Source organism: methanotrophic endosymbiont of Bathymodiolus puteoserpentis (Logatchev) (assembly GCF_900128525.1).
In the GTDB taxonomy this organism is placed as follows: domain Bacteria; phylum Pseudomonadota; class Gammaproteobacteria; order Methylococcales; family Methylomonadaceae; genus Methyloprofundus.
Genome location: NZ_FQTQ01000206.1, coordinates 57,672 through 115,342, shown reverse-complemented (window position 1 = coordinate 115,342; position 57,671 = coordinate 57,672). Strand labels below are relative to the sequence as shown.

The window sequence follows — 57,671 nt, the reverse complement described above, 5'->3', positions numbered from 1 at the left end:
ATTTGCCTTATCTATTATGCAAATTTCAGGGATTTATTTAGCGCTTGCTGCTAGTGCGGCAGTTATTGCCAATAGTTTACGCGTAAATAACTGGTTTGTGTTTAGGATTTGGTTCGTACCCTTGTTATGGGTGCTTTATCTCGGTTATGCATGGATTATTTTAGGCTTTATACTCACTGCACTCAGCGCCTATAATATTGTATTGCCTACGCTAGCATTACATGCCTTCACTATGGGCGGTATTGGTATAATTACCTTAGGGATGATGGCGCGTGTATCGTTGGGCCATACAGGGCGACCATTAAAAGCATCGCAAGCTATGGCGATTGCCTTTGCTTTAATTAATTTAGCCGCTTTAGTCAGGGTATTTTTACCTATGTTATTGCCTCATTGGTATGCTGATATTATTTACGCAGCAACTATTTTATGGTTGGCTGCCTTTTCACTGTTTGCCTTTGTTTATGCGCCTATTTTAACTAGCGCAAGAATTGACGGCAAAGCAGGCTAAGGATAAAAATTTAATAATACCCAAAAGCACCGCTAGTCCTTCGAGGACTGGCGGTGCATAATCTAAAATTTCGGGTTTTATTTAATATGCATTCCTGAATACTTTTTACTCGGTTCAATTAGATTGAGCCAACTTAACTTTTATTAATCAAGAGAGATTATGGCACTTTATTGTGGAATTGTCGGTTTACCTAACGTAGGTAAATCAACCTTATTCAATGCATTAACAAATGCAAAAATTGCAGCTGAAAACTATCCGTTTTGCACTATTGACCCCAATGTCGGCGTTGTTCCAGTACCAGATGCACGTATGGATGCTTTGGCAGAATTTGTAAAGCCTGAACGTATATTACCAACAACGATTGAATTTGTTGATATTGCAGGTCTGGTGGCTGGCGCTTCAAAAGGTGAGGGCTTAGGCAATAAGTTTTTAGGAAATATTCGCGAAACAGATGCCATAGTTCATGTAGTGCGCTGTTTTGAAGATGATAACGTTGTCCATGTTGCCGGAAAAGTAGACCCATTAGGCGATATAGAAGTTATTAATACTGAGTTAGCACTTGCAGATATAGCAAGCATCGAAAAAGCACTGCTAAAAACCAGTAAAGCCGCAAGAACAGGGAACAAAGAAGAGCTTGCTAAAAAAGTACTATATGAAAAATTAATAAAGCATTTAGATGGTGGTGGGCAATTAAGGTCTTTGGACTTATCAGAAGATGAACTTGCTATTATTAAAGACTTATTTCTACTGACGATTAAACCGGCTATGTATGTTGCTAATGTACAAGATGATGGGTTTGAAAATAACCCTTTATTGGATGCTGTGCAAGATTTTGCTACTAAAGAAGGTTCCGCAGTTGTATCTGTCTGTGCGGCAATAGAAGCTGAAATTATTCAGCTAGATGATGATGAAAAGCAAGAATTTATGGATGACCTAGGTTTGGAAGAGCCAGGCTTAAACCGAGTTATTCGTGCAGCCTATAAATTGCTTAACCTGTCCACTTACTTTACCGCTGGAGTCTTAGAGGTAAGAGCTTGGACTATTCCTACTGGTGCAACGGCTCCTCAAGCAGCCGGGGTTATTCATACGGATTTTGAGAAAGGTTTTATTCGTGCTGAAATTATTGCGTACGATGATTATGTACAATGCAAAGGCGAGCAGGGTGCAAAAGATGCAGGAAAATGGCGGTTAGAAGGTAAAGACTATATTGTAAAAGATGGGGATGTCGTGCATTTTCGATTTAATGTCTAAAAACGTTTGACGAAAAGATAGAGAACGGCTATAATTTCCGTTCTTTATTGATGTCGCTTTCTTGAGTGGCTCAACTAGATACGGCGATATAGCTCAGTTGGTTAGAGCACGGGATTCATAACCCCGGGGTCGGCAGTTCAAATCTACCTATCGCCACCATCTAAATTAAGTACTTAGGAGCAATCCAAGTGCTTTTTTTATGTCTGCATGACGCTGTGGACATTCAAGTATAAAATATCACAGCAACTGCGCGCCATCCTACTTTTGGTAGCGAATTGCTAGTTTTCATATCTCCTTTCTTCGAGTAAAACTAACTTATAGCCTAGGCCCGCTTATCTGAAAGATAAATTCCAGAAGAACTGACTTTCCATTGTTATTCACCTAGTATATGCGCACTTATTAAGTTCGTTTTTCAACTACGTATTTATGTCAAGAATAGGAGTTAAGACTAAATAGTATCCTTCTTTGTAGTTTTCTAAATTATTTTTTTACTGGGCGCTTATGGCTGATAACGATCAGTATGTGTCGGAGCTTTGATGCTATCTATTCTACGATAAAAAATTCTGCATCAAAAAAGCACCACAATCGACCTTATTACACGCAAATTTTACTGCCGCCCCGTTGTTGTAGGGTTTCAATATTGTGCGAAATATGTAACTGTGGAGAGGTGGGGTATTTTATAGAGAACATAACGAACCAAAAATATAAACGTCAATGTTCATTTTTGGCACGCCAGATTCTGCTATTAGCAGTATTTGAGGAGACTATTTTTGATCAGCCCTAATTAATTCAAATGCCAAAGGGGTTGATAGTGGAACAAGAGATAACTCTACTTCATATGTTACAAGGCCACCAAAAGGATCTAATACATCAATATTGGGGATATTCAATATACCATTTTTGAATGAAGCATTGTCTTGAGTCGTATTAATATTACAACTTGAACATTTTAACTCGCCAAATGCAAAAATATTTCCATTAGGAAGGTAATATGTGTATCTGAGTTTATTATTTTCAATCATTAGTACTTCGACAGACCCTTCATTTATACAGTTATTCGTGCCTGTAACAATAGTTTCAGTGAAGGTAGCACTTCCACTTGTTTCTGATTGTAAAACCCAATGACCGTTACATGATAGTGAAGGGTACTCTACTAGATAGACACCCCTTAAAGCTGTAAATCGTATAGTCCATTGGAAACCTGATGTTTGCTGACCAAGACCCTCCCAAACTCCATCTAATTTTTCTGCAAAACTTGCATTTGCTACCCCCATGTTAATGAGTAAAATTAATGATATCGCTAATTTAAATAAAGTATTCATGACTTCTCCAGTGCATTGCCTGACAAGTATTGTTTCGGCCTTCTATTGTTCTACTCTAACCCCCCAATTCTGTCAACAAGAAGCCTTCTCCAATCAAGAAAAACGTATTGAAATCATTAGCCTAACAATAACTTAACTCTAAAGTCATCATTCCAAGCCGCTTTGTTCATTTTTTCTTACTACTGAGTTTAGATGGCTCATTTTTAAACAGGTTTAAACAAATATGTCGAATGGCTGTCATGATAGCGGATGCTTCTCCTTAGCGAATTCGACTGTCATCTTCACGAAAAACGACATCCAAATGCCAATGCAACTTATTTTCTATACGCCAGTAACTACGCACAGCATGTGCAAATTTCTTTGCCTCAGCGGGATTGAATTAATAAAGTACGTTGCTCTATAGCCATTACTCAGCTTGATCAAGGCCATTAAAGTATAAAAACGCTTGTTTTTAACGCATTCATCAGGCTGTTATAAAATAATAAGGTATTCAATTTCTGGCTATTATTTTAAGATGGGACACTCTGTCATTTCAGTGGGTTAGCTCATTGGGGCGCAGTGCTTTAGCCTGCTATTTTCCGCTATTGAAAACAGGCTAAAGCACTGCGCCCCGTATTTTATGTCGCCTTAATATGTCTCGTGTTAAAACGGTAGCCCAATTTCTTGTTATTATTGTAAGAAGTGGAGCAAAACTGATAAATATTACCGACTCCTAATTTTAAAAGCGCGTAAAAAACTGGATCAAAATCACCTTTCTTACTATATTGGTAAGTGATTTTAGTTAACACTCGCTATTCAGACTCCAGCCTAAATGAATAAAAATACCCTTTTACTCTCCCAACTAGAACAATACCTCTCCAAAGCCGCATGGATCTTAAAAGGCCCCGTTGATGCCTCGGACTTTAAAGTTTATATATTTCCACTACTATTTTTTAAACGTATCTCTGATGTTTATAACGAAGAGTTTCGTATTGCACTTGAAGAATCAGAAGGTGATGAAGAGTACGCCGCTTTACCTGAATTTCATCGTTTTGAAATCCCTGAAGGCTGTCACTGGAATGACGTACGAGAAACAGCGACCAATGTAGGCTTGGCGATTGAAAAAGCCTTACGAGGCATAGAGCAAGCCAACCAGGAATTTCTTTACGGTATATTTGGTGATGCGCAGTGGAGTAATAAAAACAAACTCACTGATAAATTGTTGATTGATCTAGTTGAACATTTTTCTCAATACACATTAGGTAATGAAAATGTTGATCCTGATATGCTGGGTCAAGCGTATGAGTACTTGATTAAACATTTTGCCGATCTCACCAATAAAAAAGCGGGTGAGTTTTATACTCCACGTTCAGTAGTACATTTGCTAGGGTTGATTTTAGACCCACATGAGGCTGAAAGCATCTACGATCCCGCTTGCGGTACAGGAGGCATGCTATTGGAATGTGTGGATCACCTAAAACATAATCAAGAAGACTCTCGTACCTTAAAATTGTATGGCCAAGAGAAGAACCTGACTTCAAGTTCGATTGCCAGAATGAACATGTTTCTGCATGGTATTGAAGATTTTGAAGTGCTAAGAGGCGACACTTTACGCAACCCTGCTTACTTTGAAGCGGATGGCTTAAAAACCTTTGATTGTGTTATTGCTAACCCTCCATTCCCGCTTAAAGACTGGGGCGCAGAAAACTGGGCTAATGATCCATTCGGTAGGAATATCGCCGGTGTACCGCCTAAAGGCAATGGTGATATGGCCTGGGTGCAACATATGGTTAAATCCATGAACAGCACTGGACGCATGACCGTGGTTTTACCGCATGGCGCATTATTCCGTAAAGGGGCAGAAGGCAAAATTAGAAAAGCATTATTAGAACAAGATTTATTGGAGGCAGTGATTGGTCTAGGCCCTAATGTTTTCTATGGTACACAATTAGCTGCCTGTGTCATGATATTTAAGCAAAACAAAGCTGTAGAGAAAAAACAAAAAGTACTGTTTATTGATGCTTCTGATCAAATTCGTGTTGGCAGAGCACAGAACTTCTTAGAGCCAGTCCATGTTAAGCAGATTTACGATTGGTACCACAATTATGCTGATGTAGAAAATTACGTCAAAGTCGCTAGTATTGATGAATTAAAAGAAAACGATTACAACCTGAATATTCCACTGTACGTAGAAAAAATTATTGAAGATAATTTACCCAGTGTAGAAGAGGCTATGAGTGATTTAAAAGAAGCCTGGCAAGATAGTTTAAAAGCTGAAGAAAAATTTAAAGCGATTTTAAAAGGATTTATACAATGAAGCAGCTGTTTTATTTTTGCTATCAGATAATAAGTCAAACAGTGTCTGACCAATCCTTACCTATGCACTTTGAGTACATGATTTTTTTAGAAAACACGCGTGTTGTTGATACTTCCTCCTTAAAAGGATTCAACTAGATGACCCAACAAGAACTCGAAAAATACCTCTGGGGCGCAGCAACAGCATTACGTGGCACCATTGATGCAGGTGATTATAAGCAATATATCTTTCCCTTATTATTCTTTAAACGCATATCTGATGTTTATGATGAAGAATTCGCCAATGCCTTAGTAGAAAGCGAGAATGATATGGAATACGCCGCTTTTGCTGAAAATCATCACTTTCAAATTCCAGCAGGGGCGCATTGGAATGATGTGCGTGAAACCACAGTAAATATTGGCGCGGCTTTACAAGGTGCCATGCGCGCGATTGAAAAAGCCAATCCTGATACTTTATTCGGGATTTTTGGTGATGCCAGTTGGACGAATAAAGACCGGCTATCGGATGAAATATTAACCAATCTGGTCGAGCATTATTCACAGCACAAGCTTAATATAAGCACTGTCCCTGATGATAAATTGGGTGATGCTTATGAATACCTGATTAAAGAGTTTGCAGATGATAGCGGCCATACCGCAGCGGAATTTTATACCAATCGTACCGTGGTCAAATTGATGGCCATGATCATGGACCCGCAACCCGGTGAAAGTGTTTATGATCCGACCTGCGGCTCAGGGGGCTTGTTATTAAATTGTGCGCCCTGCATTTAAAAGATGAAGGCAAGGAATACCGCACGCTCAAGCTGTATGGCCAAGAGATTAACTTGCTCACCTCGGCCATTGCACGTATGAACATGTTTTTGCACAGCATAGAAGAATTTAGCATTATTCGCGGCGATACGCTAGCGAATCCTAGCTTGTTAGAAAATGATCAGCTCAAGACTTTTAATGTCATTTTGGCTAACCCGCAGTACTCGATTAAAGCCTGGGATCGTAAAGCCTTTGAAAGTGACCCTTATGGGCGTAATCTTTGGGGTACGCTGCCACAAGGCTGTGCGGATTATGCTTTTCAGCAACATATTCAGAAAAGTTTAGATAACAAAAATGGTCGCTCAATTTCATTGTGGCCGCATGGCATTTTATTTCGTGATGCTGAAAACGCCATGCGCCGTAAAATGATTGAACAGGATTTAGTTGAATGTGTCATTGGTTTAGGGCCAAATTTGTTTTACAACTCGCCTATGGAAGCGTGTTTGCTGATGACCAAAACCAATAAAGAAGTGAATAAAAAAGGCAAAGTGTTAATTATCAACGCCGTTAAAGAAGTCAGGCAGGATAAAAATATTGCCTTTCTGGAACTGCAACATATAGAACGCATTTATCAGGCTTATAAAGCGTTTCAAGATCAAAGTGGCTTTTGCAAAGTGGTCAGTATTGACGAGGTTTTAAACCATAACGCCAGTTTAAATATGGCGCTGTATGTCAGTAATGTAAATAACCAAGAGGCAAAGGTGTCATTGGATGAAGCCTTGGTTAACTGGACATAATCATCGACTGAGCTAAAGAAAAGTATGGAGGACTTATTTAAGGTATTAAGCTAGGCTATTCTGCTGTAGTATTACCCGTATGCAAAAATGAGGTGCTAAAAATGCAAAGAATAAGTATTACTATTGAAGATGATTTAAAGGCTGAGTTGGATAATATTGCTGTCAAAGGGGAAAGGGCTGCCTTTATTAACCAAGCGATACAAAAAGCCATTGATGACTGGCACAAACAACAGGCATTAAAGAAAATTTTAAATTTTAAGCCTTATAAAATTAACCGGTATTCAGTCGAGGTTTTGCGAGAAGTCAGAGATGGCCGAGCTCAACAAGTACTTGATGCAAGTAGAGATTAAGCATGCAAAAGTATGTGATTGACAGCTCGGTGTTTAATAAACTGTATCTGGATGAGATAGATAGAGATAAAGCAAAGCAGCTTTTTATTCAAGCGGCGGCAGGTAAGGTTATTTTAATTGCACCCGATTTGCTTTATCTGGAAGTCGTGAATACCGCGCAACGTTGCGGTGTTCCTATTGATAGCGTAGTTGAATTGCTTGAGGCGCAAAAATATTTACTACAAATAAGAGCGGTATCGGATAGTGAACGAAAAAAGGCCATTGAGATTATTGCTACTGGGCATATCAAAAGCGGTTATCCCTCAATTTATGATGCGCTTTTTCATGCGATGGCCTTGTGCAATAAGGCTGTTTTTGTAACTGCGGATAAACATCATTATGCTAAAACTCAAATATTGGGGAATATTTGTTTGTTAAGTGAGTTGTCTTTTTGATACACCAAAGCCTTTCAGGATGTAAGTTAAAAAATGGAAACACAACATATCAATTTAAAAAATCTGGATAAATCCAACTGGCAAACTTACCGCTTTGATCAAATAGAAAAAAGTATATCGGAACGTATTGACCCTAATAATACCGAGTTAGAAGTTTATATCGGCTTGGAGCATATTAATGCTGAGTCGCTACATATTAAGCGTTTTGGTTCGCGAGATGATGTTAATGGTCAAAAGTTAAGGTGTTATCCTGGGGATGTTATTTTTGGTAGGCGGCGCGCGTATCAACGTAAGGCGGCCATAGCGACGGTAGATGGTTTTTGTTCTGCACATTCTTTGGTATTGAGGGCGATTCCTGAGGTGATTGATCCAAAGCTATTTCCCTTTTTTCTGCATTCTGATTTGTTTATGCACCGTGCGGTTGATATTTCGGTTGGTTCTTTGTCGCCTACTATTAATTGGGGGACGCTTAAACATCAAGAATTTAAGCTGCCACCCAAAGAACAACAAGCTAAACTGGCTGAATTGCTTTGGGCTATGGATGAGGTGGTTGAGAAAGAATCTATAGTGCTTGAAAAAATAAGAAGAGCAAAGCGTTGTTATGAGAAACAGTTTTTGTATAAGTATAAAGTGGGAATAGAGAAAAATTTACCCGCAGGCTACACTGTTAAACGACTAATGGATATTGCTGATATTTCAGGAGGCTCCACTCCATCAAGGGGTAAAGCAGAATATTGGGGTGGAGAAATACCATGGCTAACGCCTACTGATGTAACTAGACATAATAAGATTTGTATATCAGAAACTAAAGAGTACATTACAGTAAATGGATTAAAAAACATATCCAATCGCCTTTACCCACCGGGTTCAATTTTATTTTGTTCCCGTGCAACAATAGGTGTTGCAGTAATTAATGAAAAAACTATGGCAACAAACCAAGGGTTCTCAAATTTCATTTGTAACAAATTAGTACGCAACTATTTTCTTTACTTTCTGCTCCAACATTTAACACCGGAATTAACTAGGTTAGCTGGTGGAAGTACATTTTTGGAAATCTCAAAATCTGCAATTCGGATTTTCAAGATTGTATTGCCTGATAGTGAAAGTATGGAGAAAATCGAAAAAGAGTTATGGGAATTTACTGAAACAATAAAATCTATTGAAGATAAAGTTGTAAATTCAAAGTTTCTCCAAAAATCCCTAATCAACCAAATCTTCTAACTATGCCCTTCACCAAACCCATCAGCGACCAGAAAAAGGTAACTAAGATGACCCGTGAGCAAGCCTTAATCAGGTTAACGCAACTCAAGCCAGAATTAATTGAGCGCTTTGGGGTTTCCAGCCTAGCGCTGTTTGGATCGACCGTACGTAATGAAGCAACCCCTAACAGCGATATTGATATTTTAGTTGACTTCAATGGACCTGCAAGTTCTGACCGCTATTTTGGTCTGCAATTCTTTCTGGAAGATCATCTGGGGGTGATGGTAGATTTAGTGACAGAAAAAGCACTCAGAAAAGAACTGCGGCCCTTTATCGAACAGGAGGCGGTGAATGTCTGAACGCGAATGGCGGTTTTATAAAGATGATATGCTGCAATTTGCTGAAAATGTATTGGCTTACACTGAGGGGCTGACTCAAGAAGAATTCATCAAAACGGGACTAAATTACGATGCTACATTACGTAATTTAGAATTAATCGGCGAAGCCGCCACTCATATTCCTGAATCAATTCGCGTTGCCTACCCAGAAGTCCCTTGGCGTAAAATAATTGCTACCCGAAATCGCTTAATACATGGGTATTTAGGCATTGATAATGATGTTTTATGGAGCATCATCAAATCCGATATGCCCAAACTTCTAATGGAATTAAACAAGGTAAATTGATGGCATGGCTTTTACTGAACTCAACAGCGTAGAACATTACATTATTCACCAAATCAGCGGTGTTAATCTTAATATTGATAAGGTTGCCACACCTAAAAGCAGTTATGGCGCACAGTGGCATTACCAATCAGCAGAGGAACTTAATCGGGGTGTTAATGAAGTCTTGGTTGAGGTCGATTTAACCGCGGCTTTATTGCGTTTACTGAAGTTTCCCAGAAATTCATCAAGCCACCATGCGTAATAGCGTGGCGACGAGAGAATTAACTGGGGAGTTGCTGGGTTTGGGGCAAAGCCTACTAAAATCCAGATCTAATCCTGCTTCCGCAATAATACGTCGAACATCTGAAAAGGCAAAACTGGTTCGACCTTTCACTTTATGTCTGCGTTCGGGATTGGTTTTTAATCGGTCTGCATAAATCCAAGTAATAGTTGTTGCCATCATGCAGAAGTTCAAATGATTGGTCACCGATTGAGCGGTTCGGCACTGGCTTTTCTGGCTTCCCATATCCTGCTTTAATTCCTTGAACCCCGACTCTATCTTCCAGCGCGCACCATAAAATTCAATCATCTGGATGACCGTTAACTCCAAGTCAGTAGAAAATAAAGCAATCCATTGTGTCCGACGAAAAACCCAAACGACACGGATTGGACATTTCAAGCTCTTCGACATGACAACACGATCATAAGCGCGAGCAGTGCGTTGCTTACCATAGAGGTTGACAGAATATTCAGCCGCTTCTGCCTGAAAGGTGCAGGCCATTTCCGTTGCCGAACCCAGCCGTTGGCCGTATTTTTTACGTCGTCCGCGTTGTCCTGGCTTACTTGGCTCTGGAAAATCATACAATATATTATTGCAGCGTAGACGCGATAGAATATCAAAACGCTCACCTAACACTTTACGTACTGGCTTTAACAGACCAGCATTGCCAAACCAACTATCCGTTACGGCAAGTAGGGGAGATTCTGAGAAATACTCGCCAATATCAACGATCATGTCAGCGGCTTGAGATAGCTTGGTTTGAAAGGGAAGTATTTTTCCATTCATCTTCGCTCTATCGGATTTGGCCTCAATGGTTTTCTTTGGCAAGTAAAAACGGAAATCTAAAAACAAACAGGCCCAGCGCGCATGGACTCGTTTCAGCAGCCCAACCGAAACAATATTTTGCGCCCACGGGTAGTCGCTTTGGTTGGCTTTCGCGGCATGATCAAAGACCTGTTCACAGCCAAAAATTTTCTTCCCTACTTTAGTATTGATGGAATCATCAAGCCCCCAAGTGGAGCGCCATAGGCTTTTCCACGGTAGTCTTGACGAGGCCATAAAGGTATAGAATCGTTTCTTTTTGATGTCGATCCCAAATAAAACGCCTAAACCACGCCATAAATTAGAGTTCATTGATGACGTAAATGGCACAATAATCGCCAAGAGCGTGTAGACAAATAACGACGCACGTTCCTTGCCGAGTTTGGTGTTGGAAAAATGAGTTTGTAGGGGGAGTAGAAGATCGCGTAAAATGAACATGAATAAGGTCTTTTTATTTGTATAATCAATTGCTTAGAATAATATATTATACCGTATTTTAAGGCCTCATTCACCAGTAAATGGTTGTTTTTAAAGAGATAATTGTGATTTTACGGAGGAGTATATTAGGTAATGCTAATGTTTTCAAAATTAGCACCTACTAATGTTTCTTCGTGTAAAAAAACTGGGAAACTTCAGTTGCGTTTAAATCCTGAGATTAAACAACGCCCTGAATTAGCCGGGGAAGTCATTTACAAACTACGCGCTATTTTGATTTCGGTAAATCAAATCGGCTTGGTGAAAGTCAATGAAGAGTTTTTTAAGTGGTTGAGCGGTGACAAGACCATGCCTTTTGGCGAGAATAATCGCCATATGCCGGTGCGCTTTCTGGATTTTGATGATCTGACCAATAACCGCTACGTTGCCACTAATCAATTCCGCATTCATCATCGAGAAACCAAAATACCGGGTGTAGTGTTGCTGATTAATGGCATTCCCGTGGTAGTCGGTGAAGCGAAAACACCGATACGTCCTTCGGTTAGCTGGTTAGATGGCGCACATGACATTCACATGGCTAACCTTGGGCGCGCAAACGACACAATTGATTCATGACAATGTTCATGTCGGCGAAGTGCATCAGTTAGAAGAATTTGTACTAGATGCCGATGTGATTGAGGATATTTTCAATAACCCTGACCCGAAAAAAACCAAGGAACTGGAAAAGATTCTGATTAAGCGTTTTCAGAAACATGCGGGTGATCTAAAATTTAAGAAACTCAGTGAGCGATTAGAAGAATTGCGCGATAAAGCAGAAAAGGGCTTAATTAGCTCGATTGAGTTTATTAAAGAACTCTGCAAGCTAGCAAAAGAAACGATTTTAGCTGAGAAAGAGCTAGAGCAGTCTATGCAAGATAAAACCCCGAAGGCTGCGTTAACCGAGTTGTTTTTGGAATTGAAAACAGATCAAACACCTGCGGTTGTTGAACGTATTGTGACTGATATTGATGCCATTGTAAGAATTGTACGTTTTCCTGGCTGGCAGCAGTCAGTTTCTGGTGAGCGTGAAGTTCAGAAATCTTTGCGTAAGGCTTTATTGAAGTATAAGTTGCATAAGGATCAGGCTTTGTTTGAGCGGGCTTATGGGTATATTAAAGAGTATTATTGATTAAAAATTAAGCTAAGGGTTCATTATAATTTATTGTATGTATTTTGCATTAATGGGTGACTGTAATTCATTAATCTAGAGTATTGGAAAATAGCATTATTGGTGTGTAACGTTTTATAACGGTAAGCAGACACACTCTAAATTAGGTTATAAATCGCCTTAAGAAATAAGTCTAAGAAAGTGTTCTGTTTTACTTGATCATTACAATTCTCGACTGGAGGGCGGGAAGGGGTAATCTCCCCGCCCCCTTAGCAAGTGATTTCAGTTCTATTTCTAAAGGCGCTTGAACTTATTTCTCTTTTAGAAACTTACACTGCCTTGTAACCAAAACTTATTGGTATCTTTTGTTAATGCTGGATTATATGCTGCATTGCCATTAACGCTATCTGCATCATAATAAGCATATTTAGCTAAAACTTTATAATGTTTGCCAAATTTTTTGGTGATTAAGAAATCATATTCATTGCCATAGTTGATGCTATTAGTAACACTTTGAAAGTTATGATAAACAAATGCCATTTTAATACCTAATGGCTTTGCACCTAAGGTTGCATTAATATCACGCACACCATTGACAGGGGTTACTAGGAACTTATCAGCCCAACCTTGGAATTTATGATTGGTTCCAAAAGGTGTTTGGAAAGCTTGTGAGCCATTAGCACCTAATTCTTCTACCGCTCCTTTTAAGGTTATACCCATAAAGCTAACCCCCCCCATAAGATTGTAACGATTTAGACTAATACTATTAGGGTTGTTAGCGTAAGCGCCTTGGTAACTGTATTCAGCGGTATAATGCAGGGTAATATTTTTCGCTAATTTAGGTGAACCGTTAAGAGCTAAACCATAGGTTTGGGTAGATTTTCCTGCTTGTCCTTTATCATAATCTGAATACCAATAGCCGTAAGCGATTACCTTAACAAGGTCTTGATACTGATAGTTAATATTTAAAAAAGGTAACTGCACAGAATCTTCTTGAGACCAGACATTTTGTACATTTCCAATATAACCCGCTTTTAAGATTAAATTTTCCACTGAGGTGTTGGTAACAAGAACACCGTCATAGGTTTGTTCCATTTGACGCCAGCCAACATTACCAATAAAACGAGAATCATCAAAAATAATACGTTGTCTACCCCCTTTGATCTCGGTATCAGGAATGCCTGTATAGCTTACCCACAATTGGTTTAATTCACTGGTTTGTGGGTCAGCAATCACATCGCGTGTTGGATCGCCTGTCCAGTGTGCTTTAGGTGCAAAATAATCTTTTTGCATTGCCAGGTTGCCTTCATATTCAGCAAAACCCTGTAAACCATGAAACTTAGGTGTTAAATAACCTAAACGTAAACGTAAGGTATTAGCATGTGCCGTTTCTTTGCCGTTATCTGCGGCATCTGCCAGTTCATAACGGTAGCGTAAATTTATTTTAAATCGGCCATATTTGGCATCGTCTTGGCCTAATTTGAAGGCATTCTCAATCGGTTTATCAAATTCATAAGCGGCTACAGGCTGCATAAAAATTGATGCTAATACGGCAGAAGAGAGGGGGGTGAGTAAAAAATGTTTAGATGTTCTTTTAGACAGCATAGCTAATTTATTGAAATAGTAGTTAATAAATGATGGAGAATTTTTAATGTAAGGTATTATTATTTATAGATATTTTAGGTATTAAGATAACAAGTAGGATGCGCTTTTATATCGTTTCTATTTTTTGCTATAAACACATTTGGTATTAATTATAAGGCATAAGGGTTAGACGTTTAAAGCCTTGCGATTATTTGGATTGGTGTAACATTTCCGGTAAAGACTTTGGACCTTTTAGTTCTGGGTGTAGCTTTCTATCAGACAGTACAATAGCAGTATGCATCCAAACTAAAGAAATGCTAACGATAACAAAAAGTAACATAAAGCAGCTAGTCCAAATACCAATAAAATCATTCATTAGGCCAAAGCAAATAGGCAAAACAAAGCCACCTAAACCTCCAATCATGCCAACTAAGCCACCCACTGAACCAACATGACCAGGGTAATAAACGGGAATATGTTTATATACAGCTGCTTTGCCCAAAGACATAAAAAAACCAAGGATAATGGTCAATATAACAAAAGGGACTAAACCGATATCAATAGTGAATTCAATTGGGCCATTAATACCATGGATACTGTAATCAGTTGCTGGGTAGGATAGGAAAAACAAACAAATTAAACAACTTATAAAGGTAAGGTACATGACACGCCTAGCACCTAATTTATCTGACATCCAACCACCTAAAGCTCTAAACAGACTTCCCGGTAAGGCATAAGCTGCCGCTAGCATACCCGCTGTTTGAATTTCTAAACCATAAACACCCATATAGTAACGCGGCAACCAAAGAGCGAGCGCAACATAAGCACCAAACACAAAGAAGTAATAAGTTGCAAAACGCCAAACCCGTAAATGTTTTAAAGGTTCTAGTTGCATTAATGTAGGTCTTACTTTTTCGCCACTCGCCTTACGCGCTTTAGTTGACGGGTCTTCTTCGGTGCTAAACCAGAAAATAAATGCCATCGTCAATAGAATAACGGCATATATCTTAGCGACATTTTCCCAACCATAAGCGACTAATAAAAAAGGCGCGCCAAAATTGGTGACTGCGGCCCCCACATTGCCCATGCCAAAAATGCCTAATGCCGTTCCTTGGTGGGCGCTGTCATACCAACGAGATACATAGGCAATGCCAACGGCAAAAGAGCCTCCTGCTAGACCAACACCAAGTGCAGCGACCAAATACATTTCGTAAGTTGAAACTGTGGATAGCATCCATACTGCAAGTGAGGTGGTTAGCATTAAACAAAAATAAACAATACGTCCACCATATTGGTCCGTCCAGATACCTAAAAAGATGCGACTTAATGAGCCCGTCAATATCGGTGTTGCAACCAATAAGCCAAATTGAGAGTCATTTAGCCCTAAGTTTTGTTTAATTTTAATTCCGATAATGGAAAAAATAGTCCACACGGCAAAACAAATGGTAAAAGCTAGTGTGCTGATCACTAGACTTTTAGTTTGTTGGCTGCTATTGATACCCGTCAGGTCGTGCATAAAATTACCTCTAGAAAGTTATAAATTTTTTAATAGGAATAGCGATAAAATACATTAAGCACTTTCATTGAGGGATGGTGGTGTTCACTCTAACGCTTATAAGGTGAACAAAGAGACCATCCTAATGTTACTCAAGGTATTCTCCTTAGTGTTTGTTGCTATGCGCTTTAGTTGTGCCAGTATGCCCAGAGTACAGTGCATCATCTTTAGTGCCTGTGACATTTAAAATACCCCATGCGCCTCTGTCGATACGTGTTAAAGCGTGATCAACTAAGACATAATTGCCTGGGTAATCTACTTGAAATTCGACAAGACTTGCACCACCCGCAGGAATTAGAGTGGTTTGTACATTTTCTAATGCATTATTTAAAGCGGCTTCAGGATAAACGTAGTCAAATATTTCTCCAATCACATGAAAAGACGATATTTTGCTTACACCTGCATTACCGATAAATAGTCGAACCTTATCGCCCACTTTTGCGTTTAACTGACTATCACCTACTAATGCACCAGTACGACCATTAAAAACAATATATTCGGGACGCTCATCAATCATTTTTCGCGCGTCAAAAGCTTGATAACCTTTTTTACCTATCCGACCATGCGTATAAAGCTCTCCTTGCATGACATAAAACTCATGATCGACTTTACTCAAACCCTGCTTAGGTTCAACTAAGATTAAACCATACATACCATTGGCAATATGTGTTGCCGCATTACCATTTGCGCAGTGATAAATATATAAGCCCGGTGTCGTCGCTTTAAACTCTAAGGTTTTCGTTTCCCCTGGCTCGGCACTCGTTACGGCTTGACCACCGCCTGGGCCTGTTACCGCATGTAAGTCGATTGCATGGCTATGGCTACTGCTTTTATCATTATGTAAATTAAGCTCAACGCGATCGCCTGCGCGTACTCTTAAAAAAGGCCCTGGAACTGTTTTATTGAAGGTCCAGTAATGGTAAGAAATACCAGGGGCGATATTGGCAATCACTTCTTCAGTATTTAAATTAATGACGACTTTTTTAGTTTGTTTTCTGTCCAAAGGTTTAGGTAAGTCAGTTGCTGAATGACTAATATCATGTACTTTTTTATAATTAGCAGGGTTAACATTCATGCGATGTAAATAATGATCCCCTGGACCAAAATTGCTTATTGTTTTTGATGACGAATGATGTTCATTCTTTTCATTTGCAGAAAGGGGGGAAGCAAGTAGAAGTATTGCTAAGGTATTGGCAATCAGTGTATTACGATTGCAATGATATGTTTTATTGATTTTTATAGTTGTTATTTTCATACCGATTCTCAATTGAATTAGATATTTGGATAAAACTGAACTTGAAATTTTTAGTTAATATAATGAGATGTATGTGCTTCAAGTTGTTTAAGCCAGTATCTATTTATGTAGGGTAGGGTACGCATCACATATTGATTGTTCTGAAAGGTAGGTAATGCGTATCCTGTCGCTATATTCTGTCTATTATCCAAGCGATCTAAGGATTTGCCCTCATTTTAATTTATTTCTAAATGCCTTAATTCAGCCATTTTTGCACCGACTTGTTCGCGTTGTTCATTGTTTAAAACGGCTTTGACCAGCGGTGAGAAATCCTCATCTTCACGGTTTAAATGTTCACGCTGTAGCTTTTCAAACTCAACAGCTAATACCTGTAATCGATCAAAGTCTTTGATAGCTTCAGGTTGTTTTAATTGTGCAGCTAATAAGTTCCATGCTTTTTCAATTTCTTCATGATCCAACATTAAGCGCTCAATCATGCCATCAATTAAAGCCGAATGATTGACCAACAAAGGAAATAAGGCGAGTTCTTCGTCTTGATGATGCAAATGATTGGCGTGTTCATAATGACAATAGGTATTCATACATTGATTAGCATAGGCTTCATTCATACCCTTAGTTTTGAGATCAAAAACTAATTGTAATAACGGTTTGCCACGACCTAAAAAATCTTCGTGGTAGGCTTTTAAGGCGACTAAACCATCACTAAAGTCGGTAACGGGGTCGGTATATTTAAACTGCATATTGGCAATCCTTTTTAGTGCTTTGACAGTGGGGCGCAGACTTTGAGTCTGTACCCCACCATTTTTCATAAGATTGATGAGGGTTGTTACGCGCCTAAATAGCAGGCAACCCATTCCACAGAAATGTTAACTGTTTTGTGGGAGTGGCTTTAGCCACGAGAGCGCGACTAAAGTCGCTCCCACAATGAGTCGATCATTAACGTTGCTTAACAAATTTAGTTCTAACAATTTGATACGGTCTAAATAAATACCCTAAAGGCACGCTCCAGACATGAACCAAACGACTAAAGGGAAATAAAAAGAATATCGTCATACCTAAAAACAAATGTAGTTTGTAAATAAAACTAACATTATCTAACATGGCGGGGTTTGGGTTAAGTGTTAATGTTGCTTGTATCCACTCTGCTAAAGCAATCATTGCCGAGGCATCATTATCCTGTGCGTGGACAATAGAAAAGGGAATAGTGATTAAGCCCACTGCCAAAGTCACCAATATCCAGTTAAGAATAAAAATATCCATAAAACGGCTATTAGCTCGAACGCGCGAATTATACATACGGCGTTTCCATAAAATCACGCCGCCTATCATGCATACAGAACCAAAGGCCGCACCTGCTGAAATTGCTACGACTTGGTGCATCATATCTGATACGCCTAAAGCTAAAAACCAACTATGTGGTGTGACTAAACCGGCAAAATGCCCCATAAATAAAGCGAGTACACCAATGTGGAATAAAAGGCTGCCTTTGCGTAATTGTTCTTTTTCAAACAATTGGCTAGAATCGGCTTTCCAAGTGTATTGCTCTCTATCAAAACGGATCAAACTACCGACAAAAAAAGTAGTTAATGCGATATAGGGATATACCCCAAATAATAAATTGCTTAAATTCATAATAAGCTCCTAGGCTACTAATTCTTCTAAATGCCCATGCCGCTCCACTATTCTGACTAGTGGTGCATATGGGCTCGCATGCTTTTCAAGATTAGCGGAAATAATACCTACCGCTTGAGCTGTTTGCTGTAAAAACGTATGTGCACTTTGTTTATCATCCATGGTTGATACATACTCCAGAATAAGCGGCAAATAATCCGGTAGCTCACCATCACCAATCTCAAATCCTGTTGACTTATATAGCTCAGCCAACTCAATTAGAGCGGGTCCTCGATCACGGTCTTGCTCATCAAATAAGTAACGGTGTCCGCAACAATACATAAGATGGTAGACATACATCAAATAAATAAAGTTTATGAGTTGCATCATTATAATTCTTAAATTGAACTTGCCTAAATTAATTTGTGCTCATTCCTTAGGTGATATTTATATCGGCCTGCTGCAAATGACAGTACTCCCTTATATTGTATTTTCTTTAATCGGCAATATAGGGCGACTCAGTTATTTTGAGGCTAGCTTGCTTACTCGGCAAGGCTTGTTGGTGCTATTAGTACTATGGCTAATAGGAGGATTTAGCGTTTGGGCCATGTCTCTCACCTTACCCAGTATGGAACAAGGTGCTTTTTTTAGCTCCTTATTAGTAACCAATGCACCGCAAATTAATTTTCTACAACTTTTTATTCCCGCCAATCCTTTTCAATCATTAGCTCAGAATGCCGTACCTGCCGTGGTTTTATTTAGCATGCTTTTTGGCAGTGCTTGCATTGGCTATAAAGATCATAAATCTTTATTAAATAATTTCAGTCATATTACAAAGATACTATTACGGGTCAATAGCTTTGTCGTAATGTTAACGCCTATCGGAGTCTTTGGCATTGCTGCTAGTGCTGCTGGCACACTTAGCCTAAATGAATTCGGGCGTGTTCAAGCGTATGTATTAATGCTTATCGGCGCAGTATTATTAGTGACTCTTATCGTTCTGCCGTTACTGATTACCAGCTGCACCCCCTTCAGCTACCGACAAATTGCTCGCGAATCGAGAAATGTGCTACTGACAGTTTTTGTCGTAGGCAGTGTATTTGTGGTCATTCCCTTACTGATTAAAGTGATAAACCGTTTATTTCACTCGCATGTAACAACCGAACATGAACAAGCGCGTATACCCGACTTAGTACTTCCGCTAGCCTACCCATTTCCTGATATGGGCAAACTACTTAGCCTTGTATTTATTGTTTTTGCAGCTTGGTTTTATGACAACCCGCTGACATTTCTTGATTATCCAGTGATGCTCACCATTGGGTTATTTTTAAGTTTCGGCAAACTGATTACCGCATTACCATTTTTACTTAACCTTTACCATATACCCGAAGATGTTTTTAATCTGTTTATGACGGTTGGAGTCATTTGTGGTCGAGTTGCCGATGTTGCTGGTGCGATGCACTTAATGACCTTTACCGTTCTCACTACAGCCTTAATGACAGGCGTGTTTAAAATTAAATGGCGTTTATTGATACGTAACGGCCTGATCAGTTTACTGCTATTTTTTTGTGTCGGCTTAACCATTCGCACCGTTCTTGAACAGTCCACTTTCAGTGAGAATCAGAATCCACAAATATTAAATATGCAGTTATTAAATGACCGCGCGCCCTATACAGTCTCCAGCCTATCACAACCTAACCCAATACCTCTTAAACCAGGGCAGCACTTAATAGATAGAATACGCCAAACAGGTATTATTCGCATTGGTATTAATGAAGACAGCCTCCCTTTCTCTTTTTATAATACACAAGGACAAATGGTCGGTTTTGACATAGAGTTAATGCTTCATCTTGCCGAAGACTTGCAAGCTGCTATTCAATTTATTCCCTATGAGAATGAATTTTTATTACAACAATTAGATAACGGTGTCCGCAACAATACATAAGATGGTAGACATACATCAAATCTATGGGTGATAATAAGTTTCCTAAGGTGTAAAAACCAACTTTTACGGAATTCAATTGCACGAAAAAGTGGCGCTCAGAGGGAAGGACAGGCGTTCTAATTGATTGAAAATAATGCAAAAAAAGGCTTGACAGGTCGAATAGGATTTGTTTGCGTATTACCATTTATAATCAGTCACTTACGCTTAAATAATGTCAAAAAGATTAGATAGCTTGCAATCCACACTGATGGATAACACCGTTTTGGGAGAATGGTTCTTGCCCATGCAAAAAGCCCTAGATAAAGTTCGCTTTTCACGCCAAAAATATTCTGTACTCTCTGCTGAGTTTTTTATTTTATTAGGCTGCTTACGTCAATTTCAGGGAACAAAGATACTACGAGAACAAATTCAATCTTTATTCGACATTGATGACACCGCTGAAAAAGCCCCCTTAGCCCGCTCAACATGGTCAGATGCATTAGCCAATTCATCACGCAGCAAAATATTGAAACAGGCTGTCCAAGTCTTGGTGACTTCTGCAAGAAATGAACTGCCCGACAGGTTTTCGGGAAAAGAAGAGTTGGGGATGCGCTCTATTTTTGCCATAGATGCGAGTTATCAAAATGAATCAAGTCATTATCAACCGATTTATCCAGGCCAGGGTGGGACTGATAATAAGAAAGGGCACATGAATATGACGACCTATGATATGCGAGCAGGGATTGCCATTGATAGTCAGACAGAAACTCGCTCTATTGATGAAATGCGCTTTATCAAAGAAAGCTGGGAAGGTTCTCACTGGACTTGCAAAAAAAATGCACTTTTTGTGGTTGACCGCGCCTTTATTGAAGCGCGTTATTGGGATTTACGTAAAACAAAATACGATGTGACAGTGATTACACGAATGAAATCGACTTTCAAATATCAAATTCTTGAGGAAAGTCATGTTGAACAGTCGGCAGTTAATGAGAATATTGTGTCTGATAGGAAAATTCAACTTAATAGCTCAAAACAAGTTTGGCGATTAATACAATTCGTATCGCCTGACGGCAAAGTTTATGAATATCTCAGTAATGATTTTACATTGTCACCTGGTATGATTGCTTTTCTTTATCACCGACGCTGGGATGAAGAAAAATATTTTGATAATTACAAAACAGATATGGCTAATGCCAAAGCATGGGGGAAATCACCTATTGCTATTGAGCAACAAGCTTTATTGGCATTGGTTACACATATACTCATGCGCTTATTTCTAAATAAAAAGGGACAGGAGATGGGCTTGGAAGAAGACCATCAAACACAACAAAAACGCCATGAAGCAAAAGAAACCGCATACTGTATTGACTGGGAAGGCAATTATAATCGTGCTTTTTTTAGAAAACTATCTAAGATTACCAAACAAGCTTGGCGGTTCTTAAAAAACAATTTCCTAAAGAAAAGCGCCACATGGCTCTTTGAGCGCAAGCTCCGACCTGTTTTGATGGCATATCTGTAATAAAATGTCGGACACCGTTATCAAATAAGTGATAAGTTAGATATAGCGAATTTTCCGCGGTCATATCAAATACATTGACATATTCAGCTTGGAATTGAGTTAATGACAAGTCTGAAGCCCAGTTAATAAAGTTGGTTAATGCACTTCTGTCCTTAGTGCTGAGATTGGGTAGCTCATTAACCGCTTCGGTTAGCTCGTGCCAATGCCTGACTAAATCTTTAGTCGGGTACTCTAAGAGCACTGAAAGCACTTTGTATACCTGGGTCATACTTTTTCTCCATCCGAGCGTTTAGCGGCAGGGTGATAACGTACAAACTCTAAATTATCTTCGGTTTTTTTACGTTTATCAGGGAATAGCGAAGCATTGCTACTAATGCTACAACCGTCATTACCAAAGGTAAAACCATTTTGACCTTGGAAAGTATGAAAGTCTTCCTGACGTAATTCTTCATGACTGGTCGGAATCACAAAGCGATCTTCGTAATTGGCAATCGCCATATAACGATACATATCACGCACTTGCTCTTCATTTAAACCGACTTCTTCTAATACAGCTAAATCTGTTTTACCTTCCACATTTAAGGAACGATAAAAACTACGCATGGCAATCATACGTTTAAGGGCTAGAATAACCGGCTCTTCTTTACCGGCTGTTAGCATATTAGCCAAATATTTAATGGGCATACGTAAGTTTTCTATCTTAGGGATCATGCCATCAGGTGATGATTCGATATTACCTTGGTCAATTTGTGACTGCACTGGAGAGAGTGGCGGCACATACCAAACCATGGGCAAAGTGCGATACTCTGGATGCAATGGAAAAGCGACTTTCCAATCGACTATTAATTTGTAAATGGGAGATTCACGTGCCGCTTCCATCCATGATTCAGGGATTCCATCAATTTTGGCTTGTTTGATGACTTCAGGGTCATTAGGATCTAAAAATAAGTCCAATTGTGCTTGGTATAAATCTTGATCATCAGGTGTTGATGCTAATTCTTCAATACGATCTGCATCGTAAAGCATCACACCATTGTAACGAATACGTCCTACACAAGATTCAGAGCAGACCGTTGGTAAGCCAGATTCTACGCGTGGGTAACAGCCTGTACATTTTTCTGCTTTTCCTGATTCCCAGTTATAAAACATTTTTTTATACGGGCAAGCACTGATACACATGCGCCAGCTACGACATTTGTCTTGATCTACTAAGACGATGCCATCTTCTTCACGTTTATATAGTGAGCCAGAAGGGCAAGCGGCAACACACGCTGGGTTAACGCAGTGGTTACACATACGTGGTAAATACATAAGGAAAGTTTGCTCAAATTCGGCATATACTTGCTTTTCCATCTCGCCAAAATTTGTATCTTGGCTACGCATTTTAAATTTACCGCCGAGATCATCTTCCCAATTAGGGCCCCATTCAATTTTTTCCATACGCCGACCATCAATCAAAGAGCGTGGTCTTGCAGTTGGCGTAGCTTCTACTAATTCACTATTCTGCAAAACTGCATAGTCATAAGTGAATGGCTCGTAATAATCATCTATGGTTGGCATATTCGGATTCATAAATATATTACGTAAAATGCTACTACGCTGCCCTGATTTTAAGCGTAATTCACCTTTAACTAACTCCCATCCACCATTCCATTGTTCTTGATCTTCCCAATTTTTTGGATAGCCTACCCCTGGCTTAGATTCAACGTTGTTAAACCAAGCATATTCGACCCCTTTACGATTGGTCCAAACATTTTTACATGTGACAGAACAGGTATGGCAGCCAATACACTTATCCAAGTTAAAGACCAGTGAAAAATTTGCTCTTACTTTCATGTTATTTCTCCGACTCGTCTGTGCAAGCGTACTTTGCTTGATGTACACCTTCTGGGTTCAATGCTTTTTCGCGTGTTTCTGTTAATGGCTCTTCTAGCCACTTGATATCTGCATCTTCAATTTTATGCAAAATAACATATTCATCACGCTGCGAACCAATTGTGCCGTAATAATTAAAACCGTAACTCAGTTGTGCATAACCACCAATCATATGCGTGGGTTTAACGGTAATCCGTGTGACACTATTTAAAATACCGCCGCGTTTACCCGTTGTATTTGACCCAGGAACATTAACGTTTTTCTCTTGTGCGTGATACATCATCGCCATACCATCAGGAATACGCTGACTGACCACTACTCGCGCTACAGTCGCCCCGTTAATATTTAAAGCTTCAACCCAATCGTTATCTTCAATATTAGCTTTTTCTGCATCTGTTTCTGAAATCCATACATGAGGTCCACCGCGTGACAGCGTTAACATACGTAAATTGTCTTGGTAAGTACTGTGTATCCCCCATTTGCTATGGGGTGTAATCCAGTTTAATTTTAAATGCGGTTTATCACCAATTTTCTCGATCATTTCAGCGGTGGTTTGCATATCTACAGCAGGTTTGTATGTACAAAACTCTTCACCAAAATCACGCATCCATTGATGATCTTGATAAAAATGAGCTCGCCCCGTTAAGGTACGGAATGGAATATGCTCATGAATATTAGTATACCCTGCGTTATAGCTGACTTTTTCTGACTCAATGCCACTCCACGTTGGTGCGGTGATGATTTTACGTGGTTGCGCTTTAATATCACGGAAAGTGATTTTGTCATCTTCGCGTGACTTGGCTAAATGCGTATGATCTACACCTGTTTTTGTACTTAATGCTGCCCAAGATTTAACAGCAACTTCACCATTTGTTTCGGGTGCTAAGGCTAAAATAGCTTCACAGACATTAATATCTTCTTCTAAAGAGAGCATTCCTTTAGAAATACCTGCTTCTTTAATGGGATAGCAAATAGCTTTTAAAGATTCGTACTCTTTTTCAGTATTCCAGTCTATCCCTTTGATATTATTGCCTTGTTTATTTAATAAAGGCCCTAATGCTGTAAATTTCTTATAAGTATCAGCAAAATCACGCTGTACTACCTTAAGTAAAGGCATGGTTTTACCTGGAATAGGCTCACATTCGCCACGCTTCCAATCTTTAACGTCCATGGCTTGCGCTAATTCAGCAGGTGTATCATGTAATATAGGTAAAGCAACAAGGTCTTTTTGTGTACCTAAATGTTTTTCTGCCAAGACTGAAAAGCTTTTTGCAATGGTTTTAAAAATTTGCCAATCTGAACGTGACTCCCAGCCGGGGTCAACTGCTTGTGTTAGCGGGTGAATAAATGGATGCATATCCGTTGTATTTAAATCATTTTTCTCATACCAAGTTGCAGTAGGCAAAACAATATCCGAAAAAGCGCCCGTTGAATTTAAACGAAAGTTAATATCCACCATTAAATCCAATTTGGCAATCGGTGCATCTTTATGCCACGCAATTTCTACACCTTCGGCTTCAGGCAGCACATCTTGCATCACACTATTTTGTGCACCTAATAAATGCTTTAGAAAATACTCATGTCCTTTCGCACTGGAACCAATTAAATTAGCACGCCAGACAAATAAATTACGTGGGTGATTTTCAGGTGCATCAATATCTTCAGCAGCAAAAGCAATTTCTCCTGATTTTAATTTGCCGACCAAATAATCTGACACGCCTTTTTCATCTTTAGCACCTGATGCTTCAGCCTCTCTGACAATATCTAATGGGTTTTTATTAAAATGTGGTGCTGAAGGCAACCAACCAAGACGTTGTGAAACGACATTATAATCAGCTAAATTATGCCCTTTATAATGGCTCTGAGCGGTTGCGGATAACATGGCATCTGCTGATAATTTTTCATAACGCCATTGATCCGTATGAAAATAAAAGTAGGTTGTGCCATTCATGTGGCGTGGGGGTTTTTGCCAATCTAGGCCAAAGGCAATGGGTGCCCAGCCAGCTTGAGGTCGTAATTTTTCTTGACCTACATAATGACACCAGCCACCACCACTTTGACCAACACAGCCGCACATATGCAATAAATTCATAATGGCGCGGTAATGCATATCATTGTGGTACCAGTGGTTTAAACCAGCACCTAAAATGACCATGGATTTACCCATGGTCTTCGATGCGTTATCAGCAAATTCACGACCGCTGCGGATAATATCAGCCTGTTTTACACCTGTAATTTTCTCTGCCCAGGCGGGTGTGTTTGGAATGCTCGCATCATCATACCCTTTTGCTACCTCGCCACCTAAACCACGGTCAATACCATACTGTGCTAATTGCAAATCAAATACGGTGGCAACTAAAACGGCTTTACCATTTAGAGTGATTTTCTTAGTAGGAACATTGCGATGCATAGAGACATCAGCACCCGATTGAAAATCAGGCATCAAAACATCAACTATTCCATCATTCTCAAAAATCATACTTAAACGTGGCTTTGTATGACGGCGACCTTTTTTAGGTAATAAATTCCACTTGCCTTCTTCGCCCCAGCGAAAACCAACTGAACCATTTGGTGCAAAAACATCGCCTGTTTTTTCATCAATCACAACAGTTTTCCAGTCGGGGTTATTTTTCTCCCCTAAACTGTCATCAAAATCAGCTGCACGTATAAATCGTCCAGAAATATAGCTGCCTTCGTACTCATCTAAAATAACCAACATAGGTAAATCGGTATAAGTACGTGCATACTCTTCAAAATAAGGGTCTTGTTGGTCAACATGGAATTCTTTTAAAGCCACATGTCCCATTGCCAAGAAAATAGCAGCATCAGTGCCTTGTTTTGCGGGCATCCATAAATCCGCAAACTTTACATATTCTGCATAATCGGGTGAAATCGCGACAACTTTTGCACCCTTATAACGCACTTCTGAATAAAAATGTGCGTCAGGTGAGCGCGTCATCGGTAAATTCGCGCCAGCAACCACTAGATAGGTTGAGTTATACCAATCAGCCGACTCAGGGACATCAGTTTGTTCGCCCCAAGTTTGTGGTGAAGCCGGTGGTAAATCGCAGTACCAATCATAAAAAGATAAACAAGCGCCACCGATTAATGACAAATAGCGACTCCCTGCCGCATAACTAATCATCGACATCGCAGGAATCGGTGAAAATCCAGCAATGCGATCAGGACCATGGGCTTTTATAGTGTAAACATTAGAAGCCGCAATAATCTCTGAAACCTCATCCCAATCGACACGTACAAAGCCACCTAAACCACGAACTGCGGTATATTTTTCACGTTTTATTGGGTCTTCTTGAATAGCTGCCCATGCTTCTACGGGATCTTTACCTGTCGCTCGCTCATCCCTATATAAAGAAACTAAACGTTCACGAATCAGAGGATATTTAACCCGTAAAGGGCTGTACAAATACCATGAAAAACTTGCGCCACGGGGACAGCCGCGCGGCTCATGATTTGGCATATCGGGGCGAGTGCGAGGATAATCGGTGGCTTGCATTTCAAAAGCAACCAAGCCATTTTTAACATGGATATTCCATGAACAGCTTCCAGTACAGTTTACGCCATGCGTTGAACGCACGACTTTATCAAAACGCCAGCGATTACGGTATCCATCTTCCCATTGGCGATCTTCATTGGTCACAACGCCATGATCACCCGAAAATTTACTTTGAACTTTTTTGAAAAAGTTAAGACGGTCTAAAAAATGACTCATCGTGTTTTTCTCCTGTTATTAATTTTTATAACATTGGGGCGCAGGTCTTTAGCCTGCTTTTGCAATAACTGCAGGCTAAAGACCTGCGCCCCATTCTTTATATTAGATTTTCTAATGTCCCATAAAACCTTAAATCTGCATCACTCAAGTTAGCTTTAACTGCATTATTCTTAATATATTCATAAACAACATGAAAGTGTTTTTCATCCCGAAGAGCTTTATCAAAATAAGACTTTTCCCAAAAATGCCCTTTTCTTGATAAATGTTGATTAATATAAAAAGCAGTGGCTCCTTTTATTTTTTGCATTACCACGCTTAAGGCTTGTTTTTGTTGAAATAACAAATGCACGTGATTTGGCATAATACTGACTGCATATAACTGGTAATATTCTGGTTCTAATTTTTTTATATAACCCATCGTCAAAGTTAAAATTTCACCCTTCAAATAACAACCTTTATTCGATAAATCACAATATTCATCAATTTTCATCTGCTTTTCAGAAGCACTTAAATTAGGATTTCCATGAATACCCAGTAAATAAGCATCAACACTGTCTTGTGTCCGAAAAGTAACAAACTGATAAGTATTTAATTCACTGTAATGATGCAAAGCCTTTCTTGTCATTGACCTAACCAAAGCAATTCAAAAAATATAGAGGGGCTGGCTTCAGCCTGATTTTTCAATAACTGCAGGCTAAAGGCCTGCGCCCCAATCTTTTTATGGGTTATAAAACTCACCCTCTTTACGCAAGTAAAACCACCAGTTAATCATAATGCAAACGATATAAAAGGCTGCAAAACCATAGAGTGCTATTTCAGGTGTGGTCGCTTTGATTTGTTCGCCAAAAACTTTAGGAATATAAAATGCACCATAGGCAGCAACCGCTGAGGTCCAGCCTAATACAGGGCCTGCTTGTTCTTTGGGGAAAATCATCGCAATGGAGCGGAAAGTTGAGCCGTTACCAATGCCTGTTGCTGCAAATAAAACTAGAAATAAAATAAAGAATTCTACAAAATAATCTTCTGGTGTTGCTGAGTTATAAGCCGCCTTCATATAGTATGCAACACCGACAGCACTGATAACCATAATAAAAGAGACTATATGAGTAACCCAAGCACCACCAAACTTATCAGCAATCATGCCGCCGACAGGGCGAATTAATGCCCCAATAAAAGGCCCCATCCATGCATACATTAAGGCGCTTGGACCATTTGGGTTAGCTATATCATGATTCATAACACCATCGACTAAAATATGCTGATAGCCAAAAATCACTTTAATTGCTAATGGAAAACAAGCGGCAAAACCAATAAAAGAGCCAAAGGTCATGGTATAAATAATACTCATCACCCAAGTATGCTTATTATCAAAAATTTTATATTGGCGATCTAAGCTTTGACCAATCTGTCCGGGAATAATTTTTAACAAAGAAACAGTTAAAGCAATAACAATAAATAAGGCAATTTCTTTAGGCACATGAAAGCCAGAACCATGTACTGATTCGGGTAACATAAGCCATAAGCCAAAAATTGAACTAGCAAAAGCAATAAGTAGCATGCCTGACATAATACCAAAACTAACAAAAGGGTGCTGTTCGTTAGGAGAAACTTCTTCAGTACGGATATTATGCATTCCAAACCAGCTAAAAAAGGCTAAAGGAATTAAAAATAGTAACCAGATAAATCCTGCGTTTTGAATATAGGTTTCAGTGCCAGCCGGTATTTTTCCGATCAAGGTCCCGGAGCTAGAGAGTAAAGTCATGGGATCGCCTCCCAATGCCCCAAATATACCAACGGTCATAGAGAGAGGGATCAGTATTTGCATCGTAGTAACGCCAAAGTTACCTAAACCTGCATTTAAGCCTAACGCCAAACCTTGTACTTTTTTCGGGAAGAAAAAACTAATATTTGACATTGATGAAGCAAAATTACCGCCACCAAAACCAGATAATAGCGCTAATACTTGAAATACCCAAAAAGGAGTATTTTGATCTTGTAACGCAATACCCGTGCCTAATGCTGGGAGCATTAATAGGGCTGTGGTAAAAAAAATAGTATTACGCCCACCACATAAGCGAATAAAAAAACTACTTGGGATTCTTAGTGTTGCGCCTGTTAATCCAGCGATTGCCATTAATGTAAATAACTGAGATTTTTCATAGGGAAAACCCAAGTTCAGCATTTGTACAGTGATAATTCCCCAATATAACCAAACAGCAAAGCCACATAATAAACTAGGAATAGATATCCATAAATTTCGATTAGCAATCACCTTACCTTCTGCCTCCCAGAAGTCAGAGTCCTCTACATCCCATTTTTTAATATCAACCATTGTAGTTACCTCTCAAATTAGAAAATTATCTTATAAATACTACACCTTAATTTTAAATAAATCCGGTTGTTATTGAGATTTAATAATTCTGTAACATTATGATATATAAGAATAACTTAGTATTTTACTGGGTTATTTAACCTTATAATATTAATTTATAAGGTTTTTATAGATGATAAAAAATCTCTCACCTAAAATAGCTACATTTAATTCACTAAAAAACATGAGTAAATTATCTTTTTCTATATTAGGAATGAATATTGGGCCGGCACTCAGTGAGGTCTTATTTCTGAGTTAGAGTGCATTAATTTTAAATAGTTGAATAAATGATGTATCTTTTTGCGGTTAGGGGGCTGATTTTTACCATTGTAAAAACTAACCCCTGCAAGCCCATATTTTACGCCTATTACCTATATTATAGGTATGCTTAATGAGCTGCTCTCAATCATTCTTGTGCTCATTTTAAATTATCCAGATTTCAATTATCAATTCTCGGATTTTTTGTATTGTGCCGGATATTCCTCGGTTCAAGGTAATCAATACCTTGCCAAGTGTACGGCTCTTTAATCAAAATTACTTTAGTTTGGTTTTATGTTAAGAGAGCAATTCAGAATTTAGGTGGTATTAGCTTTTTGTAATATGATATTTCTATGTGATGTAGTGTCTTTTGTTTAAGACTAGACTATGCACAGTTAATGGATAACTTGAACATTATGGTTATAAAATACTTATCACAATCATAAACGGAGATAAATAATGGATACCACGATTATTCTGCTCGACCGAGCACACTTTGCATTCAACATCATATTTCATTACCTGTTCCCTCAATTGACCATGGGTTTGGCCGCTCTGATTCTGCTTTTTAAAAGTATGGCTCTATGGAAGCATGATGAAGCATATAACCGAGCAGCACGTTTCTGGATCAAGATATTTGCCATTAACTTTGTCTTCGGTGTGGTTACTGGTATTCCCATGGAATTTCTATTCGGGACTAATTGGGCAGAATTTTCACGTAGAACGGGTGGCGTGATTGGTAGCCTTCTGGCAATGGAGGGGCTTTTTGCTTTTCTTATGGAATCAGCCTTTCTAGGCTTGTTACTATTTGCAGAGCAACGACTTGGCCCACGAGGACACTGGTTTGCAGCGTTTATGGTGTGTTTTGGCACTTGGTTGTCAGGCTTTTTTATTCTTGCTACCAATGCCTGGATGCAACACCCCGTTGCTTATACTGTATCTAGCGATGGGGTGTATTCGCTTAACAGTCTGTGGGGGTTACTCACTAATCCCTGGCTGTTTTGGCAATACCTGCACAATATGAATGCCACACTGATTACCGCTTCGTTTGTCGTAACGGCGGTGGGTGCTTACTATCTATTAGCAGGTAAACACCTTGAATCAGCACGGCTCTTTATACGCAATGGCGTTATGGTTGCTACCATCGCCACTATTTTACAAATATTTCCCTTTGGTCATGGTGAGGCTAGGCAAGTTTTTTTGCATCAACCTATTAAAGCGGCAGCGATGGAGGGAATTTTCCAAACCCAAAAAGGTGCACCTTTAATTATTTTGGGGCAACCGAATATGCACACTGAGACTTTAGATAATCCACTGGTGATTCCTTATCTAGATAGCCTGATGATGACGGGTAAACTGGATGGGGAATTACAAGGTTTAGATGATTTCCCTAAAGAAGACTGGCCAGATGCTGTGCCCTTAGTCTTTTACAGTTTTCACGCTATGGTTATTCTGGGCATGTTATTTGCTAGTATTATGCTACTGTCGGCTTGGTTATTGTGGCGTAAACAATTGTTTGAATCGCGCTGGATGCTATGGGTATTAATGTTAAGTGCGCCATTGCCCTACTTTGCTACGATAGCAGGCTGGATGACAACAGAAATTGGCCGGCAGCCTTGGTTAGTCTATGGCCTGATGCGTACAGTTGAAGGGGCATCACCCCACGTTAGCTCAGGTAATGTATTATTCACCTTATTGGGTTTCGTACTCTTATATATGCTGATGGGGCTGCTTTTTCTTATGCTGGTTCTACGGCTTATTAATATTGGCCCTGCGACTATTGAGAATAACTCTTAGAGGATATGGTTATGGAAACATTATGGTTTATTATAATAGGTGTATTATTGACCTTATTTGTTGTACTGGATGGGTTTGATTTTGGTACTGGCATTATTTACCCTTGGGTCGCTAAAAACAATACTGAGCGTAGAACGGTTTTAAGCGCGATTGGTCCTATCTGGGATGGTAATGAAGTATGGCTCATTATAGGCGGTGGCGTATTATTCTTTGCCTTCCCAACAGCTTATGCATCTATATTTAGTGGCTATTACCTCGCCTTGATGCTGTTATTATGGTTATTGATGTTTCGTGGGTTATCCATGGAGCTGCGCTCACAGCTCCCTAACCCTTTATGGCATAGTTTTTGGGATGCTTTGTTAGTCATAGGCAGCGTTTCTATTACGCTGGTGCTCGGTGTTGCATTAGGTAACGTATTGCGTGGCGTTCCACTGGAAGCAGATGGATTTTTCTTCTTGCCCTTATGGACAGATTTTATGACCGGCGAGTACCCAGGTATTCTTGACTGGTATACACTCTTAACTGGCGCATTTGCTATCGTACTTTTTAGCGTACATGGTGCTAATTTTATTGCCTTAAAAACTGAGCAAGCCATTCAACAGCGCGCCCGTCATATCGCGCGTAAAGGTAACTACTTAATTGCTTTGTTCATGCTTGTGTTGCCGTTGGCAACGCATATCGTGCAGCCCTTTTTTATTCAGAATTATAGTGTGTATTCGATAGGGGTATTATTGCCAATACTGGCAGGGGCTGCTTTACTCGCTATGTTTGTCACACGCAGCAAAGAAAATGATTTATACGCCTTTGCCGCTTCTGCCGCCTTTATGGTGCTATTGTTACTCAGTGTCGCCTTTAGTATTTATCCTAATATGCTGATTGCAACGACCCACTCGATGCATAACCTGACGATTTATAATACAGCTACTTCGGAATATGCTTTACGTACAGGGATTATCTGGTTTTCTATCGGTGCGCCACTAGCGGTTGTTTACACACTTTATATGTACCGCTCATTTCGCGGTAAAGTGGTATTGTCCGATGATGAAGAAGGGTATTAAGTCTGTATTTATCATTATCTAAATCTTTTTAGTCACCGATTAAAGACAGAATATTGAAGTGAAAAATTCTATTTTTCACTTCAAGGTTTCCAATACCAAAGTTTATTGCTGTGTAAGTCCGTTCAATAGATCTATTGGAAAGGCGATAGCCTGCTATGGCAATGAGGTTGACTCAAGAGTCACTCTTGGAGGTTATTATTTGTAGTGTCAATCATTCCGGTAACTCATTGATAAGAATCAGCCTGCATTGATTTGTAGGGACTATCGGACTCCTCTTGGTTCCTTTACTTATTCGGGGGTATATATGATACCGCTGAAGTTAGAGGAGTCCATATTATCATCCTACGACATTTTTTATACCCGCTTAAAATGAGAATTTACGCGCGTTGCATACAAGTTATGCCCCTGCCACTATATGATAAATACCTTTAAATCGTGATTTTTTTGTATTTAATACGGGTTGGGTTGTCGGCATCTGTACCTAGACGTTTATGACGATCTTTTTCGTAATCTTCATAGTTACCTTCAAACCAGACCACTTGACTATCACCTTCAAATGCCAGCATGTGTGTAGCGATTCGATCTAAAAACCAGCGGTCATGCGAAATAACTACGGCACAACCAGGAAAGGCTAGCAAGGCTTCTTCTAAAGCACGTAAGGTTTCAACATCTAAATCGTTGGTTGGCTCATCGAGTAATAAAACATTACCACCGCTACGTAATAGCTTGGCTAAATGTACACGATTACGTTCACCACCCGATAAATCACCAATACGTTTTTGTTGGTCACCGCCTTTAAAATTAAAGCGGCCACAATAGGAACGTGATGGCGTTTCATAAGTGCCTACGGTGATTAAATCTAAGCCATCAGAGATTTCCTCCCAGACGGTTTTGTTATCATCAAGGTCATCTCTAGATTGATCAACGTGTGAAAGTTGTACGGTCGAACCTAATTTAATCTCACCTGAATCAGCTTGTTCTACGCCTGACATCATACGGAATAGGGTGGTTTTACCAGCACCGTTAGGACCGATAATGCCGACAATGCCACCAGGGGGTAATTTAAAGCTTAAGTCATTGACTAATAAACGCTCACCGAAACCTTTGTTAACGTGTTCCACATCAATAACGACATCACCTAAACGAGGGCCAGGTGGAATAAATATTTCCTGGGTTTCGTTACGTTTTTGTGCTTCTTGTGACGACATTTCATCAAAACGCGCTAAACGCGCTTTACTTTTTGCATGACGGCCTTTGGTATTAGAGCGTACCCATTCCAATTCAGCTTGCATCGCTTTTTGGCGTGAACTTTCTTGTTTTTCCTCTTGGGCTAAACGGTTTTGTTTTTGCTCTAACCAAGAAGAGTAATTACCTTCCCAAGGAATACCTTGGCCACGATCCAGTTCTAAAATCCAGCCGGCAACATTATCTAGAAAATATCTATCGTGAGTAACAGCAACGACAGTACCAGGGTAGTCATGTAAAAATCGCTCTAGCCATGCCACTGATTCTGCATCTAAATGGTTGGTCGGTTCATCGAGTAAGAGCATATCGGGCTTTGATAGCAATAAGCGACAAAGAGCGACACGACGCTTTTCACCGCCGGATAGTTTGGCAACATCCGCATCCCAAGGAGGAAGGCGTAAAGCATCCGCGGCTACTTCTAATTCGCGCTCTAATTCCCAAGCATTAGCGGCTTCAATTTTTTCTTGTAATTCGGCTTGCTCAGCCAATAGCGCATCAAAGTCAGCATCAGGTTCTGCAAATGCATCATTGACAGCATTATAGCGTTTTACAATTTGTTGTATTTCACCTAATCCTTCTTCGACATTACCACGTACATCTTTTGTAGGGTCAAGCTGGGGTTCTTGCGCAAGATAGCCGATGTTAATACCTTTCATAGGAATGGCTTCACCCTCAATTTCTTTGTCAACGCCTGCCATAATGCGGAGTAGAGTTGATTTACCAGAGCCGTTAAGACCTAATACACCGATTTTTGCGCCAGGGAAAAAAGATAAAGAAATATCTTTTAAGATGAATTTTTTGGGTGGGACAATTTTGCCCACTCGATTCATAGAAAATATATATTGTGCCATGTTGGTTTTATGAATTCCTATAAGAAAATGTTGGACTATTATAGCGTTGTTTAAGGAAGTTTTGCAGGTTGAGTAAAGACATAATCCGTGCCGCTAGCCGCTTGATGACAATCAAAACAAGCTTGAGCTGATGAGCTATCTTTGCCATGTGGAGTTAGCTCTAAACCTGTCCAGCGTGCAAATCCCCAGCCACCCGTTGCTGCATATTTTTTTGCATCCCTGACCATGATTTCTGCATGCACAAAGTCACCAGGTACAGTGGCTGCTTGCCATGTGGGTAAGGTTTCGTTTTTCCAGACCAATTTTGCGAGAATAGCACCTTTAGGCCAGTTTATTTTTTTAATGCCTGCGCGTGCCGCTTTGATTGCGATGGCATTACCTAAAATAGCGCGTTGGGTATTGTTGTCATTACGTAGAGAAGTACCAATAATTCGCCAGTTTGTCAGGTGTTTAGGGTATTCGATATTATTAGCAGCTGCGATTTCTTGTTTGGCATAACTGATTTGAGGGAGGCAGATTAAACTTGATAATAGTAGTAAGTGAGATACTTTTTTCATGTTGTGTATTTCTTGTGTGGTTTATAAAGTGAGGGAGTTAAAAATAGGTACGATACTTGTTTATATCATGATAGGGGTAGCAGGTCTTTAGCTGGTATTTTGTGTTCTTTAGTTTAGCTGTTTACTTTTTGCTAAAAGATTAATGAGTGTGCAGGCGGTCTGTGCAAAGTCATCACCAAAAGCAATGACACCATCTTCGTGGCCTAGCATGGTAAATAGGGAGTGTTGTTGAAGTTGTTCCGATTGAAATAGTTGGTTGACAGCTTCAGCCATTTCGGGTGTGCCATAGGCAATATTCGCAAGCGTATGTGGCAGTTCTAAGGCTTGAGTTGCCTGCCATATCTCAGTGCTATGTGCGTGAATGACGCAGTTAATCTTTTTACTTTGAGCGTACACGCTAGCATGAGTTAATGCTTCTGATGATGGCTGGCAAGGGCCGGAGGAATCAACCTGATTGCGTGCTAAGTCAACTTTTTCTATAAGGCAGTAATGTTGCGCGTGGAGGTGACTTATACCGCCTGTCTGTGTGCCGCTGATAATAAATTGCTCGCCTGTTAAGCGCTGGCTAATATTGCCATAACCATAGCCCTTATAACGTGCCGGATTTTGACCAATTAAGTCTAATTTATATAAGAGGCAGCGCCAACTATTCATCGTAGCAAGAGGCCAGTCGGAATTTGCCGCTGTTTGCTTGTAGTTTAAGTGGTATTTGATAACACCTTCAGTTTCTTGCATAAGCAGGTACAAATAATGTAACGAAAATTCTGGTACAAATTAAAGAGTTAATAAAAGGCTCTTTTGAAAAGTGAGTGGGTAAATTATAATTAACAATCCTAATAAGCCACCTGAGTTTGTTTTTCATGATAACAGAATTATTTCAACAAGCACTCCATATTAATTCACCTTGGTTGATTAAATCTATTGATTTTAATGCTGAAGAAAAGCGACTTGATATACAAATAGACTTTAAGCGAGGAAGTACTTTTGAAGACCCTGATGCCGGTGATGATGAAGTAAAAGAGTATAAGGCATACGATACCGTTCAAAAAAACTGGCAGCATTTGAATTTTTTCGAACATGAATGTCATCTACATGCACGCGTTCCCAGAATTAAACGTGATGATGGAAAGGTTCGACTCATACCCACCCCTTGGGAAGGCAAGGTGTCAGGATTTACGCTACTGTTTGAAGCGTTATTAATTCAATTATGCAAAGCCATGCCGGTTCACAATGTGAGTGACCTGACGGGTGTCTCCGATCATAAAATATGGCGGGTATTGGATACCTACATTGAGCTAGCCAAGATGGATGAGGACTACAGTGATATAAGCCTCCTAGGAATGGATGAAACCTCCATTGCCAAAGGGCATGACTACATTACTCTATTTGTTGACCTGGAAGAGAGAAAAACACTGCACATTAGTGCAGGCAAAGATCATAAAACGGTTGTTGATTTTGTGGAAGTATTAGAAGCCAAACAGGGTGATAGGAGTGCAATCAAACAAGTGAGTTGCGATATGTCTCCTGCCTTTATTAAAGGTGTTAAAGAAAACATGCCCGAGGCAGAAATTACCTTTGATAAGTTTCATATCATAAAACTTATCAATGAAGCCGTTGACCAGGTGCGTAGAGAAGAAGGGAGTTACACACCCATACTTAAGGGAAATCGTTATATTTTCTTGAAAAACGAGTCTAATTTAACTGAAAAACAAAAAATAATAAAAGAGGAGTTAAGCATGGCAAAACTTAACTTAAAATCTGTCCGAGCCCTACAAATTCGTGAAGCATTTCAACAGATTTATGTTGCCGAAAGCACAGAGAAATTTGAAGGCTTACTTAATAACTGGTATTACTGGGCTACTCACAGTCAGCTGGCTCCCATTGTAAAAGTAGCTAAGACAATCAAGAGGCATTGGGATGGAATTGTCAGCTGGAAAAAGAGCCAAATCAATAATGGTATTTTGGAGGGGTTAAACTCGGTTTTACAGGCAGCAAAAAGAAAAGCGAGAGGATATAAAATGCAGCACTTCAAAACAATCGCTTATTTATTAACGGGGAAATTAGACTTTTCTAAAATAAATGCTAATTGCTTACCCACTTAAAATTCAAAAGAGCCTAATAAAAACCAGCTTTAATCAGCAATTTATTGTAAAATTGGCGGTTTTCTAATAGTTATGCCACATTTTTTAGATTCTAGCAAAATAAGTTACTATGCGATGTCCTTTTTGTACTGCCCAAGATACTAGAGTTATTGACTCTCGCTTAGCGAATGAGGGTGATCAAGTGCGACGTAGGCGTGAATGCGTGGCCTGTAAAGAGCGCTTTACCACTTATGAGGTCACTGAGTTTAATTTGCCTAGAGTCATTAAACGCGATGGGCTGCGTGAGCCTTTTAATGAACGTAAATTGCGTGCTGGTATTTTAAGGGCATTAGAAAAGCGTCCTGTTACTAGTGATCAGATTGAAGCAGCAGTTATTCGAATTAAAAAAGAGTTAAATGCTAAAGGTGATCGAGAGGTCGCTGCCTTAGAAATTGGCGAACAAGTTATGAAAGAATTAATTGCTTTAGATCATGTGGCTTTTGTGCGTTTTGCTTCTGTTTATAGAAGCTTTCAGGATGTCAGTGAATTTACCGATATGATTGCTGATTTACAAAAGAAATAATGGCTAAGCAACAAGCAGAACAAGATAGCTTATTTATGGCGCGTGCGTTGTATTTAGCTAAAAAAGGGCGATATACCACCAAGCCAAACCCTCGTGTTGGCTGTGTTATCGTTAAAGGTAATGAAATTATTGCTGAAGGTTGGCATATGCGTGCTGGGCAAGGGCATGCTGAAGTTGAGGCATTAAAAAATACTCAAGAGGGGCAAGGCGCTACCGCGTATGTGACTTTAGAGCCGTGTAGTCATTATGGGCGCACGCCACCTTGTGCTGAGGCTTTAATTAAAGCGGGTGTGGCGCGTGTCGTGATTGCTATGCAAGACCCTAACCCTTTAGTGGCAGGGAAGGGCGTTGCTTTATTAAAGCAAGCAGGTATTGATGTTATTTGTGGTGTATTAGAGTCAGAGGCACAAGCACTTAATCGAGGCTTTATTACACGTATGACGATGGCTAAACCCTATGTTATCAGTAAGATGGCAATGAGTTTAGACGGGCGTACGGCGATGGCTTCGGGTGAAAGTAAATGGATTACTGCGCCACAAGCTAGGCACGATGTGCAAAAGTTACGGGCAGCGAGTTGTTGTGTGCTAACAGGCGTGGATACTGTTTTAGCAGATGATCCGAGCATGAATGTACGCTTGGAGGGTGTTGATGTCGTGCAGCCTTTACGCGTTGTTTTGGATTCTCAATTACGCACACCAATTAGCGCGAAATTATTGACTTTAGCGGGTCGTACATTGATTTTAACGAGTTCTGAGGAGAAATATAAAATTGAGGCGCTGACTCAGGCTGGTGCAGAAGTTTACGTAATTCATGCTGGAATGCAAGGGCGTTTAGATTTGAATGCAGTTTTATTGTTTTTAGCAGAGCAGCAGGTGAATCAGGTCTTAATTGAGGCAGGCAGTGTCTTAAATGGTGCTTTGATGGAGCAAAATTTAATTGATGAATGTATCGTTTATATGGCTCCCTGTCTGCTCGGTTCTAGTGGTCGCGGTTTGTTTGATATGCCAGACATTACCGTTATGGCAGATAAGAAAAATTTAACACTATTAGAGGCACGTAAAGTAGGTGTGGATTTAAGACTTCAATATAAGGTACAAACATAATATGTTTACAGGCATTATTTTAGCGGTGGGTAAAATAACCCAGATTGAACAAAAAGCAGGCGATGTACGTCTATCTATTGATACCGGCAAGTTATCTTTAGTGGACGCGGCTTTAGGTGACAGTATTGCTGTAAATGGAGTATGTTTAACAGCGATTGAGTTAAGTGCGCATGGCTTTGTTGCTGATGTGTCTAATGAAACTTTAGCCCGTACTAACTTAAAACTCGCAGCGAGTGGCACGCCGGTTAATTTGGAATTGGCATTAACACCGCAAACGCGATTAGGTGGACATATCGTCAGTGGTCATGTTGATGGTTTAGCGGTGCTATTAGAAAAAAAACCGGATGGTCGTTCTATTCGTTTTAAATTTAAAGCACCTAATGAATTGGCAAAGTATATTGCTGAGAAAGGGTCTATTTGTATTAATGGCATTAGCTTGACCGTAAATAAGGTTGATGGGGCGGTATTTAGCGTCAATATTGTGCCCCATACTTTAAAAGAGACAACTTTGGGTAATATTGAGGTTAATGATAAGGTGAATATAGAGGTTGATTTACTAGCACGTTACATGGAACGTTTAATGAAAGGCGAGGCTGCAGCAACTTGTACTGCGGGTGTGACAACAGAATTATTAAGAGAAAGTGGGTTTATTTAGTAGATGAATACAACTGAGGAAATTATTGAAGATATACGCCAGGGAAAAATGGTCGTGATCATGGATGATGAAGACCGTGAAAATGAAGGCGATTTAATTATGGCGGCTGGGTTAGTACGCGCTGCTGATATTAATTTTATGGCGCGCTATGGCCGTGGCTTGATTTGTTTAACTTTAACAGGCGAACGTTGTCAACAATTACGTTTACCTCTCATGGTGAATGATAATAATGCCGCTTTTGCGACTAATTTTACCGTTTCTATAGAAGCGGCTGAAGGGGTTACGACAGGCATATCGGCAGCTGATCGTGCAAAAACGATATTAAGTGCCGTTGCTAAAGATGCTAAAGCAGAAGATGTGGTGCAGCCTGGGCATATTTTTCCGTTACGAGCACGTGATGGAGGTGTCTTAAATCGCGCTGGACATACTGAAGCAGGGTGTGATTTGGCGCGTTTAGCTGGGCTAGAGCCTGCATCTGTGATTGTTGAGGTCTTAAATGAAGATGGCTCGATGGCTAGACGCCCTGATCTTGAAGTTTTTGCTAAAGAGCATGAACTTAAGATCGGTACGATTGCAGATTTGATTCAATATCGTACTAAGAATGAAGCTACATTAGAGCGAATTAGTGAATGTGCTTTACCAACAGAATTTGGTGATTTTCGTTTATATGCCTATCAAGATCGTAATGATGGCAATATTCACTTGGCTATTGTGATGGGAGATGTTGCGAATGATGAACCGGTTTTAGTTCGAGTGCATGCACGTAATTTAATGGATGATATTTTTTCTTCAACACGTAGTGACTGTAAAATGCCAGTGCGTGATGCAATGAAGCATATTGCTGAGGAAGGTCGTGGTGTTTTGGTATTGATTCGTCAAGAAGAAAATAATAAAGCATTAGCTGAACTCGTACACCAATATCAATTGCAAGATAATGGGGTGATTAACCCTGTTGTAGCAGAAAAAACAGGGGAATGGCGCACGACGGGAACGGGTTCGCAAATACTTGCGGATTTAGGCGTGCATAAAATCACTGTTTTAGGTGAACAAAAAACTTATTTTGGGCTTTCTGGGTTTAATTTAGAGTTAGTGGAAAGTAGCGAATAAAATTAACAAATAGTAGGGCGGGCTTTAGTTCGCTCTACGTTATAGTTTATACATTTAAAAGAGGCAACTATGTCAGCAGTAAAAACAGTAGAAGGTAATTTTTTAGCACAAGGCGGTAAATATTGTATTGTTGCGTCACGTTTTAATAGCTTTATTGTTGAGCAATTAGAAAATGGTGCCATCGATGCTTTAGTACGCCATGGGGTTAACAAAGAAGATATTACTGTCGTTAAAGCCCCTGGTGCGTATGAGTTACCTATGGTTGTGCAGCGTATTGCTGCCAGTAAGAAATATGATGCCATTATCACTGTCGGTGCGGTGATTCGGGGTGCTACACCTCATTTTGATTATGTTTCAGGTGAGTGCGTTAAAGGTATTGCGCAAATTTCTTTACAGTATGATATTCCCGTTAGCTTTGGCGTATTAACGGTTGATAGTATTGAGCAAGCTATTGAACGTGCGGGGACTAAGGCGGGTAACAATGGTGCTTCAGCTGCCTTATCAGCGATTGAAATGGTTACTTTATTTAAAAATTTGGACGCTTAATGAGTTCTGCAAAAACAAAAGCGAGACAATGTGCGGTACAAGCTTTGTATCAATGGCAAATGACTGGCACAGATTTAAGCACGATTGCGCGTCAATTCGCTGAAGATCAACGCTTAAAAAATGCGCAAAAAAGTTATTTTACGGATTTATTTCATGGTATTCCTAAGGATCTGGATAAAATCGATTTTGCCATGAAAGATTTTATTGATCGTGCAGTAAACGATATAGATCCGGTAGAGCGCGCTATTTTAAGAATTGGTGTGTATGAGTTGTTGCATAAGCCAGAAACACCTTATCGCGTCATTATTAATGAAGGTGTGGAATTAGCAAAATACTTTGGTGCGGATGGTAGTCATCGCTATGTCAATGGCGTATTGGATAAAGTTGCACAAATTCAGCGTAAGCTAGAAATTGAAGCAAAGCTAAAGAAAAGTTAGGGAAAATAACCCAATGTTTGTTTGTAAACATCTGTAGGGCGTGGTTTCAGCCCGCCTTTAGAGTAGGTGGCTTAGCGGGCTAAAGCTACGCCCTACAGTTTTTATTTCCTAGCAACTCTAAACTTGAAAAAGAAAGCAAATGAAAAATAAAGTTAAGTTTGGTACTAGCGGTATTCGTGGCTTAGTCAGTGATATGACAGATAAAGTCTGTTATGCCTATACTTTGTCTTTTTTACATTATTTACAGTCTATTGATGCTATTCAGGTTGGGCAAGCAGTGGGTGTCGGTGGCGATTTACGCAAGAGTACACCACGCATTATGAATGCGGTTGCTGCTGCTGTGGTTGATGCCGGTTATACAGTGGTTAATTGCGGTCTTTTACCTACGCCTGCTATAGCGCTGTATGGTATTGCGCATAAGATTGCGACCGTAATGGTGACGGGTAGTCATATTCCTGAAGATCGTAATGGTATTAAATTTAACAAACCTGACGGTGAAGTACTAAAAGACGATGAGCAAGGAATTTTGGCTCAAAATCCAGTACTCAATGATGCTTTATTTGATGGTAAAGAAAGCTTGTTAGCGAGTGATTATTTACCGGCGGTTAATACGACTGCAGAACAACAATATATTGCGCGCTATTTAGACTTTTTCCCTGAAAATAGCTTGGCAGGCTTAAAATTAGGCGTTTATCAGCACTCTTCAGTTGCCCGTGATCTCTTACCAAAGATTTTGTCAGAATTAGGTGCTGAAGTCATCTCTTTAGGGCGTTCTGATACCTTTATTTCCGTCGATACCGAAGCCATTCGTCCAGAAGATGTCATTTTAGCTAAGCAATGGTCGGCTGAGTTTGGCCTTGATTGTATTATTTCCACCGATGGCGATGCCGATAGACCTTTAGTCAGTGACGAACATGGCGAATGGTTACGCGGTGATATTGCCGGTATTTTAGTTGCACGTTTTTTACAAGCAGAGGCAGTAGTAACCCCCGTTAGTAGTAATAGCGCTGTCGAAAAGTGCGCTCAATTTGCACTGGTAAAGCGTACTAAAATAGGCTCCCCTTTTGTTATTTCTGCTATGCAAGCGATGACCAGTCAAACCAGTGTAGTGGGTTATGAAGCGAATGGTGGCTTTTTACAAAATACCCCCATTCAATTAAATAACAAAACACTCGCTGCTTTACCAACACGCGATGCGGTGATTGTGCCGTTATGTTTATTGTTGCAAGCGAAACAACTAGGGTGCTCAATTTCGGCATTGCTGAAAACCTTGCCACCACGATTTACTTATAGTGACCGCATTAAAAATTTTCCAAGTAAATTAAGCCAGTCTATTTTAGGGCAAATGCAAACTGGCGAATTGACCCAAGATGCTGCTGTGCTAACACAATTATTTGCGGGAAAAATAGAGCGAGCCGTTGCTTTTGATTACACCGATGGCGTACGTATCACTTTAGCTAATGATGAGGTAGTGCATTTTCGAGGTTCAGGTAATGCGCCTGAATTACGCTGTTATACTGAAGCTGATAGCGATAGTCGTGCGGAAGCATTAAATCAGCTATGTATAAAACAAATGCATGAGTGGAAGCCTTAGATTATATAAACTCTTACACCCTTTTAATTCAATTTATAGTGATTCTCAGTGAATAGAAAGATAACTCCACCTAAAAATTACTTTTCCTTTTTTTCTACATTGCCTTGGCGTGGCATTATGGCCGTTGGGCTTATATTGCTGGTGTTAGTTGGGCTGGTCTTACTGGTTCAAACGGCAGGTAGCAGTGCTGAAGAGGTAGAACTTGCTGATATTTTTGCTGTTCTTACTTTAATAATGATTCCTTGTGTTAGTGTCTTTGCTGTACTGGTAGCACTGGAGAAATATGCTGGAATTTCTTGTTTGAGAGGTGTTGAAGCGGTTGGTAAATATACCTTAATGGGCTTAGATTGGCTTTATGTAACGGTTCAAGGCTGGTTCGGTATAGAAGTCAAAAAAACAAATCGCCACGTTGATAGACCTAGTAAGGGCACCAAAAAGACAAAGGGGGGGCAAGAGAAGTTTTCTCGTGTTAAGCCGGTAATAAAAAGCACTGCCAGTGAAATAGTTGAACCTGTTTTTTCTGAGGCTATGCTAGCAGAAGATTTAAATAATGAACGTGTGTTCAATTTTGAACCGGTTCATTCCCAAGATCCCCTAGCGGAAGAACAGCAAAACCCTATCGCTATGGATTCTGCTGATCCTGCGACTAATAAAAACCAAATGGATCAACAGGAAGATAGTGTTAAAGAGGTAGATAGCTCTCTTGTAACTGACAACCTTCATTCTGAGACGAAAATTTCTACTGAAAAGCAAGCAAGAGAAACGACTAATTTCAGTGATACTCCGGAAGTGATCGACTTTGATAGTGATTTGAAGTCGTTTTTCCAAGATAAGCAGGGCGAGGCTGCAGATATGGCTCCACTGGTTAATGTCCCTATGGCTGATGCTGAAGCGTTATTTGATAGGTCGGGGCTTGAAAACACTGAAGCTACAGAAGAGGAACAAGAAGAGGATATTTCTTTAGCTGAGAACATGGCTCATGATAATAAACCAGAGTTAAGCCCTTCAATCGCTGAAATTATGGCAAACCTATCGACATATACGCCAGCGAATCAAACACCAGATAAACCATTAGCTGAAGATGTGGAGTCTATAGAAAATGAAATAACTAAAGCGCAGCCAAAGCGTTCTATTGCTGAAATTATGGCTACTGCAACACATCTTGCAACCGAGAGTATAGAGAATAAAAATACTTTAGCTAAACAAGAAGCTGCGCGCTTGATTGCTAGTTTCGCCAATAATGCTGCCAAGCCTGATTTTAATAAGCCCCAATATATTTTACCGGATCTTGAGTTATTAGATGAACATCAGCAATCTATTCATTCCTATACAAAAGATGAACTCGAAGAAATGTCAGACTCAGTGGAGCGGGTACTACTCGACTATAAAATTTCAGTAGAAGTCGTTGGTGCCTATCCAGGGCCTATTATTACCCGTTTTGAGCTTTCTTTAGCACCGGGCATTAAAGTGAGTCGAGTGACCGGGTTAGCAAAAGATTTAGCACGCGCTATGCTTGTAACCAGTGTTCGGGTCGTAGAAATTATTGAAGGTACGCCTTTTATTGGCTTAGAAATCCCTAATCAAGAGAGAGAATTAGTTTCTTTCCGTGAAATCCTAAGTTCAGAAGAATTTCAGCAGGCTAAATCCCCCTTAACTCTGGCTTTAGGTAAGGATGTTTCAGGCGATGCTGTGGTTGCTGATTTGGCGAAAATGCCGCATTTATTGGTGGCTGGGACGACTGGCTCAGGTAAATCGGTGGCGATTAATACAATGATCTTAAGCATGTTATTTAAGGCAACGCCTGAGCAAGTGCGTATGATTATGGTTGACCCAAAGATGTTAGAGCTGTCTATTTACGAGGGGATTCCACATTTATTAACGCCAGTAGTAACGGATATGAAAGAGGCGCAAAATGCTTTACGCTGGGCGGTAGCGGAAATGGAGCGTCGGTATAAATTAATGGCGAAAGTAGGCGTTAGGAATCTAGCTGGGTTTAATCAGAAGATTGAAGAGGCGGCAGCAAAGGGGGAAACGATTCGTGACCCTTTATATCAATTAGTTGACCCTTTGGAAGAAGGGCAAACCTTCCCAGTACTATCAACCCTGCCAAGTATCGTTATTATTATTGACGAATTAGCGGATATGATGATGATCGTCGGTAAAAAAGTTGAGGAATTAATTGCACGCTTGGCTCAAAAAGCACGTGCGGCAGGAATTCATTTGATTTTAGCAACTCAGCGCCCTTCCGTTGATGTCTTAACCGGTTTAATTAAAGCCAATGTGCCGACGCGTATTTCATTTCAGGTTTCATCACGCATAGATTCGCGTACTATTTTAGATCAAGGAGGGGCAGAAGCTCTGCTAGGGAATGGTGATATGCTTTATTTACCCTCAGGTACCAGTGTACCGACTCGTTCTCATGGGGCTTTTGTTGATGATCATGAAGTACATGCTGTGGTTGATTTCTTGAAATCTTTGGGGGGGGCAAACTACCTGGATGAAATCACTAAAGATGAATCCGTAGAGACCACAAGTAATCATGAGGCCGCAGGTGATGAAGTAGATGCTTTATATGCTGATGCTGTAAGCTTTGTTATGGATTCTGGGAAAGCTTCTATTTCTAGTGTACAACGGCGATTTAAAGTGGGTTATAATCGCGCAGCTAGAATGATTGATCAAATGGAAGAGGAAAATATTATCAGTGAACCTGAAGGTAATGGTAGCCGAAGGGTTTTGAATAAAGATTAATAATTTTTAAATTTTTAAAGAATAGTGAATAAAAACATATGTTAAAAGATTATATACAGCTTTGTTGGTTCAAAGGTGAACCACATGATTTACCAGTTGATAGGAAGTTTTTATGGATTAACATAAGCTTATACTTATTATTTGGCTTATTTATTCAAGCGAATATCAGTGATCCTATTGAAGCTTTTTTACAGGTTTTTCTTGAAATATTGATTACGCTGATTTTTATGTCTGTTATTGTGCTTAAAAAAGATGAAGGGTTTTACAATTTTGAGCGATTTTTAACGGCTATATTAGTTTGTGAAAATTTTATTTATGTTTTAGGCCTGCCTTTAGCTTTTTGGTTTATTTTTGCTAAAGGCTCAGCCGTGGAAACCTATCCTATTTATATTGCTGGTTTTTTGGTTTTTTGGTCTCTAGCGATTATTGCTTACCTTTTGAAAGAGTTGTTTGAATTTAGTTGGCAAATAAGTACGAGCTTGTCTATTCTTTATTTCCTATTAACTTATTTAGGGTCTTTGGGGCTTTTATTAGCAATAGGTATATAAGGAATAGAGTGCATCGTTTGTGCATTGTGTTACCTAGCGCAGGTCTTGATTACTTTCCTTTCATTACCTAAACATCGCATTTCTACGGTCGCTATGGCCTAGTTTTCTAGATAAAAACCACATTTGATATATTGATGTCATCCACATATAAGCAAATGAAATGCCTAATCCTGCTCCGCCTATAATGACTAGCCAAGCAAAGTGAGGACTAAGCTTTGTTAACCACCATGATGAAATATCCATCAGTAAAAATAAGAATGGCATGATAATGGCTGCATATTTAATTGATTTATGATGGTTTATGGTTGTTAAAGCAAAAATTCCACCTACAAACATAAAAATAAAACTGATACCAAAAAGATGGATATGCGATATACGCGTTAAAGAAGCATATGAAATACCATGATCCTGCACCGTTAGTTTTTTGATAGCTGCAAAGTCTTTGAAATTAGGTAAAGAACTTGCATGTTCGTTATGGCACATAATGCAATCTTGTTCGATAATAGGTTTTATCTCTTGTTCAAATTCTGCCTTTGGAGCATCATCACGTACCCATTGGATAATTTTAAATCGGTCAGTCTCTGAGGCATTCATTTTCATTGAGCCATTTAGTTTTTTTTCTAAAACGGTACCTGAACGATTACCATAATAGCTGTAAACAATATCTTCTATTGATAGGCCTATTTTGCCATCCGCCATACCATGCGTAAATAATATCTGAATAAGAGCCATAATGTACCCTATGGCAACAGCCGATAAATAACCAGTAAATAGCAGTTTAAACGGTGTAGCTATATTACCAAGGTTAAGAGGATGTACGGGTCTTTCTGTAGAGGTTTTATTCATAGCTTGGCAATACGTGGTTTAAATAGTTAGATGTAAAGATCGAGCATTTAATTCTAGGGCGCTTTCGTGCATTGCTTCCGATAAAGTTGGGTGTGCGTGTATAGTGCGTGCTAAATCTTCCGCTGTGGCTGAGAACTCCATTGCTAACACGGCTTCGGCAATCAGTTCGGAAGCGAGATGGCCGATAATATGTACACCTAAAATAAGTTCAGTTTCAGCGTGCATAATGACTTTTACCATCCCCTCTGTACGACCCATAATTTGTGCGCGGCTTGTGGCACTAAAAGGGAAGCTACTGATTTTTATATTTTCACCTATAGCAAGTAAATCTTGTTCTGATTGCCCTACCCAAGCAATTTCAGGATCCGTATAGATAACATTTGGAATGGTATGATAATTAATAGGGGAGTGCTGGCCAGCAATATGCTCTGCGACGAAAATCCCTTCTTCAATACCTTTGTGCGCTAACATCGGGCCAGATAAAGTTAAATCACCTATGGCATAAACTCCCGGTAATGTTGAACAACAATTGTTATCAACGAGCACAAAACCTTCTTCATCTAACAATAAATCAGCTGAGGGGGCAATTAATATTTCTGTATTCGGTTTGCGCCCTGAAGCCACAACTAACTTATCAAAGGAACACTGATGGCGGCCTTGTTTGTCTTCATATTCTACAATGACTTCTTGTTCAATGATGCGCGTGGAAATAACGCGAGAAGCTAAGCGTATATCTAGCCCCTGCTGAGTATAAAGTTTAAATGCTTCATCTGCTATTTCATGGTCGGCCATGCTCATAAAGGAATCTTGGGCTTCAAATAGGATAACTTTTGCCCCCAGTTTATTCCAAATGCCAGCTAAGCCTATGCCTATGGCGCCTGCGCCGATAATGCCTAGCGTTTTAGGTATGCTTGATAAATTTAATGCGCTTTGATGGTCAATAATTAATTTATTATCTATTGGTGCAAAACTGAGTTGTGTGGAGCTAGAACCTGCGGCAAGAATTATTTTATTCGCTGTAATAACTTGAGGTATACCCCCGTTAATAGGTGTGATTTCTACTCGATTCGGGTTGATTAATTGCGCATGCGCATAAATAGACTCTACTTTATTGTCGATAAAAATCTTTTCAATCTGCTGATTTAAAGCATTAACAATGGCTTCTTTACGTTGTTGCATGCGTGGAATATCAGCTTGAATGTTACTTGCACTAATACCATGATCAGCAATATTATGATTTAGTTTATGAAATAATTTGGCAGATTCTAATAAGGCAACGGCAGAAATACAGCCGCTATTTACATAGTTACCCCCTAAGCAATGCTGCTTTTTTTTATTAGCTAAGTTATCAATGCACGCTGTTTTTAAACCTAACTGTACCGCACGGGTTGCTGCAACATAACCCGCAGGTCCCGCACCTATAACAATGACATCATAATCATTTTTTGTATTTGACATAAGGCTATCCTCATTAAATATTGAGTAATAAATGCGCGGGGGATTCTAAGCCTTCCTTGATTGCCACGAGAAATTGTACTGCATCACGCCCATCGACTAAGCGATGATCGTAGGAGAGAGCTAAATACATAATGGGGCGAATAACAATTTCTCCTTTTTCTACCACAGCGCGCTCAGTAATCGCATGCATACCTAAAATTGCGCACTGCGGCGGGTTAAGAATAGGAGTAGACAGCATGGAGCCGAAAATACCACCATTAGTAATGGTAAAAGTCCCCCCATTTAATTCATCATAAGTCAGGGTTCCAGCTTTAGCTTTGGTACTAAAATCAACAATATTTTTTTCAATGCCGGCAAAGTCGAGTTGGTCAGCATCACGTAAAACAGGGACAATTAAACCGCGTGGTGAAGCAACAGCAATGCCGACATCGTAATAGCCATGATAAATAATATCTTCACCATCGATAGAGGCATTGATGGCAGGGAAGTGTTTAAGTGCTTCTATTGAGGCTTTGATAAAAAAAGACATAAAGCCTAATTTAACATTGTGTTTTGCAGTAAATCGATCCTGATATTGTTTACGTAAGTCTATGACATTTTGCATATTGACTTCGTTAAACGTCGTCAGCATGGCAGCGTTTTGTTGTGCCTGTAATAAACGCTCAGCTACTTTGGCACGTAACCGTGTCATTGGTACGCGTTGCTCGGGGCGAGGGCTATTGTTACTAACAGCTCTACCTTCCTCTTTAGTGGAAACTGCCGGTTGAGTAATGACTGCTTTGGGCATATCTACTGTTACTGACGGTGTTGACTCTTGAGTGTTATTAGCTAAATAATCTTGAACATCCGCTTTTGTAATTCGCCCACCTTTACCGGTGCCTTTGATAAGACTTGGGTCAAGGTTGTTTTCAAAAATGATACGTCTTACCGCAGGACTTAGTGGGATTTCTGCGTTAACGTGAGTAGGTTCTTGTTGTGTGGGGGGGCTTTTTTCAGTGCTATTAGTACTTGGGCTTGCTTGCACAGTAAATATAGCCAGCAAGTCGCCACTCGTTACTGTGCTGCCATCTTGGCTAATAATTTCAGTTAGTATGCCAGATTCAGGGGCGGGGACTTCGAGTACTACTTTATCAGTTTCCAAGTCAACGAGGTTTTCATCTTTTTGAATAAAATCTCCTACTGCTTTATGCCAACTGATGAGAGTCGCATCAGCAACAGATTCAGGTAAAGTAGGAACGCGTATTTCTATGCTCATATTATTTTCCTAGGCTGAGTGGCCATATAAGGCTTTTTCTACAACTTCTTTTTGTTGTTCTAAATGTTTGGCTAAACTGCCAACGGCAGGGGAAGATGAAGCAGGACGACCACAGTATGTTAACTCAATATGTTCTGGTTTAAATTGGGTGAAATTATGTCTCGATTGATACCAAGCACCTTGATTTTGAGCCTCTTCCTGACACCAAACTAAAGTCGTGAGATTGGGATATTTTGTAAACTCTGCTTGAAAGTTAGCCGTTGGGAATGGGTAAAGTTGTTCGATTCGAATAATAGCAACATTATTAGGGTTATTATGTTCACGTGCTTCGATTAAATCATAATAAACTTTGCCTGAACATAAGACTAAGCGAGTTACTTTTTCTGCAATGATTGAGACATTTGTTTCTGAAATAATTGTCTTAAAGTGCCCATCAACCAAGTCTTCTAAGGTGGAAACTGCATGCTTATGGCGTAATAAGCTTTTGGGCGACATAACGATAAGTGGTTTACGATAAGTGCGTAATGCTTGCCTACGTAATAAGTGAAAAATTTGTGCTGGTGTTGAAGGGACGCAAACTTGCATATTTTGATCGGCGCTTAGTTGTAAATATCGTTCTAATCGTGCTGATGAGTGTTCTGGTCCTTGGCCTTCAAGCCCATGTGGTAAAAGCATGACTAAACCAGATAAACGTCCCCATTTACTTTCGCCTGAGCTAATAAATTGATCGATAACGACTTGAGCACCATTGGCAAAATCACCAAATTGTGCTTCCCAGATGACGAGTGTTTCAGGAACGGTTGAACTATAACCATATTCAAATCCTAAGACACCTGCTTCAGATAAAATAGAATCAAAAACTTGTACCCGACCTTGATCTATATCCAAATGCTTGATAGGGATATAGGAGTCACCATTGATTTGGTTGTGCAAAATAATATGCCTATGAAAAAAAGTACCACGGCCAACATCCTGGCCGACTAAACGTACATTCTTCTTATCCATCAATAAAGTAGCATAAGCCATATTCTCTGCAAAACCCCAGTCTAAAGGCGTTGCTCCAGCTGCCATTTTACGTCGATTATCCATGATTTTAGAGACGCGCGGATGCAGCTCAAATTCTGGAGGTAAGTAACCGTCAATTAAACCCACCTAGCCAAACCATTCCATTTACTTTATCACGATGATTCCCGTAATTGTCAAACTTTATGAGTCCCCCAGCAAAGCTGGGGGTTTACTTATTAGAAATAATTAGAGCCAGATGCACTTTAAATATCATCTATTTTCTTTCATCACCTAGTAGGTCACCCAACTTTCTTGGTTTTCAGCCTTCTGCCCATTAATTTTTCAATCTCTTTTTTAAATCGGTCATAACCAAAAGTCGGGCCTTTATTCACACTCAATCGGATTTTACCCAGTAACTCACCTTCCACATGCAAACGTAGCTGCCAATTAGTATTGTTTAATAATTTAGGAGGATTTAATTCATACCTCCGCTCCACTAATTATTAATGTCAAACCGTAGTGTAGCAACATGCGAAGTGCAAAATAGGTAGTAAAGCTTTTTATGTGGATTAATGATCGTTAAATTCGTATAATCACCCGACGACAGTGCAATTATTTGGGCTGGGGGGGGATTTTTTTAGTGCCTGCATTAATATAAGCACATTGAAAGTAATGTAATAACTTTTTCAGTAATTACAATAATCACAAGACCTGTTAAATAAGGCTTTATGATTACGGCTCTCACCCGTTAGAAGTTATTAAAATAAAGCCAGCATGGACTGGCTTTTTTTGTACCTATCATTTTTTTTGCTCAAAAAACTAGAATTCCTTAACTGTCATTTTTAATAATTTTATCAAAAAATATTTCCCTGTAAAATTCATCGAATTACACCATCATCATTAGTGGAGAAACAAACTCATGGGTAGAGCCTACGCAAACCGTAAAGAATCTATGGCAAAGACATCAGATGCCAAAGCAAAAGTCTATAGTAAATATGGCCGTGAAATTTATGTTTGCGCCAAATCTGGCGGATTTGATCCGGATGGCAACTTAGCATTACGCGGCTTGATTGAGCGTGCTAAAAAAGATCAAGTACCTAGCCATGTTATTGAGAAAGCGATAGACAAAGCTAAAGGTGGCGGTGGAGAAGATTATGCTCCTGCTCGCTATGAAGGTTTTGGTCCTGGTAATAGTATGGTCATTATCGAATGTCTGACTGACAACCCTAATCGTACTTTTGGGGATGTGCGCCAGTGTTTTACTAAATCAAAATGTAAAATTGGTACTCAAGGCGTTGCTAGCCATATGTTTGACCATTCGGCCATTTTCTCATTTACACATGATGATGAAGAGGCCATTCTCGAGGCATTACTAATGGCTGATATTGATGTTTCTGACATTGAAAGTGAAGGTGGAAAAATTACTGTATTCGCACCTCAAGCTGAATATTTTAAAGCGAAACAAGCGCTAATTGACACTTTGGGAGAAATTGACTTTGAAATAGATGAGGTTCAATTTTTACCACAAATCACAAAACCTATCAGCGGCGAAGATTTAGAAATGTTTGAAAAATTTTTAGATATGCTTAACGATTTGGATGATGTACAAAATATCTACTACGATGTGGAATATTAAAGTGTTTTGCTAACATCAGTGGAAACAGTTTTGTAACTTGCTTGCTATGCGCCTGTTTTCGCTGCTTGAATACAGTTTATAAGTAACCGTCAATTAAACCCACCTAGCCAAACCATTCCATTTACTTTAAAGGCGGAATTTTTTCAGTCATTACCCAGGGTAAAAACTGATCTAATGCTTCTGGTTCATAATGTCGCCCCAGTTTAGGCAATTCAGTCAGCAGATATTTGATATAAGCAAAAGGCTCTAAGTTATTAGCAACAGCGGTTTGCACTAAACTATACAACAATGCACTGGTTTTGGCGCCCCGTGGTGTTTGATTAAAGAGCCAGTTTTTGCGCCCAATAACAAACGGTTTGATGTGTCGTTCTGCGGCATTATTATCAATTTGCAAGTTGCCGTCTTCAAGATAACGAACTAAGTAATCCCATTGATTGAGCGTATAGCGAATGGCTTTACCTATCGCGGCTTCTTTTGCGGTTTTAGTGACATTAGCCTCGCACCATTGCTTTAATTCCAACATCAGCGGTTTACTTTTTTCCTGACGGATGACATAGCGTTGCTCGGTGCTCAACGCTTTGATCTGTTTTTCAATCGCATACAGTCGTGCAAATTTGCGCAAAGCCGTTTGAGTCAGTCCGTGTTTATTTTGTCGACTGGCTTTAGGCAGTACTTTTAACGCTTCATCGAATTTACGTCGGGCATGTGCCATACAACCGACGAGAATACAATGCTCGGAGGCCAGCGCATGATACCCCGCATAACCATCGACTTGCAGATGGCCGGAAAAACCCTGCAAGAAATTAGCCGCATGCGTGCCTGCGCGCGTGGCTTGGTAGTCATACAAAACAACCGGGCGCTGGTTATCATGGCCGCCACTCTGGTACAGCCACAGATAGGATTTAGATTTTGTCTCTCGACCATCCTGAATAACATTCAGGGTCGTTTCATCGGCTTGCACAATTTTCTGCTGAATGAGATAAAAATGCAGTCGGTCATAAAAGGGCTCCAGCAACTCAGCGGACTTTAACATCCAGTTTGATAGTGTTGCGCGTGATAGATCGATACTTAAGCGTTTAAAAATAGTTTCTTGGCGGTACAGCGGTAAACTATCCATAAATTTTGCCACGATGATATACGCCAGTAGGCTCGCGGAGGCGAAACTGCGTGGAATCGGTTGGGCGGGCTTTGGCGCACTGGTCATGCCCGTTTCACAAGCACGGCAGGCGTATTTTACCTGCACATGCTCAATGACTTTAAGGGTTGCTGGAATGATTTCCAGCTGCTCCGATTTATCTTCACCGGCTTCATGTAAAGCATGACCACAGGCACACACTTGTTCCGCCTCAGGTAATTCATAACGCACCACTTCACGTGGGATATCCGGTGATAACGCTTTACGGCCTGGCTTTTTGCGTGTGTAGCTGACCGTTTCTTCCTGTTCACCTTGTTCTTCTGGCTTTAAACTATCAAGAATCGATTCTGCTTCATTAAACAACTGCATTTGATCAGGATTTTTTTCACTCGAAGCGCCAAAGCGTTTTTGTTTTAATAAGCGAAACTGCTCTTCATACCAACGGATTTTTTCCTGTAACTGAACAATCGTTGACCGAGAATCCAGCAACTGTTTTTGCAGGTTTTCGGTCTCATAAGGGAGTGTGTTTGCCGTTGATTTCATAGTTACTATTATACCTAAAAAACCGCTGTAACACACGTACTTACTGAGTTTTAGCGTAATAAAATAAGCAGGTTATTGCGTATTTTCAGTCCGATTTAAGCGGCCCTTAACACACCGGATTAAGGCCGCTTAACTGCACGCCAAAATCACCTCTTAATTGTTTTGCAAGCCCACAACCGGCTGATGTGCCTGCACGTTTTGATACGCCAATCCTGCCAATAGCCACTGTAACTCACGCGGCGTTAAAGATAAGGGTGAAGCACTCGCATCCATCGGCCAATGAAACTTGCCCTTATCCAAGCGCCGATAATACAACCAAAATCCATTACACTCCCAATACAGGATTTTAAGCTTATCGCGAGAGCGATTACAAAAAACAAAAACACTACCGGCAAAAGGATCCTGTCCAAGCTGTTCGGAAACAATTAAAGACAGACCATTAATGGATTTACGCATATCGGTAAAGCCCGTTGCCAGATACACCTGATGAACAGAAAGCCCCACTAACATGCAATGGAGCCCACTAGCTCAAGCACGGGTTTTAAGGAAGACATCTCTGAATTTAGCGAAATTTCCAGGCTAAAGCCATTGGCATGACTGATTTTAATGAGGGGGACAACAGGGGATGTGCTTAGCGTAGCAACCCCCTCAGGGATCAATTTAACCGGCATCAGCTTATCCGGCATCAGCTTATCCTTTTTGGCAGCAGCCGGTGCAGCAGAAAACTTCTTTTTATAATAGCTGAAAATATGCGGCTTGATAGCGTGCTGCTGACAATAAGCCACCTGAGTTAATCCGCTCGCTTTCCAGTTTGCGATATGCTCTTGGATAAGTGTGTGATCTTGGTATTGGTGCATATAGCCTCCCATTTTGAAATGAAAAGCTTAGTTTGCACTTATTTTAGGCGGTTTAGAATGTGTGGTTTAATTGACGCTTACGTTTATAAGGTATGCGGTGGGTGCATACCCTACATAAATATGTACTGGCTTAAAGTAGTAAGCATAATTTTCTATACCCTACAATTACTTTCACTGTCTGTTTTTTAATAACTCACAAAGCCTGCGGTTACGGATAACCCCATAGGCTGTGAGAGTTGCAGAATACGATAAAGCCTAAAAATACCACCATTCAAGTAAATTCCTTATTATTAGTGAGTATCGTCAGCCCTACTTGCCTGCTTCTCTTTTTCTTTTTTATTGACCACAATATTCATCGCAATCAAACTAATAATGACTAAAATAATGGGAATAATCAATTTATAAGGAATATTATCCTCATCAATCTCTATACCTACAGTAAAAGGTAAATGAGAATCTAACTTTTCACCTTGGTTGACAATAGTAACATGTGTTAAATATTCACCCGCGCCAAACTGGCTAAAATCAACTTTAGCATCCATTGAGCCTGTTTTTATTTTCTCAGGTTTTTGATAAAAAATACGCGTTCCTTCTGGTTCTTTTGTAATTTCAAACTCAACCGTGGAGCCTCGTAATTTTTTGCCTTCATAATCAATAACAATATGCGTTAAACCAATATTAGGGATTGCTTCGCAATAACTCTCACCTTTGGTAAAAGTAGGTGTATAGGCTGAGAAGTGTACGACTTCTGTGCCCACATAAATTCGGCATGCATCCCCTTCACCTTTTGCTCCTCGATGGGCGTTAGCAGAATTAACGCTAAAAATACTGACTAGAAGAATGGTAAAAATTGCTAGGACTGATGATAGCGAGGGGTATTTAGTTAAACTTTGTAAGCTATTATTCATATTTTTATTATTGTTAGTAGAGAATGATAGGCTTCTGATAATAGGTTAATACTGGAGGGTTAGTCAACTTTTGCAATTTATTAAAGTGCATGTGTGACCGTCCGCCTTAGTTGAGAGGGGGTATAATACCAGGCCTAGTACCAACTACCAAGCCTGACCCACTTAACTTACAGCCCAGTTAGAGCGGAAGTTAATGCTTTAGTAAGGTAAGGTGTTGCATTTTTAGAAACATAATCCGTGATAACAGGAGCAAATTGACTCACCATATCACCCGATAACCCTAAAGATTCAAAAGTACTATACAAATCTGCAGCAGCACCTAAAGTATTGCTTTCATCCCCTATTAACGCAGAAGCACCTGACGCAATTTGCGATAATCCACTCGGTTTAGACTGCGTAACACTCTTTATTAAACCATTTACTTCTGGTACTGACTGAGTCAACTGCTGAAAATCACCCACAGACATTTTAGACTGAGCAACTTGAAATAATGCACCCGCGCCCCCTGCCGCCTGCGTAGGAGTCACACCTAATTGTTGTGTAAGTAAGCCAGTTAAGTCAGCGCTTTTAACCGCTTGTGCAGTATTCAAACCCTGATCAACAGCGGCAATATCGGCTTGTTGCGTTGCGCAGCCTGTCAACGTCAGTATTAATAAGCTTGAAGCGGTTAGTGCTAGTATATGTTTTGTCATCATTCTTTTTTCCTTTTAATAAAAATTTACACTTTTGAACTATAGGCATTAAATGCCTAATTTTTTTCCATCGTTTTAATGAAGTCATCTGCTTCACTTATGGATTGATTCATCGCTTTAATCAAGGTATTGACATCAGACTCAACACTCGCTAAATCATTTTTAAGAGAAGCAATCGCTTGCGCATTAAGACTATGTTTTAAAATCAGCACTTGATCTTTAAACACGGCTAGAACGGGTGGCATTTTTGCTTCAGCACGATGCATTGCACTAATCAATTTATCATATTGCTGTTTGGTAGCAGCCAATTTATGTAAGCTATTGCGACGTAACGCAGCAGAGCTAAACTCATCTGCTTCATCTTTCCACTCTGCAAATAAAGCGGCTGAAACATCTTCTATATCAGCAATGCGTTTACTCACTGCTGCTGCCTCATCTTTACTTGCTTCATATTCGCTATTTAACTTATTATAAACAGCCTCTAAAT

49 protein-coding genes, 1 tRNA gene and 3 pseudogenes (2 of these 53 cut by a window edge) are annotated in these 57,671 nt (G+C 39.8%); 28 read left to right on the top strand and 25 right to left on the bottom strand.

The features are described from left to right. The 3 genes from BQ7314_RS15525 to BQ7314_RS15515 all read left to right on the top strand — a co-directional run. Nucleotides 1-508: the final stretch of an NnrS family protein gene (locus BQ7314_RS15525; protein WP_174484591.1), read on the top strand. 662 nt of this gene lie to the left of the window's left edge; 508 of the gene's 1,170 nt are visible here — the last part of the coding sequence; its start codon lies beyond the left edge, outside the window; its stop codon occupies nt 506-508. 159 nt (nt 509-667) lie between these two features. Then, nucleotides 668-1,759: a redox-regulated ATPase YchF gene (gene ychF / locus BQ7314_RS15520; RefSeq protein ID WP_174484590.1), complete on the top strand. Its 1,092-nt coding sequence runs from the start codon at nt 668-670 to the stop codon at nt 1,757-1,759. Nucleotides 1,760-1,841: 82 nt separating this feature from the next. Continuing rightward, nucleotides 1,842-1,918 (top strand) — tRNA-Met (locus BQ7314_RS15515). A gap of 605 nt (nt 1,919-2,523) precedes the next feature. Here the strand turns inward: BQ7314_RS15515 and BQ7314_RS15510 are convergent. Then, nucleotides 2,524-3,081 carry a hypothetical protein gene (locus BQ7314_RS15510; protein WP_174484589.1) on the bottom strand — a complete coding sequence of 186 codons (558 nt, stop codon included), beginning with the start codon at nt 3,079-3,081 and terminating at the stop codon, nt 2,524-2,526. Nucleotides 3,082-3,892: 811 nt separating this feature from the next. Here BQ7314_RS15510 and BQ7314_RS15505 point away from each other — a divergent pair. The 8 genes and pseudogenes from BQ7314_RS15505 to BQ7314_RS15470 all read left to right on the top strand — a co-directional run bounded on the left by BQ7314_RS15505 (nt 3,893) and on the right by BQ7314_RS15470 (nt 9,832). Then, nucleotides 3,893-5,377: a type I restriction-modification system subunit M gene (locus BQ7314_RS15505; RefSeq protein ID WP_174484588.1), complete on the top strand. Its 1,485-nt coding sequence runs from the start codon at nt 3,893-3,895 to the stop codon at nt 5,375-5,377. A gap of 137 nt (nt 5,378-5,514) precedes the next feature. After that, a pseudogene (locus tag BQ7314_RS15500) lies at nt 5,515-6,923 on the top strand (type I restriction-modification system subunit M). Between the two features lie 101 nt (nt 6,924-7,024). After that, nucleotides 7,025-7,273, top strand: a complete 249-nt coding sequence (locus tag BQ7314_RS15495) for a ribbon-helix-helix domain-containing protein (RefSeq protein WP_174484587.1) — start codon at nt 7,025-7,027, stop codon at nt 7,271-7,273. Between the two features lie 2 nt (nt 7,274-7,275). Continuing rightward, on the top strand, nt 7,276-7,707 hold the full coding sequence (locus BQ7314_RS15490; RefSeq protein ID WP_174484586.1) for a type II toxin-antitoxin system VapC family toxin: 432 nt from the start codon (nt 7,276-7,278) through the stop codon (nt 7,705-7,707). Nucleotides 7,708-7,740: 33 nt separating this feature from the next. Continuing rightward, on the top strand, nt 7,741-8,928 hold the full coding sequence (locus BQ7314_RS15485) for a restriction endonuclease subunit S (protein WP_174484585.1): 1,188 nt from the start codon (nt 7,741-7,743) through the stop codon (nt 8,926-8,928). 47 nt (nt 8,929-8,975) lie between these two features. After that, nucleotides 8,976-9,266 carry a nucleotidyltransferase family protein gene (locus BQ7314_RS15480; protein ID WP_174484613.1) on the top strand — a complete coding sequence of 97 codons (291 nt, stop codon included), beginning with the start codon at nt 8,976-8,978 and terminating at the stop codon, nt 9,264-9,266. Further along, nucleotides 9,259-9,591: a HepT-like ribonuclease domain-containing protein gene (locus BQ7314_RS15475; protein ID WP_174484584.1), complete on the top strand. Its 333-nt coding sequence runs from the start codon at nt 9,259-9,261 to the stop codon at nt 9,589-9,591. The genes BQ7314_RS15480 and BQ7314_RS15475 overlap by 8 nt, the downstream gene beginning before the upstream one ends. Nucleotides 9,592-9,595: 4 nt before the next feature. Then, nucleotides 9,596-9,832, top strand: a complete 237-nt coding sequence (locus BQ7314_RS15470) for a hypothetical protein (protein WP_174484583.1) — start codon at nt 9,596-9,598, stop codon at nt 9,830-9,832. Here the strand turns inward: BQ7314_RS15470 and BQ7314_RS15465 are convergent. Continuing rightward, nucleotides 9,815-11,110, bottom strand: a complete 1,296-nt coding sequence (locus BQ7314_RS15465; RefSeq protein WP_174484582.1) for an IS701 family transposase — start codon at nt 11,108-11,110, stop codon at nt 9,815-9,817. The genes BQ7314_RS15470 and BQ7314_RS15465 overlap by 18 nt on opposite strands. Nucleotides 11,111-11,242: 132 nt before the next feature. Between BQ7314_RS15465 and BQ7314_RS15460 the strand changes: the two genes are divergently transcribed. Both BQ7314_RS15460 and BQ7314_RS15455 read left to right on the top strand, forming a co-directional pair. Further along, nucleotides 11,243-11,722 carry a type I restriction endonuclease gene (locus tag BQ7314_RS15460; RefSeq protein ID WP_174484581.1) on the top strand — a complete coding sequence of 160 codons (480 nt, stop codon included), beginning with the start codon at nt 11,243-11,245 and terminating at the stop codon, nt 11,720-11,722. Next, nucleotides 11,682-12,275: pseudogene (locus BQ7314_RS15455) on the top strand (type I restriction endonuclease subunit R); the annotation flags it as partial. The gene BQ7314_RS15460 and the pseudogene BQ7314_RS15455, both read left to right, overlap by 41 nt. A gap of 300 nt (nt 12,276-12,575) precedes the next feature. On the opposite strand, the gene BQ7314_RS15450 reads toward BQ7314_RS15455, so the two are convergent. The 6 genes from BQ7314_RS15450 to narJ form a co-directional block, all read right to left on the bottom strand. Beyond that, complete coding sequence (locus tag BQ7314_RS15450) at nt 12,576-13,859, bottom strand: alginate export family protein (RefSeq protein ID WP_174484580.1); 1,284 nt, start codon at nt 13,857-13,859, stop codon at nt 12,576-12,578. A gap of 187 nt (nt 13,860-14,046) precedes the next feature. Beyond that, nucleotides 14,047-15,354: an MFS transporter gene (locus BQ7314_RS15445; protein ID WP_174484579.1), complete on the bottom strand. Its 1,308-nt coding sequence runs from the start codon at nt 15,352-15,354 to the stop codon at nt 14,047-14,049. A 145-nt stretch (nt 15,355-15,499) separates the two neighbouring features. Next, a complete protein-coding gene (gene nirK / locus BQ7314_RS15440) occupies nt 15,500-16,648 on the bottom strand; it encodes a copper-containing nitrite reductase (RefSeq protein ID WP_174484578.1) in 1,149 nt (382 codons plus the stop codon). A gap of 215 nt (nt 16,649-16,863) precedes the next feature. Then, a complete protein-coding gene (locus BQ7314_RS15435; protein WP_174484577.1) occupies nt 16,864-17,457 on the bottom strand; it encodes a hemerythrin domain-containing protein in 594 nt (197 codons plus the stop codon). 127 nt (nt 17,458-17,584) lie between these two features. Further along, complete coding sequence (narI, locus tag BQ7314_RS15430; protein ID WP_174484576.1) at nt 17,585-18,280, bottom strand: respiratory nitrate reductase subunit gamma; 696 nt, start codon at nt 18,278-18,280, stop codon at nt 17,585-17,587. 9 nt (nt 18,281-18,289) lie between these two features. Further along, complete coding sequence (gene narJ / locus BQ7314_RS15425) at nt 18,290-18,649, bottom strand: nitrate reductase molybdenum cofactor assembly chaperone (RefSeq protein WP_174484575.1); 360 nt, start codon at nt 18,647-18,649, stop codon at nt 18,290-18,292. Here narJ and BQ7314_RS15420 point away from each other — a divergent pair. Both BQ7314_RS15420 and BQ7314_RS15415 read left to right on the top strand, forming a co-directional pair. Next, nucleotides 18,636-20,204: a cation:dicarboxylate symporter family transporter gene (locus BQ7314_RS15420; RefSeq protein WP_174484574.1), complete on the top strand. Its 1,569-nt coding sequence runs from the start codon at nt 18,636-18,638 to the stop codon at nt 20,202-20,204. The genes narJ and BQ7314_RS15420 overlap by 14 nt on opposite strands. Before the next feature lie 211 nt (nt 20,205-20,415). Beyond that, nucleotides 20,416-21,702, top strand: a complete 1,287-nt coding sequence (locus BQ7314_RS15415) for a transposase (protein WP_174482200.1) — start codon at nt 20,416-20,418, stop codon at nt 21,700-21,702. Between the two features lie 264 nt (nt 21,703-21,966). Here BQ7314_RS15415 and narH read toward each other — a convergent pair whose 3' ends face one another. The 4 genes from narH to BQ7314_RS15395 all read right to left on the bottom strand — a co-directional run bounded on the left by narH (nt 21,967) and on the right by BQ7314_RS15395 (nt 29,642). Further along, nucleotides 21,967-23,538 (bottom strand): nitrate reductase subunit beta, encoded by a 1,572-nt coding sequence (narH, locus tag BQ7314_RS15410; protein WP_174484573.1) that lies wholly within the window; start codon nt 23,536-23,538, stop codon nt 21,967-21,969. 1 nt (nt 23,539) lies between these two features. Continuing rightward, the gene (locus BQ7314_RS15405) at nt 23,540-27,310 is read right to left on the bottom strand and encodes a nitrate reductase subunit alpha (RefSeq protein WP_174484572.1); all 3,771 of its coding nucleotides are present in this window, start codon (nt 27,308-27,310) and stop codon (nt 23,540-23,542) included. Between the two features lie 97 nt (nt 27,311-27,407). Then, on the bottom strand, nt 27,408-27,935 hold the full coding sequence (locus BQ7314_RS15400) for a transposase (RefSeq protein ID WP_174484571.1): 528 nt from the start codon (nt 27,933-27,935) through the stop codon (nt 27,408-27,410). A 93-nt stretch (nt 27,936-28,028) separates the two neighbouring features. Then, on the bottom strand, nt 28,029-29,642 hold the full coding sequence (locus BQ7314_RS15395) for an MFS transporter (protein ID WP_174484570.1): 1,614 nt from the start codon (nt 29,640-29,642) through the stop codon (nt 28,029-28,031). Between the two features lie 756 nt (nt 29,643-30,398). Between BQ7314_RS15395 and BQ7314_RS15390 the strand changes: the two genes are divergently transcribed. Together BQ7314_RS15390 and cydB are read left to right on the top strand one after the other, a co-directional pair. Next, nucleotides 30,399-31,736 (top strand): cytochrome ubiquinol oxidase subunit I, encoded by a 1,338-nt coding sequence (locus tag BQ7314_RS15390; protein ID WP_174484569.1) that lies wholly within the window; start codon nt 30,399-30,401, stop codon nt 31,734-31,736. An 11-nt stretch (nt 31,737-31,747) separates the two neighbouring features. Continuing rightward, nucleotides 31,748-32,794 carry a cytochrome d ubiquinol oxidase subunit II gene (gene cydB / locus BQ7314_RS15385; RefSeq protein WP_174484568.1) on the top strand — a complete coding sequence of 349 codons (1,047 nt, stop codon included), beginning with the start codon at nt 31,748-31,750 and terminating at the stop codon, nt 32,792-32,794. Between the two features lie 428 nt (nt 32,795-33,222). On the opposite strand, the gene ettA is transcribed toward cydB, so the two are convergent. The 3 genes from ettA to BQ7314_RS15370 form a co-directional block, all read right to left on the bottom strand. After that, nucleotides 33,223-34,890 carry an energy-dependent translational throttle protein EttA gene (gene ettA, locus BQ7314_RS15380; RefSeq protein WP_174484567.1) on the bottom strand — a complete coding sequence of 556 codons (1,668 nt, stop codon included), beginning with the start codon at nt 34,888-34,890 and terminating at the stop codon, nt 33,223-33,225. Nucleotides 34,891-34,940: 50 nt separating this feature from the next. After that, nucleotides 34,941-35,447 carry a cytochrome P460 family protein gene (locus BQ7314_RS15375; RefSeq protein WP_174484566.1) on the bottom strand — a complete coding sequence of 169 codons (507 nt, stop codon included), beginning with the start codon at nt 35,445-35,447 and terminating at the stop codon, nt 34,941-34,943. Between the two features lie 108 nt (nt 35,448-35,555). Further along, a complete protein-coding gene (locus BQ7314_RS15370) occupies nt 35,556-36,182 on the bottom strand; it encodes a class II aldolase/adducin family protein (RefSeq protein ID WP_174484565.1) in 627 nt (208 codons plus the stop codon). Between the two features lie 125 nt (nt 36,183-36,307). Here BQ7314_RS15370 and BQ7314_RS15365 point away from each other — a divergent pair, with 125 nt between their 5' ends. The 10 genes from BQ7314_RS15365 to BQ7314_RS15320 all read left to right on the top strand — a co-directional run bounded on the left by BQ7314_RS15365 (nt 36,308) and on the right by BQ7314_RS15320 (nt 46,849). Further along, nucleotides 36,308-37,549, top strand: coding sequence for an ISL3 family transposase (locus BQ7314_RS15365; protein ID WP_245395004.1), 1,242 nt, complete (start codon nt 36,308-36,310; stop codon nt 37,547-37,549). A gap of 109 nt (nt 37,550-37,658) precedes the next feature. Beyond that, the gene (gene nrdR, locus BQ7314_RS15360; RefSeq protein WP_174484564.1) at nt 37,659-38,111 is read left to right on the top strand and encodes a transcriptional regulator NrdR; all 453 of its coding nucleotides are present in this window, start codon (nt 37,659-37,661) and stop codon (nt 38,109-38,111) included. Then, complete coding sequence (gene ribD, locus BQ7314_RS15355; protein WP_174484563.1) at nt 38,111-39,214, top strand: bifunctional diaminohydroxyphosphoribosylaminopyrimidine deaminase/5-amino-6-(5-phosphoribosylamino)uracil reductase RibD; 1,104 nt, start codon at nt 38,111-38,113, stop codon at nt 39,212-39,214. The genes nrdR and ribD overlap by 1 nt, the downstream gene beginning before the upstream one ends. 1 nt (nt 39,215) lies before the next feature. Further along, nucleotides 39,216-39,869, top strand: coding sequence for a riboflavin synthase (locus BQ7314_RS15350; protein WP_174484562.1), 654 nt, complete (start codon nt 39,216-39,218; stop codon nt 39,867-39,869). Nucleotides 39,870-39,872: 3 nt separating this feature from the next. Continuing rightward, on the top strand, nt 39,873-40,976 hold the full coding sequence (gene ribBA / locus BQ7314_RS15345; protein ID WP_174484561.1) for a bifunctional 3,4-dihydroxy-2-butanone-4-phosphate synthase/GTP cyclohydrolase II: 1,104 nt from the start codon (nt 39,873-39,875) through the stop codon (nt 40,974-40,976). A gap of 69 nt (nt 40,977-41,045) precedes the next feature. Beyond that, entirely contained in the window at nt 41,046-41,522 is a 477-nt protein-coding gene (gene ribH, locus BQ7314_RS15340) for a 6,7-dimethyl-8-ribityllumazine synthase (RefSeq protein WP_174484560.1), read from the top strand. Continuing rightward, complete coding sequence (nusB, locus tag BQ7314_RS15335) at nt 41,522-41,959, top strand: transcription antitermination factor NusB (RefSeq protein ID WP_174484559.1); 438 nt, start codon at nt 41,522-41,524, stop codon at nt 41,957-41,959. Before ribH ends, nusB begins: the two co-directional genes overlap by 1 nt. A gap of 139 nt (nt 41,960-42,098) precedes the next feature. Further along, nucleotides 42,099-43,553: a phosphomannomutase gene (locus tag BQ7314_RS15330; RefSeq protein WP_174484558.1), complete on the top strand. Its 1,455-nt coding sequence runs from the start codon at nt 42,099-42,101 to the stop codon at nt 43,551-43,553. 48 nt (nt 43,554-43,601) lie between these two features. Next, entirely contained in the window at nt 43,602-46,301 is a 2,700-nt protein-coding gene (locus tag BQ7314_RS15325; RefSeq protein ID WP_245395026.1) for a DNA translocase FtsK, read from the top strand. A 38-nt stretch (nt 46,302-46,339) separates the two neighbouring features. Then, on the top strand, nt 46,340-46,849 hold the full coding sequence (locus BQ7314_RS15320) for a hypothetical protein (RefSeq protein ID WP_174484557.1): 510 nt from the start codon (nt 46,340-46,342) through the stop codon (nt 46,847-46,849). Nucleotides 46,850-46,912: 63 nt separating this feature from the next. Here BQ7314_RS15320 and BQ7314_RS15315 read toward each other — a convergent pair whose 3' ends face one another. From BQ7314_RS15315 to sucA, 4 genes and pseudogenes are all read right to left on the bottom strand, one after another. Next, nucleotides 46,913-47,695, bottom strand: a complete 783-nt coding sequence (locus tag BQ7314_RS15315) for an elongation factor-1 alpha (RefSeq protein ID WP_174484556.1) — start codon at nt 47,693-47,695, stop codon at nt 46,913-46,915. A gap of 18 nt (nt 47,696-47,713) precedes the next feature. Next, nucleotides 47,714-49,153: a dihydrolipoyl dehydrogenase gene (gene lpdA, locus BQ7314_RS15310; protein ID WP_174484555.1), complete on the bottom strand. Its 1,440-nt coding sequence runs from the start codon at nt 49,151-49,153 to the stop codon at nt 47,714-47,716. Between the two features lie 13 nt (nt 49,154-49,166). Next, the gene (gene odhB / locus BQ7314_RS15305) at nt 49,167-50,408 is read right to left on the bottom strand and encodes a 2-oxoglutarate dehydrogenase complex dihydrolipoyllysine-residue succinyltransferase (RefSeq protein WP_174484554.1); all 1,242 of its coding nucleotides are present in this window, start codon (nt 50,406-50,408) and stop codon (nt 49,167-49,169) included. A 9-nt stretch (nt 50,409-50,417) separates the two neighbouring features. Then, nucleotides 50,418-51,539: pseudogene (gene sucA / locus BQ7314_RS15300) on the bottom strand (2-oxoglutarate dehydrogenase E1 component); the annotation flags it as partial. A gap of 793 nt (nt 51,540-52,332) precedes the next feature. On the opposite strand from sucA, the gene BQ7314_RS15295 reads away from it, so the two are divergent. Next, nucleotides 52,333-53,049, top strand: a complete 717-nt coding sequence (locus BQ7314_RS15295) for a YebC/PmpR family DNA-binding transcriptional regulator (RefSeq protein WP_174484553.1) — start codon at nt 52,333-52,335, stop codon at nt 53,047-53,049. A 121-nt stretch (nt 53,050-53,170) separates the two neighbouring features. On the opposite strand, the gene tnpC is transcribed toward BQ7314_RS15295, so the two are convergent. The 6 genes from tnpC to BQ7314_RS15265 form a co-directional block, all read right to left on the bottom strand. After that, nucleotides 53,171-54,727 carry an IS66 family transposase gene (gene tnpC, locus BQ7314_RS15290; RefSeq protein WP_174484552.1) on the bottom strand — a complete coding sequence of 519 codons (1,557 nt, stop codon included), beginning with the start codon at nt 54,725-54,727 and terminating at the stop codon, nt 53,171-53,173. A 153-nt stretch (nt 54,728-54,880) separates the two neighbouring features. After that, a complete protein-coding gene (gene tnpB, locus BQ7314_RS15285; protein WP_174484551.1) occupies nt 54,881-55,237 on the bottom strand; it encodes an IS66 family insertion sequence element accessory protein TnpB in 357 nt (118 codons plus the stop codon). Further along, nucleotides 55,231-55,584: an IS66 family insertion sequence element accessory protein TnpA gene (gene tnpA / locus BQ7314_RS15280; RefSeq protein WP_174484550.1), complete on the bottom strand. Its 354-nt coding sequence runs from the start codon at nt 55,582-55,584 to the stop codon at nt 55,231-55,233. The genes tnpB and tnpA overlap by 7 nt, the downstream gene beginning before the upstream one ends. A 290-nt stretch (nt 55,585-55,874) precedes the next feature. Continuing rightward, nucleotides 55,875-56,492 carry a hypothetical protein gene (locus BQ7314_RS15275; RefSeq protein WP_174484549.1) on the bottom strand — a complete coding sequence of 206 codons (618 nt, stop codon included), beginning with the start codon at nt 56,490-56,492 and terminating at the stop codon, nt 55,875-55,877. A gap of 167 nt (nt 56,493-56,659) precedes the next feature. Beyond that, complete coding sequence (locus BQ7314_RS15270) at nt 56,660-57,187, bottom strand: DUF2780 domain-containing protein (RefSeq protein ID WP_174484548.1); 528 nt, start codon at nt 57,185-57,187, stop codon at nt 56,660-56,662. Nucleotides 57,188-57,240: 53 nt separating this feature from the next. Then, nucleotides 57,241-57,671, bottom strand: the 3' portion of a protein-coding gene (locus BQ7314_RS15265; RefSeq protein WP_245395025.1) for a DUF2959 domain-containing protein. 220 nt of this gene lie beyond the right edge of the window; 431 of the gene's 651 nt are visible here — the last part of the coding sequence; the start codon falls outside the window, past its right edge — the gene reads right to left on this strand; the stop codon is at nt 57,241-57,243.

Excerpts from the sequence above, each read along its gene's own strand:
- BQ7314_RS15315 (WP_174484556.1), bottom strand. The coding sequence starts at position 47,695 with ATGAATAAAACCTCTACAGAAAGACCCGTACATCCTCTTAACCTTGGT.
- BQ7314_RS15295 (WP_174484553.1), top strand. The coding sequence starts at position 52,333 with ATGGGTAGAGCCTACGCAAACCGTAAAGAATCTATGGCAAAGACATCA.
- BQ7314_RS15510 (WP_174484589.1), bottom strand. The coding sequence starts at position 3,081 with ATGAATACTTTATTTAAATTAGCGATATCATTAATTTTACTCATTAAC.
- narJ (WP_174484575.1), bottom strand. The coding sequence starts at position 18,649 with ATGATGCAACTCATAAACTTTATTTATTTGATGTATGTCTACCATCTT.
- narH (WP_174484573.1), bottom strand. The coding sequence starts at position 23,538 with ATGAAAGTAAGAGCAAATTTTTCACTGGTCTTTAACTTGGATAAGTGT.
- BQ7314_RS15460 (WP_174484581.1), top strand. The coding sequence starts at position 11,243 with ATGCTAATGTTTTCAAAATTAGCACCTACTAATGTTTCTTCGTGTAAA.
- BQ7314_RS15475 (WP_174484584.1), top strand. The coding sequence starts at position 9,259 with ATGTCTGAACGCGAATGGCGGTTTTATAAAGATGATATGCTGCAATTT.
- BQ7314_RS15415 (WP_174482200.1), top strand. The coding sequence starts at position 20,416 with ATGTCAAAAAGATTAGATAGCTTGCAATCCACACTGATGGATAACACC.
- nirK (WP_174484578.1), bottom strand. The coding sequence starts at position 16,648 with ATGAAAATAACAACTATAAAAATCAATAAAACATATCATTGCAATCGT.
- odhB (WP_174484554.1), bottom strand. The coding sequence starts at position 50,408 with ATGAGCATAGAAATACGCGTTCCTACTTTACCTGAATCTGTTGCTGAT.
- ribBA (WP_174484561.1), top strand. The coding sequence starts at position 39,873 with ATGAATACAACTGAGGAAATTATTGAAGATATACGCCAGGGAAAAATG.
- BQ7314_RS15330 (WP_174484558.1), top strand. The coding sequence starts at position 42,099 with ATGAAAAATAAAGTTAAGTTTGGTACTAGCGGTATTCGTGGCTTAGTC.
- BQ7314_RS15490 (WP_174484586.1), top strand. The coding sequence starts at position 7,276 with ATGCAAAAGTATGTGATTGACAGCTCGGTGTTTAATAAACTGTATCTG.
- BQ7314_RS15400 (WP_174484571.1), bottom strand. The coding sequence starts at position 27,935 with ATGACAAGAAAGGCTTTGCATCATTACAGTGAATTAAATACTTATCAG.
- tnpA (WP_174484550.1), bottom strand. The coding sequence starts at position 55,584 with ATGCACCAATACCAAGATCACACACTTATCCAAGAGCATATCGCAAAC.
- ribH (WP_174484560.1), top strand. The coding sequence starts at position 41,046 with ATGTCAGCAGTAAAAACAGTAGAAGGTAATTTTTTAGCACAAGGCGGT.
- tnpC (WP_174484552.1), bottom strand. The coding sequence starts at position 54,727 with ATGAAATCAACGGCAAACACACTCCCTTATGAGACCGAAAACCTGCAA.
- tnpB (WP_174484551.1), bottom strand. The coding sequence starts at position 55,237 with ATGTTAGTGGGGCTTTCTGTTCATCAGGTGTATCTGGCAACGGGCTTT.
- nrdR (WP_174484564.1), top strand. The coding sequence starts at position 37,659 with ATGCGATGTCCTTTTTGTACTGCCCAAGATACTAGAGTTATTGACTCT.
- BQ7314_RS15470 (WP_174484583.1), top strand. The coding sequence starts at position 9,596 with ATGGCTTTTACTGAACTCAACAGCGTAGAACATTACATTATTCACCAA.
- BQ7314_RS15350 (WP_174484562.1), top strand. The coding sequence starts at position 39,216 with ATGTTTACAGGCATTATTTTAGCGGTGGGTAAAATAACCCAGATTGAA.
- BQ7314_RS15320 (WP_174484557.1), top strand. The coding sequence starts at position 46,340 with ATGTTAAAAGATTATATACAGCTTTGTTGGTTCAAAGGTGAACCACAT.
- BQ7314_RS15270 (WP_174484548.1), bottom strand. The coding sequence starts at position 57,187 with ATGATGACAAAACATATACTAGCACTAACCGCTTCAAGCTTATTAATA.
- nusB (WP_174484559.1), top strand. The coding sequence starts at position 41,522 with ATGAGTTCTGCAAAAACAAAAGCGAGACAATGTGCGGTACAAGCTTTG.
- narI (WP_174484576.1), bottom strand. The coding sequence starts at position 18,280 with ATGAATTTAAGCAATTTATTATTTGGGGTATATCCCTATATCGCATTA.
- BQ7314_RS15485 (WP_174484585.1), top strand. The coding sequence starts at position 7,741 with ATGGAAACACAACATATCAATTTAAAAAATCTGGATAAATCCAACTGG.
- ettA (WP_174484567.1), bottom strand. The coding sequence starts at position 34,890 with ATGGCACAATATATATTTTCTATGAATCGAGTGGGCAAAATTGTCCCA.
- BQ7314_RS15480 (WP_174484613.1), top strand. The coding sequence starts at position 8,976 with ATGACCCGTGAGCAAGCCTTAATCAGGTTAACGCAACTCAAGCCAGAA.
- BQ7314_RS15275 (WP_174484549.1), bottom strand. The coding sequence starts at position 56,492 with ATGAATAATAGCTTACAAAGTTTAACTAAATACCCCTCGCTATCATCA.
- BQ7314_RS15420 (WP_174484574.1), top strand. The coding sequence starts at position 18,636 with ATGAGTTGCATCATTATAATTCTTAAATTGAACTTGCCTAAATTAATT.
- BQ7314_RS15395 (WP_174484570.1), bottom strand. The coding sequence starts at position 29,642 with ATGGTTGATATTAAAAAATGGGATGTAGAGGACTCTGACTTCTGGGAG.
- BQ7314_RS15495 (WP_174484587.1), top strand. The coding sequence starts at position 7,025 with ATGCAAAGAATAAGTATTACTATTGAAGATGATTTAAAGGCTGAGTTG.
- BQ7314_RS15405 (WP_174484572.1), bottom strand. The coding sequence starts at position 27,310 with ATGAGTCATTTTTTAGACCGTCTTAACTTTTTCAAAAAAGTTCAAAGT.
- BQ7314_RS15445 (WP_174484579.1), bottom strand. The coding sequence starts at position 15,354 with ATGCACGACCTGACGGGTATCAATAGCAGCCAACAAACTAAAAGTCTA.
- BQ7314_RS15375 (WP_174484566.1), bottom strand. The coding sequence starts at position 35,447 with ATGAAAAAAGTATCTCACTTACTACTATTATCAAGTTTAATCTGCCTC.
- lpdA (WP_174484555.1), bottom strand. The coding sequence starts at position 49,153 with ATGTCAAATACAAAAAATGATTATGATGTCATTGTTATAGGTGCGGGA.
- BQ7314_RS15370 (WP_174484565.1), bottom strand. The coding sequence starts at position 36,182 with ATGCAAGAAACTGAAGGTGTTATCAAATACCACTTAAACTACAAGCAA.
- cydB (WP_174484568.1), top strand. The coding sequence starts at position 31,748 with ATGGAAACATTATGGTTTATTATAATAGGTGTATTATTGACCTTATTT.
- BQ7314_RS15450 (WP_174484580.1), bottom strand. The coding sequence starts at position 13,859 with ATGCTGTCTAAAAGAACATCTAAACATTTTTTACTCACCCCCCTCTCT.
- BQ7314_RS15435 (WP_174484577.1), bottom strand. The coding sequence starts at position 17,457 with ATGAAAAATGGTGGGGTACAGACTCAAAGTCTGCGCCCCACTGTCAAA.
- BQ7314_RS15390 (WP_174484569.1), top strand. The coding sequence starts at position 30,399 with ATGGATACCACGATTATTCTGCTCGACCGAGCACACTTTGCATTCAAC.
- BQ7314_RS15465 (WP_174484582.1), bottom strand. The coding sequence starts at position 11,110 with ATGTTCATTTTACGCGATCTTCTACTCCCCCTACAAACTCATTTTTCC.
- BQ7314_RS15365 (WP_245395004.1), top strand. The coding sequence starts at position 36,308 with ATGATAACAGAATTATTTCAACAAGCACTCCATATTAATTCACCTTGG.
- BQ7314_RS15505 (WP_174484588.1), top strand. The coding sequence starts at position 3,893 with ATGAATAAAAATACCCTTTTACTCTCCCAACTAGAACAATACCTCTCC.
- ychF (WP_174484590.1), top strand. The coding sequence starts at position 668 with ATGGCACTTTATTGTGGAATTGTCGGTTTACCTAACGTAGGTAAATCA.
- ribD (WP_174484563.1), top strand. The coding sequence starts at position 38,111 with ATGGCTAAGCAACAAGCAGAACAAGATAGCTTATTTATGGCGCGTGCG.